General features: G+C 71.3%; 54 protein-coding genes and 1 pseudogene (1 of these 55 only partly in view). 30 read left to right on the forward strand and 25 right to left on the reverse strand.

Annotated features, from left to right (window positions below; translation table 11 throughout):
• Both F0L46_RS00005 and F0L46_RS00010 read left to right on the forward strand, forming a co-directional pair.
• Positions 1–268, forward strand: a pseudogene (locus tag F0L46_RS00005) (response regulator); the annotation flags it as partial.
• A gap of 132 nt (positions 269–400) precedes the next feature.
• Positions 401–856 carry a MarR family winged helix-turn-helix transcriptional regulator gene (locus F0L46_RS00010; RefSeq protein WP_149814974.1) on the forward strand — a complete coding sequence of 152 codons (456 nt, stop codon included), beginning with the start codon at positions 401–403 and terminating at the stop codon, positions 854–856.
• An 84-nt stretch (positions 857–940) separates the two neighbouring features.
• On the opposite strand, the gene F0L46_RS00015 is transcribed toward F0L46_RS00010, so the two are convergent.
• Positions 941–1,237, reverse strand: coding sequence for a hypothetical protein (locus F0L46_RS00015; RefSeq protein WP_149814975.1), 297 nt, complete (start codon positions 1,235–1,237; stop codon positions 941–943).
• 616 nt (positions 1,238–1,853) lie between these two features.
• Here F0L46_RS00015 and F0L46_RS00020 point away from each other — a divergent pair.
• Entirely contained in the window at positions 1,854–2,546 is a 693-nt protein-coding gene (locus F0L46_RS00020) for a lytic transglycosylase domain-containing protein (RefSeq protein WP_149814976.1), read from the forward strand.
• Positions 2,547–3,122: 576 nt separating this feature from the next.
• Here F0L46_RS00020 and F0L46_RS00025 read toward each other — a convergent pair.
• A complete protein-coding gene (locus F0L46_RS00025) occupies positions 3,123–4,019 on the reverse strand; it encodes a dihydrodipicolinate synthase family protein (protein WP_149814977.1) in 897 nt (298 codons plus the stop codon).
• A gap of 129 nt (positions 4,020–4,148) precedes the next feature.
• Here F0L46_RS00025 and F0L46_RS00030 point away from each other — a divergent pair, with 129 nt between their 5' ends.
• Positions 4,149–5,003 (forward strand): amidohydrolase family protein, encoded by an 855-nt coding sequence (locus tag F0L46_RS00030; protein WP_149814978.1) that lies wholly within the window; start codon positions 4,149–4,151, stop codon positions 5,001–5,003.
• 52 nt (positions 5,004–5,055) lie between these two features.
• On the opposite strand, the gene F0L46_RS00035 is transcribed toward F0L46_RS00030, so the two are convergent.
• From F0L46_RS00035 to F0L46_RS00050, 4 genes are read right to left on the reverse strand one after another with little or no spacing between them, the layout of a single operon-like run.
• The gene (locus tag F0L46_RS00035; protein ID WP_240539792.1) at positions 5,056–6,366 is read right to left on the reverse strand and encodes a lipopolysaccharide biosynthesis protein; all 1,311 of its coding nucleotides are present in this window, start codon (positions 6,364–6,366) and stop codon (positions 5,056–5,058) included.
• Positions 6,363–7,562: a GNAT family N-acetyltransferase gene (locus tag F0L46_RS00040; protein ID WP_149814979.1), complete on the reverse strand. Its 1,200-nt coding sequence runs from the start codon at positions 7,560–7,562 to the stop codon at positions 6,363–6,365. The genes F0L46_RS00035 and F0L46_RS00040 overlap by 4 nt, the downstream gene beginning before the upstream one ends.
• Positions 7,562–8,491, reverse strand: coding sequence for a cupin-like domain-containing protein (locus tag F0L46_RS00045; RefSeq protein ID WP_149814980.1), 930 nt, complete (start codon positions 8,489–8,491; stop codon positions 7,562–7,564). The genes F0L46_RS00040 and F0L46_RS00045 overlap by 1 nt, the downstream gene beginning before the upstream one ends.
• A complete protein-coding gene (locus F0L46_RS00050; RefSeq protein WP_188311795.1) occupies positions 8,488–9,690 on the reverse strand; it encodes a GNAT family N-acetyltransferase in 1,203 nt (400 codons plus the stop codon). Before F0L46_RS00050 ends, F0L46_RS00045 begins: the two co-directional genes overlap by 4 nt.
• Positions 9,691–10,031: 341 nt before the next feature.
• On the opposite strand from F0L46_RS00050, the gene F0L46_RS00055 reads away from it, so the two are divergent.
• The 11 genes from F0L46_RS00055 to F0L46_RS00105 all read left to right on the forward strand — a co-directional run bounded on the left by F0L46_RS00055 (position 10,032) and on the right by F0L46_RS00105 (position 22,204).
• A complete protein-coding gene (locus F0L46_RS00055; protein WP_149814982.1) occupies positions 10,032–11,075 on the forward strand; it encodes a zinc-dependent alcohol dehydrogenase in 1,044 nt (347 codons plus the stop codon).
• Positions 11,072–12,415: an ABC transporter substrate-binding protein gene (locus F0L46_RS00060; RefSeq protein WP_149814983.1), complete on the forward strand. Its 1,344-nt coding sequence runs from the start codon at positions 11,072–11,074 to the stop codon at positions 12,413–12,415. The genes F0L46_RS00055 and F0L46_RS00060 overlap by 4 nt, the downstream gene beginning before the upstream one ends.
• Positions 12,416–12,442: 27 nt before the next feature.
• Positions 12,443–12,994, forward strand: a complete 552-nt coding sequence (locus F0L46_RS00065; RefSeq protein WP_149814984.1) for an SIS domain-containing protein — start codon at positions 12,443–12,445, stop codon at positions 12,992–12,994.
• Positions 12,991–13,890 carry a carbohydrate ABC transporter permease gene (locus F0L46_RS00070; protein WP_149814985.1) on the forward strand — a complete coding sequence of 300 codons (900 nt, stop codon included), beginning with the start codon at positions 12,991–12,993 and terminating at the stop codon, positions 13,888–13,890. Before F0L46_RS00065 ends, F0L46_RS00070 begins: the two co-directional genes overlap by 4 nt.
• A complete protein-coding gene (locus F0L46_RS00075; RefSeq protein ID WP_149814986.1) occupies positions 13,887–14,705 on the forward strand; it encodes a carbohydrate ABC transporter permease in 819 nt (272 codons plus the stop codon). Before F0L46_RS00070 ends, F0L46_RS00075 begins: the two co-directional genes overlap by 4 nt.
• Positions 14,706–14,715: 10 nt before the next feature.
• Positions 14,716–15,621 carry a sugar phosphate isomerase/epimerase family protein gene (locus tag F0L46_RS00080; RefSeq protein ID WP_149814987.1) on the forward strand — a complete coding sequence of 302 codons (906 nt, stop codon included), beginning with the start codon at positions 14,716–14,718 and terminating at the stop codon, positions 15,619–15,621.
• Entirely contained in the window at positions 15,618–16,601 is a 984-nt protein-coding gene (locus tag F0L46_RS00085; protein WP_149814988.1) for a sugar-binding transcriptional regulator, read from the forward strand. The genes F0L46_RS00080 and F0L46_RS00085 overlap by 4 nt, the downstream gene beginning before the upstream one ends.
• The gene (locus F0L46_RS00090) at positions 16,598–18,202 is read left to right on the forward strand and encodes an FGGY-family carbohydrate kinase (RefSeq protein ID WP_149814989.1); all 1,605 of its coding nucleotides are present in this window, start codon (positions 16,598–16,600) and stop codon (positions 18,200–18,202) included. Before F0L46_RS00085 ends, F0L46_RS00090 begins: the two co-directional genes overlap by 4 nt.
• Positions 18,199–19,281, forward strand: coding sequence for an ABC transporter ATP-binding protein (locus F0L46_RS00095; protein WP_149814990.1), 1,083 nt, complete (start codon positions 18,199–18,201; stop codon positions 19,279–19,281). Before F0L46_RS00090 ends, F0L46_RS00095 begins: the two co-directional genes overlap by 4 nt.
• Positions 19,282–19,291: 10 nt before the next feature.
• The gene (gene xylB, locus F0L46_RS00100) at positions 19,292–20,821 is read left to right on the forward strand and encodes a xylulokinase (RefSeq protein ID WP_149814991.1); all 1,530 of its coding nucleotides are present in this window, start codon (positions 19,292–19,294) and stop codon (positions 20,819–20,821) included.
• 171 nt (positions 20,822–20,992) lie between these two features.
• Positions 20,993–22,204: an MFS transporter gene (locus F0L46_RS00105; RefSeq protein ID WP_149814992.1), complete on the forward strand. Its 1,212-nt coding sequence runs from the start codon at positions 20,993–20,995 to the stop codon at positions 22,202–22,204.
• A 66-nt stretch (positions 22,205–22,270) separates the two neighbouring features.
• On the opposite strand, the gene F0L46_RS00110 is transcribed toward F0L46_RS00105, so the two are convergent.
• Positions 22,271–22,909 (reverse strand): hypothetical protein, encoded by a 639-nt coding sequence (locus F0L46_RS00110; protein ID WP_149814993.1) that lies wholly within the window; start codon positions 22,907–22,909, stop codon positions 22,271–22,273.
• 271 nt (positions 22,910–23,180) lie between these two features.
• Here F0L46_RS00110 and F0L46_RS00115 point away from each other — a divergent pair, with 271 nt between their 5' ends.
• Positions 23,181–23,417 (forward strand): DUF6894 family protein, encoded by a 237-nt coding sequence (locus tag F0L46_RS00115; RefSeq protein ID WP_149814994.1) that lies wholly within the window; start codon positions 23,181–23,183, stop codon positions 23,415–23,417.
• A 596-nt stretch (positions 23,418–24,013) separates the two neighbouring features.
• Here F0L46_RS00115 and F0L46_RS00120 read toward each other — a convergent pair.
• On the reverse strand, positions 24,014–24,958 hold the full coding sequence (locus tag F0L46_RS00120) for an NAD(P)H-binding protein (RefSeq protein ID WP_276315498.1): 945 nt from the start codon (positions 24,956–24,958) through the stop codon (positions 24,014–24,016).
• Between the two features lie 192 nt (positions 24,959–25,150).
• The gene (gene argE, locus F0L46_RS00125) at positions 25,151–26,305 is read right to left on the reverse strand and encodes an acetylornithine deacetylase (RefSeq protein ID WP_149814996.1); all 1,155 of its coding nucleotides are present in this window, start codon (positions 26,303–26,305) and stop codon (positions 25,151–25,153) included.
• A 139-nt stretch (positions 26,306–26,444) separates the two neighbouring features.
• Here argE and F0L46_RS00130 point away from each other — a divergent pair, with 139 nt between their 5' ends.
• From F0L46_RS00130 to F0L46_RS00145, 4 genes are all read left to right on the forward strand, one after another.
• Positions 26,445–26,831 carry a RidA family protein gene (locus F0L46_RS00130; protein WP_149814997.1) on the forward strand — a complete coding sequence of 129 codons (387 nt, stop codon included), beginning with the start codon at positions 26,445–26,447 and terminating at the stop codon, positions 26,829–26,831.
• A 13-nt stretch (positions 26,832–26,844) separates the two neighbouring features.
• On the forward strand, positions 26,845–27,813 hold the full coding sequence (locus F0L46_RS00135; RefSeq protein ID WP_149814998.1) for a threonine ammonia-lyase: 969 nt from the start codon (positions 26,845–26,847) through the stop codon (positions 27,811–27,813).
• Between the two features lie 153 nt (positions 27,814–27,966).
• The gene (locus tag F0L46_RS00140; protein WP_149814999.1) at positions 27,967–28,335 is read left to right on the forward strand and encodes a hypothetical protein; all 369 of its coding nucleotides are present in this window, start codon (positions 27,967–27,969) and stop codon (positions 28,333–28,335) included.
• Positions 28,336–28,452: 117 nt separating this feature from the next.
• The gene (locus F0L46_RS00145) at positions 28,453–29,625 is read left to right on the forward strand and encodes a DNA topoisomerase IB (protein WP_149815000.1); all 1,173 of its coding nucleotides are present in this window, start codon (positions 28,453–28,455) and stop codon (positions 29,623–29,625) included.
• A gap of 13 nt (positions 29,626–29,638) precedes the next feature.
• Here the strand turns inward: F0L46_RS00145 and rsmI are convergent, their stop codons facing one another.
• Positions 29,639–30,580, reverse strand: a complete 942-nt coding sequence (gene rsmI / locus F0L46_RS00150; RefSeq protein ID WP_149815001.1) for a 16S rRNA (cytidine(1402)-2'-O)-methyltransferase — start codon at positions 30,578–30,580, stop codon at positions 29,639–29,641.
• A gap of 170 nt (positions 30,581–30,750) precedes the next feature.
• Between rsmI and F0L46_RS00155 the strand changes: the two genes are divergently transcribed.
• Positions 30,751–31,968: a penicillin-binding protein activator gene (locus tag F0L46_RS00155; protein ID WP_149815002.1), complete on the forward strand. Its 1,218-nt coding sequence runs from the start codon at positions 30,751–30,753 to the stop codon at positions 31,966–31,968.
• Positions 31,969–31,996: 28 nt separating this feature from the next.
• On the opposite strand, the gene hemW is transcribed toward F0L46_RS00155, so the two are convergent.
• The gene (gene hemW, locus F0L46_RS00160) at positions 31,997–33,160 is read right to left on the reverse strand and encodes a radical SAM family heme chaperone HemW (protein WP_149815003.1); all 1,164 of its coding nucleotides are present in this window, start codon (positions 33,158–33,160) and stop codon (positions 31,997–31,999) included.
• Between the two features lie 162 nt (positions 33,161–33,322).
• Here hemW and F0L46_RS00165 point away from each other — a divergent pair, with 162 nt between their 5' ends.
• Positions 33,323–33,748, forward strand: a complete 426-nt coding sequence (locus F0L46_RS00165) for a DUF2852 domain-containing protein (protein ID WP_149815004.1) — start codon at positions 33,323–33,325, stop codon at positions 33,746–33,748.
• A 148-nt stretch (positions 33,749–33,896) separates the two neighbouring features.
• On the opposite strand, the gene F0L46_RS00170 is transcribed toward F0L46_RS00165, so the two are convergent.
• Together F0L46_RS00170 and rph are read right to left on the reverse strand one after the other, a co-directional pair.
• Complete coding sequence (locus tag F0L46_RS00170; protein WP_149815005.1) at positions 33,897–34,538, reverse strand: non-canonical purine NTP pyrophosphatase; 642 nt, start codon at positions 34,536–34,538, stop codon at positions 33,897–33,899.
• Positions 34,535–35,254 carry a ribonuclease PH gene (gene rph, locus F0L46_RS00175; RefSeq protein WP_149815006.1) on the reverse strand — a complete coding sequence of 240 codons (720 nt, stop codon included), beginning with the start codon at positions 35,252–35,254 and terminating at the stop codon, positions 34,535–34,537. The genes F0L46_RS00170 and rph overlap by 4 nt, the downstream gene beginning before the upstream one ends.
• Positions 35,255–35,402: 148 nt before the next feature.
• On the opposite strand from rph, the gene hrcA reads away from it, so the two are divergent.
• Entirely contained in the window at positions 35,403–36,497 is a 1,095-nt protein-coding gene (gene hrcA / locus F0L46_RS00180) for a heat-inducible transcriptional repressor HrcA (protein ID WP_149815007.1), read from the forward strand.
• Between the two features lie 109 nt (positions 36,498–36,606).
• Here the strand turns inward: hrcA and F0L46_RS00185 are convergent, their stop codons facing one another.
• Together F0L46_RS00185 and F0L46_RS00190 are read right to left on the reverse strand one after the other, a co-directional pair.
• Positions 36,607–36,861 (reverse strand): hypothetical protein, encoded by a 255-nt coding sequence (locus F0L46_RS00185; RefSeq protein ID WP_149815008.1) that lies wholly within the window; start codon positions 36,859–36,861, stop codon positions 36,607–36,609.
• 22 nt (positions 36,862–36,883) lie between these two features.
• The gene (locus F0L46_RS00190) at positions 36,884–38,818 is read right to left on the reverse strand and encodes a potassium transporter Kup (protein WP_149815009.1); all 1,935 of its coding nucleotides are present in this window, start codon (positions 38,816–38,818) and stop codon (positions 36,884–36,886) included.
• Between the two features lie 251 nt (positions 38,819–39,069).
• On the opposite strand from F0L46_RS00190, the gene F0L46_RS00195 reads away from it, so the two are divergent.
• The 3 genes from F0L46_RS00195 to F0L46_RS00205 all read left to right on the forward strand — a co-directional run bounded on the left by F0L46_RS00195 (position 39,070) and on the right by F0L46_RS00205 (position 41,240).
• Positions 39,070–39,579, forward strand: a complete 510-nt coding sequence (locus tag F0L46_RS00195) for a DUF805 domain-containing protein (protein WP_149815010.1) — start codon at positions 39,070–39,072, stop codon at positions 39,577–39,579.
• The gene (gene dapE / locus F0L46_RS00200) at positions 39,576–40,739 is read left to right on the forward strand and encodes a succinyl-diaminopimelate desuccinylase (protein WP_149815011.1); all 1,164 of its coding nucleotides are present in this window, start codon (positions 39,576–39,578) and stop codon (positions 40,737–40,739) included. The genes F0L46_RS00195 and dapE overlap by 4 nt, the downstream gene beginning before the upstream one ends.
• Before the next feature lie 69 nt (positions 40,740–40,808).
• A complete protein-coding gene (locus F0L46_RS00205) occupies positions 40,809–41,240 on the forward strand; it encodes a GFA family protein (RefSeq protein WP_149815012.1) in 432 nt (143 codons plus the stop codon).
• Here the strand turns inward: F0L46_RS00205 and F0L46_RS00210 are convergent.
• The 3 genes from F0L46_RS00210 to F0L46_RS00220 all read right to left on the reverse strand — a co-directional run bounded on the left by F0L46_RS00210 (position 41,237) and on the right by F0L46_RS00220 (position 44,404).
• Positions 41,237–42,103, reverse strand: a complete 867-nt coding sequence (locus F0L46_RS00210; RefSeq protein ID WP_149815013.1) for an alpha/beta fold hydrolase — start codon at positions 42,101–42,103, stop codon at positions 41,237–41,239. The two genes, F0L46_RS00205 and F0L46_RS00210, sit on opposite strands and share 4 nt — an antisense overlap.
• Positions 42,100–42,864 carry an alpha/beta fold hydrolase gene (locus tag F0L46_RS00215; RefSeq protein ID WP_149815014.1) on the reverse strand — a complete coding sequence of 255 codons (765 nt, stop codon included), beginning with the start codon at positions 42,862–42,864 and terminating at the stop codon, positions 42,100–42,102. Before F0L46_RS00215 ends, F0L46_RS00210 begins: the two co-directional genes overlap by 4 nt.
• A 115-nt stretch (positions 42,865–42,979) precedes the next feature.
• Positions 42,980–44,404, reverse strand: coding sequence for an OmpP1/FadL family transporter (locus F0L46_RS00220; RefSeq protein ID WP_188311796.1), 1,425 nt, complete (start codon positions 44,402–44,404; stop codon positions 42,980–42,982).
• Positions 44,405–44,798: 394 nt separating this feature from the next.
• On the opposite strand from F0L46_RS00220, the gene F0L46_RS00225 reads away from it, so the two are divergent.
• On the forward strand, positions 44,799–45,686 hold the full coding sequence (locus F0L46_RS00225) for a fumarylacetoacetate hydrolase family protein (RefSeq protein ID WP_149815016.1): 888 nt from the start codon (positions 44,799–44,801) through the stop codon (positions 45,684–45,686).
• A 46-nt stretch (positions 45,687–45,732) separates the two neighbouring features.
• Positions 45,733–46,203 (forward strand): Lrp/AsnC family transcriptional regulator, encoded by a 471-nt coding sequence (locus tag F0L46_RS00230; RefSeq protein WP_149815017.1) that lies wholly within the window; start codon positions 45,733–45,735, stop codon positions 46,201–46,203.
• A gap of 15 nt (positions 46,204–46,218) precedes the next feature.
• Here F0L46_RS00230 and argC read toward each other — a convergent pair whose 3' ends face one another.
• On the reverse strand, positions 46,219–47,166 hold the full coding sequence (gene argC, locus F0L46_RS00235) for an N-acetyl-gamma-glutamyl-phosphate reductase (RefSeq protein ID WP_149815018.1): 948 nt from the start codon (positions 47,164–47,166) through the stop codon (positions 46,219–46,221).
• A 265-nt stretch (positions 47,167–47,431) separates the two neighbouring features.
• Between argC and F0L46_RS00240 the strand changes: the two genes are divergently transcribed.
• A complete protein-coding gene (locus F0L46_RS00240) occupies positions 47,432–47,947 on the forward strand; it encodes a DUF5872 domain-containing protein (protein ID WP_149815019.1) in 516 nt (171 codons plus the stop codon).
• Positions 47,948–47,959: 12 nt separating this feature from the next.
• On the opposite strand, the gene truA is transcribed toward F0L46_RS00240, so the two are convergent.
• The 4 genes from truA to F0L46_RS00260 form a co-directional block, all read right to left on the reverse strand.
• Positions 47,960–48,703, reverse strand: coding sequence for a tRNA pseudouridine(38-40) synthase TruA (gene truA, locus F0L46_RS00245; protein ID WP_149815020.1), 744 nt, complete (start codon positions 48,701–48,703; stop codon positions 47,960–47,962).
• A 219-nt stretch (positions 48,704–48,922) separates the two neighbouring features.
• A complete protein-coding gene (gene fmt / locus F0L46_RS00250) occupies positions 48,923–49,855 on the reverse strand; it encodes a methionyl-tRNA formyltransferase (protein WP_149815021.1) in 933 nt (310 codons plus the stop codon).
• On the reverse strand, positions 49,852–50,421 hold the full coding sequence (gene def, locus F0L46_RS00255; protein WP_149815022.1) for a peptide deformylase: 570 nt from the start codon (positions 50,419–50,421) through the stop codon (positions 49,852–49,854). Before def ends, fmt begins: the two co-directional genes overlap by 4 nt.
• A gap of 32 nt (positions 50,422–50,453) precedes the next feature.
• Positions 50,454–50,945, reverse strand: coding sequence for a peptide deformylase (locus tag F0L46_RS00260; protein ID WP_149815023.1), 492 nt, complete (start codon positions 50,943–50,945; stop codon positions 50,454–50,456).
• Between the two features lie 171 nt (positions 50,946–51,116).
• Between F0L46_RS00260 and F0L46_RS00265 the strand changes: the two genes are divergently transcribed.
• Positions 51,117–52,226: a DNA recombination protein RmuC gene (locus tag F0L46_RS00265; protein ID WP_149815024.1), complete on the forward strand. Its 1,110-nt coding sequence runs from the start codon at positions 51,117–51,119 to the stop codon at positions 52,224–52,226.
• Positions 52,227–52,263: 37 nt separating this feature from the next.
• On the opposite strand, the gene F0L46_RS00270 is transcribed toward F0L46_RS00265, so the two are convergent.
• Both F0L46_RS00270 and radC read right to left on the reverse strand, forming a co-directional pair.
• Positions 52,264–53,475, reverse strand: a complete 1,212-nt coding sequence (locus F0L46_RS00270) for an MFS transporter (RefSeq protein ID WP_149815025.1) — start codon at positions 53,473–53,475, stop codon at positions 52,264–52,266.
• A 320-nt stretch (positions 53,476–53,795) separates the two neighbouring features.
• Positions 53,796–54,243, reverse strand: partial view of a RadC family protein gene (gene radC, locus F0L46_RS00275; RefSeq protein ID WP_149815026.1) — the 3' portion only. The gene runs 251 nt beyond the window's last position; only the last 448 of its 699 coding nucleotides appear in the window; its start codon lies beyond the right edge, outside the window — the gene reads right to left on this strand; it ends in the stop codon at positions 53,796–53,798.

Genomic DNA, 54,243 nt, shown 5'->3' on the forward strand with positions numbered 1-54,243 from the left:
GAGCGCGCGCCAGGACGTGCGTGTGGTATTCACCGACATCAACATGCCGGGAGCGATCAATGGGCTTGATCTGGCTCATGCTGTCAAAGCCAACTGGCCTGGGACCGGGGTCCTGCTGACCTCAGGCGCTCCTCCGCAGGGTGCTCTTCCAGCGGGCGCGCGGTTCCTGCAGAAGCCGTTCATGCCCATGGTGCTGGTGGCCGCTGTGCAAGACCTGCTGGCCGAAGCTCGTCCGTTCGCAAGGTCGGTCCTCGGGGCACCGCTTTGACCCAAGCCGATATTTTGGCGTGTGCAGGCTTCCATGGTGGCCAGCACTCGCTGGCACGGCAACGAATTGCGCACGTCGGATTGATCTTAGCCTAGCTGTCGCTACATTGCCCCGGTTCACGAAAGCCGGTTCATGTCCGATCCGTTTGCGAGCCTCAGGCTCGACCGCCAGCTCTGCTTTTCCGTCTACACCGCAGCCCAGGCCTTCAACGCCGCCTACAAGCCTCTGCTCGACGGGCTCGGCCTGACCTACCCGCAGTACCTCGTCATGATGGTGCTCTGGGAGGAGGACGACCTCACGGTCAGCGGCATCGGCGAGCGCCTGAGCCTCGATTCGGGCACGCTCACGCCGCTGCTCAAGCGCCTCGAGGCGGCAGGCTTCGTGAGCCGCCGGCGCGACACCCACGACGAGCGCCTCGTGCGTGTCACCCTGACCGAGAAGGGCCGGCAGACCCGCTCCGATGCCGTGACGGTTCCCGAGACGATGATCTGTGCCTTGGGGCAGTCCCTACCCGACCTGCAGGCCCTCAAGGCTGCCGTCGACCGCATCACGGCGACGCTGCGGGGAGCGGAGCCGCGGCAGAGCTGACGCGAGCGCCACGTCGGCGGCATCAGGTCCAATGACCCCGAGCCGTATATCTCAACGAGCAGCCCCGCAGCCACGGCCGCGCCGTCAGGTGTCCGCCGCGAGCTCGTCATCTCCGGCCATGGCGGTCGACCACGTCTCGTTGAACGCAAGCCACGCGGCTGCAAAGCGGTGCACGAGCGCCTCCGTGCCAGGCTCCCCATCCGGAACGTCGTGCAGCCCGAACGCCGCAAGCTGGAGCTCGACCAAGGCATCCCACCGCTCGGGGCTGCCGGCATGCGGCGTGAGATGCCGCAGGGCTTCGAGCACCATGCGGGCGCGGCTGGTGTTGGCCCACCGCACCCGGACGGCAAGACGGATCCGTTCGAGCCAGTGATCCTGCAACAAAGGCAGTCCTCGTCCGAGACTGACGGAGTGCTCGAACTTAGGAGGCGTGCTCGCCCCTACGCTCCAGGATGGGATGCAGGCACGCCAGGACGTCTTGCGTGGCGGCGTGCGCCCATGCTCCATGGGCGAAGGTGTCCGCCTGGGGGGCTGGTCCAAGGAAGAGTTGACCCGCGATGACCTCCTCGGCCTCGGCCCGCAAGCGGTGCGGGGCGGGCCAGACGGGCTCGAGTCGCACCATGATCTGAGTAGCAAGGTACGAGCACCAGAGGCGGCGTCGGCTGGGATCACGCCAGACCACGGGCGGGGAGCGCCGGAGAACCTCGTGCAGGATGTCCGCCGGGGTCTGGGCGGGGATGGAGGCTGGCGACGATGCCGGCCTGTACCGCTCGGCAGCTGTGACAGGGGCAGGGCCCGATGGGCTCGCCTGTGGGCTTATCCGCCGCCTGGACCAAGCTGTCAGGGCCTCGAAGAGGAGCATGGGAGAGCACCGGCTTATAGTTGCACGCTATTGTTTAGCTTTGTAATCAATTTTGCGCAATTCGTCTTTCGTGCTATCGCGCGTCGACTGACCACCGCGATGGCCGCCGTGCGCAGGCCACCTCTGGAGACGCCCATGTTCTCTCGCCTGACCCTCGTCGCCGCCCTGGTCTGCTCGGCCCTGCCCGCAGCAGCCAACGATCGGGCCACGATCGATGCTCTGGTGGCGCAGCATGCGACGACGCACGGCGTGCCCAAGAGCCTGGTGCATCGGGTGATCAGGCGGGAGAGCGGCTACAATCCGCGCGCTTCCAGCCGGGGGCATCTCGGGCTGATGCAGATCCGCCACGACACCGCGCGAGGCATGGGCTACCGCGGCTCGGCTGCGGGTCTCCTGGATGCCGGGACGAACCTCGCCTACGGGGTGCCCTACCTGGCGAACGCCTACAACGTGGCGGGCGGCAACCCCGATCGCGCCGTGTCGCTCTACAGCCGCGGCTACTACTACGAGGCCAAGCGCCGGGGCCTGCTGGGTCAGCTGCGAACGGGAGCCCAGGCGAGCACGGCACCGATGACCGCCGTAGCAGCGCCGTCGCCGCAGGAGCCGCCCTCGCTGCTGTCGGTTCTGTTCGGTGCGGCTCCGGCGCAAGCTGCTGAGCCGGCGCAGGAGAGCGTTGCGGGTTCGGAGACCCTGGCGGACGACAAGCCCAAGGGGCGGTACAGGCGCGTACGTCAGGCGCCCTCCCGGCAGCAGAGCGTCACAGTTGTGCAGCGTCGGCCTGGTCGTCCGCCGGCGCGAGCTGTTGCGGCCGAGGTGCCCGCCCGCTAACTACGTCAGCCCGGCTGGTTTCGACGCTTTTCCGACAGTCCCGCTCTACGCCTGATACAGGGTAGGGCTATCCGCCCGTCACTCAACCGCTTGCACCTTATGACATCTGTTCCTCTCCGGGTTCAGAGTGCCCGAAAGGATTGCGATCAGCTCGGACCGGTTCGTGGTGGTCAGAACCAAATTGCGGTATGCGGACGCCCTGCCGATGAGACCTCTGCGCAGGCCCTCCTTCACCCCTCCTCGCAGCCAACGTACGAAGGTCGTAACAGACTACCTTGCTGGAGAAGGTTAGACCTCGGTTCCTCTCCCTCCGCCACACCTTTTTGTAAGCAGCTGACCTACGGTCACATGTCTCGTCGCGCCCACGCACGTCTCCAGATGGGAGATCGGTGCCAGGGCTCGTGTTGCATGCCTGACCCCGCTCGAGAAAGAGCCGGATCTGGACGGCGTTGCGCACGAGGTCGCGCTGCTAACCGGACTGGCCCGGCCGGATCTCCCGCCCCGGAAGCCGCTCCGTGAAGCCCGCATGAGACCTCTCCCGCAACCTTATGGGCTCGGACGGGTGCGCCCGATCGTTCACGCGGTGGCGCCCCCCAGGATCGCGTCGTGCTCGGCCAGGAAGGCCCCGGCCTCGGCTGCGGAGAGCGCCGTCAGCGGCGGGCGGACGGCGGCCCAGTCCGCATCCCGGGTCGCCCGGGCGACGGCGGACTTGAGCGCCGGGACGATGGGGCGGGCGACGACCGCCTCGACGAGCGCGCTCACCGCCGCGTCGTCGCGGCCCTCGTGCACGATGGGCCGGAGCCGGCCCGCCACGATGTTGGCCAGCCCGCAGATCGAGCCCCCCGCCCCGGCGCGGACGGCCCGCGGCAGGATGCGCTCGTCGCCCACCAGGATCGCGAGGTCGCCGTGGGCGGCGAGGAAGCCTTGCGTCGTCGCCCAGTCGCCGGACGAGTCCTTCACCCCCGTGATCGCCTCCGGGAAGGCCCGCCGCAGCCGCCCGACGAGATCGACCGAGAGCGGGACCGCTGTCACCGAGGGGATGTGGTAGAGCACGATGCCGCGAGCGCCCTCCAGCGCGCCGATTACCGCGCAGAACCAGGCGAGGAGCCCCTCGTCGCCGACCCCCTTGAAGTAGAAGGGCGGGGCGAGGAGCAGGCCCGCCGCGCCGGCGTCCAGCGCCTGGCGCCCCTGCGCGACCGCGTCGTCGACCACGCTCGCCGCGACGCCGACATGAATCCGCTCCCCCGCGATCCCCGCTCGGGCCAGGGCGCCCAGCATGACGGCGCGCTCCTGAAGCGCGACGGAGGCGCCCTCGCCCGTCGTGCCGCACAGGGTGACGCCGTCGCAGCCCTCGTCCAGCACCCGGGCCGCGTGGCGCGCGAGGCGCCCGGGATCGACCCGCCCGTCCGCGCCGAACGGGGTGAGCAAGGCGCAAGACAGGCCGAAGCGCGTTCCCTGGGTGGTGTCCGCCATGGTCGTGCGTGCCTCCGGCGCTCCAGGATCGGCCCGCCATGGTAGGCCGTACCGTCCCTGTTGCAAGCCGCCCGGCGGGACGCCATTGTTCCGGCGGCGGCCTCGCGGCCGGCAGGAACGGGGAACCGGATGAGCCCCTCGCCGCGGATCGACGCGCACCATCATGTCTGGCGCCTCGACCGGGGCGACTATGGCTGGCTCACCCCGGCGCTGGGACCGATCCACCGCGACGCCCTGCCCGAGGACCTCGCGCCCATCCTCGCCGCGCATGGGATCGAGCGCACCATCCTGGTCCAGGCCGCCCCGACGGAGGCCGAGACGGGCTTCCTCCTCGATGTCGCCCGGTGCACGCCCTTCGTGGCGGGCGTCGTGGGCTGGACGGATCTCGAGGCGCCGGACGCGCCCGCTCGCGTCGCGGCGCTCGCGGCCGACCCGCTCCTCGTCGGCCTGCGGCCCATGGTGCAGGACCTCCCCAACGACGCGTGGCTCTCGCGCCCGGGCCTCGCGCCCGCGTTCGAGGCGATGGCGGCGGCGGGCCTCGTCCTCGACGCCCTCGTCCTGCCCCGGCACCTGCCGCACCTTCTCGATCTCGTGGAGCGCCATCCGGCCCTGAGCGTCGTGATCGACCATGCCGCCAAGCCCACGCTGCGTATGGGCGTGGCGCCTGCCTGGTTCTCCGACATGGCGGCGCTTGCGGCGGTCGGGCCCAGGGTTGCCTGCAAGCTGTCCGGCCTCGCCACCGAGGCGCCCGCGGGGTGGAGCCCGCAGACCCTGCGGCCCGTGGTGGAGCACCTGCTCCGCGTCTTCGGGCCCAGCCGCCTGATCTGGGGCTCGGACTGGCCGGTGCTCGAGCTGAACGCCGATTACGCGACCTGGTGCGCCGCTACCGACGCGCTCCTCGCCGATCTCCCCGAGGCGGCGCGCGAAGCCGTCCTCGGGGGCAACGCGGCCCGGGTCTACCTCGCCCGTGGAGGACGACCGTGATCACCGCCGGGCGAACGCGTTGCTGGAACGGCTGCTCGCCGCGTCAGGGGGATCAAGAGCGCGCGGTCCTCACGAGGGCATGGGTCGGGAAGCCGCATCTTTGCTGGGCCGCGATGGCGAGCGCGGCGCCCCGGCCGGCCATGCTCAACGCCGAGGCCACGGCGACGCCGACCATGCCGAAGGCTGGGGCGAGCATCAGGTTCAGGATCACGGCGGCCAGCAGGGCCGCCGCCACCAGGCCGGCACAGGCGCGCTCGTGGCCCAGCATCGTCAGCAGGGACTCGGCCGGGCCGAAGGCCGTCTGGACGACGACGCCCGCGAGCAGGATCGCGAGGACGGGCACGCTCGCCTCGAAGCCTGGGCCGAACAGGCTCAGGAGCCAGGGCGACGCCACCAGGATCGATCCCGCGACGCCCATCGTCGCGAGGGTCGAGAGCCGAGCGGTGCTGATGGCAAGCGCACGGAGCGCCGCCTGCTCGCCGCGCGCGCCGGCGCAGGCGAAGCGCTGGGCGGTGGCCGCGGAGGCGGCGTATTGGACGAAGACCGCGAATTGCAGGAGACGCGTCGCCGCGAAATAGACGGCCACGGCTTCGGGCGGCGCAAACAGGCCGAGGATCAGCACGTCGGCGAAGTTGAGGCCCAGAAGGGTGAGGTCGACCAGCGCCATCGGCAGGGAGCGTCGGGCCCAAAGCCGTCCGTCGAACCGCCTTGGTCCACGCGGGATGACGGCCCGCACGGCTCGCAGCAGCAGGGCTCCCTGGACGCCCAGGGACATGACGATCGCGGCGAGGGTGCACAGAAGCGCCGTCGCGGCATCGGCTTGCACTCCACCGATCACCGCGCCGACCATCGTGGCGGCGATCAGGCCCTGGCGCAGGAGATAGAGAGGCGCGATGGCAAGCGTCGTCCACCCGAAGCTCCGCGCCACCCCCTCGACGAAGTCCTGCAGGGCGAAGAAGGGGATGATGACCAGCGCCACCGCCAGGGGGCCGGCATGCGCGGCCCCGATCGCCTCGCCCCACAGCAGCAGGACGGCGCCGAGCGCGGCGGCGGTCGCGAGGCCTCCCGCGAGGGCGAAGGCGAGGCCGCCGGCGAGGAAGCCGCGCACCAAGGGGATCTCGCCCCTGGCCTGGTGCTCGGGCACGAAGCGGCAGACGGCCTGCGACATGCCCCACAGGCTCGAGTGCCCGAGGATCGCGGTCCAGACCCACACCGTGGCGAAGACGCCGTAATCGGCCTTGCCCATGAGCCGGGCGAACAGAACCTGCGTCGCGTAGGCGAGCCCCGCCCCCGCGACGCGGATCGCGAGGACGTTCGCGGCCGAGCGGCGAGCCGTCGAGACATGGTCGACGAGAGCTGTCACCGCCCCAGCCGATCACGGCGCCAGCGGGCCGCGAAGGTGCGAGCGGTGCCGACCAGGCGCCACGCCCCGTCGCTCCGCTTGGCGACGCGCGCGAGGCCGACAAGGGCACCGGCCGCACCGGCATAGGCGCGCCCCCGCGCGGTGACGGGCACGAGCACGCTGGACAGGGGCTCGACCACGTCGCACAGAGCCGACTTGTAGCGGGCCTCGCCCACGCCGAGGTCGAACATCCTGCGCCCGCGCTCGCATTGCAGCCGCAGCAATCGCGCGAGCAGAACCTCGCCGGGGCTGCACCGCTCGAGGTCGGGCGAGACATCGAAGGAATTGAACATCCCGCACAGCCGCGTCGCGTCGCCCGCGCCGCCGAAGGTGGCGATCACCCGGCCGTCGAGGCGCAGCGCGTAGAGCTCGATGGCCGGCGCGCCGCGATCGAGGCCCGCGAGGCAGGCTCGGCGGATGAAACCGCGTGTCTCGCGGCTGGCGAACGGGTTCGGGATCCCGAGCATGCGCATCCGTTCGGCCTTCTGGGCGAGGAACGTGGCCAGGACCGTCTCGACCCCAGCCGCGTCGACGACCTGGCCGAAGGTGACGGAGCCGCGCTCGCCCAGGAGCCGCTCCTTCTTGCGCAGCTTCTTGCGCGTCTCCCGGCCGAAGGCCAGCCCAAGGGTGGTCTCCGGGTCGGCATGCAGCGTCCGCAGATAGGCGTCGCTCGGGTTGCGCCGCGCGCGATCCGGCAGCGCCAGGGGGTTGGCGAGGCCGCCCCACGACCGGGGCACGTTGGCGAAGGCGAGGACATCGGCCCCAAGCAGGCGGCCCGCCGTGACGAGCGCGCGCTCGATCTCGCCGGGGGCGAGAGCGACGCCTGACGCAAGCGCCGGGAGCTGGAAGTTCGCGTGCCGGCCGCCCGGGTAGATCGCGACGCTGACGCCGGCGCGCCGCTCGATGGCGAGGGGAAGCAGCATGAGCGGGCGGCCATCCCCGTCGCGCATCACGAGAACGCTCCCCTCGCCGTGAGCGGCGACCCAGTCGTAGCGCTGGTAGGGGCTCGACAGGCCGGCCCGGTCGAGGTCGCGCCAGACCGGCTCGGCCGCGGCGAACGAGGCTAGAATCTCGACGCTGCCGCTCCGCCCGGCATCGGCGGCGAGGGGCCTCGCGGCCGGCAGCACGAGCGGGGGTGCGAGGGCGCCCGCCGACATCAGGCCTTTCCCTGCCTGTAGTAGTAGTTCGCCTTGGCGCCGAAGAACGCGCCGCGCAGGGCACGCCGCAGCCGCTCGGAGCGGCGAAGGGGCTCGACGAGGCTGCGCGCCGCCGTGTAGGCCGCGACCTTCACCGCATCCGCGACGGGCCGCGTGCCGGGCGCGGCCTGAGGGAACCCGCGGTCGCGCAGGATGGCGTTGGCGGCGCGTAGCTTGTTGAGGCGAAGCACCCGCGGCGATTTCCAGGTGATCGCCATGGAGATCGAGAACGCGCCGCCCGTCTGAACCCAATGAGGCCAGGCGTAAGGCACGAAGCAGCCGTCCCCGCCGCTCATGACGAAGGTCCGGGCCCGCACCTCGTAATCGGGCGTGTAGCGCAGGTTGCGGTGCTTGGCCGGCGAGATCTCCAGCTCTTCCTCGCAGACCAGGGCGCGATCCTCGTTGTCGTACACGTGGAAGCGCTTGTCGCCGTGGATCTGGACGAAGACGTTCTCCTCGTGATCGACGTGGAACGGGGTGACGGCGTTGGCCGACGACACGAATACGAAGGCCTGGACGTCCAGGAACCCCGCCTGGGCGAGCGTGGCGAAGCCGCGCTGGCGAGCGAGGTCGAGGAGCGCCGCCTCGGCGAGCGCGCGGTAGCGAGGGTCCATCTCGACGCGCTTGAGAACGAGCCAGGCGTTCGCCGTCTCGATGCGCTCGACGATCTGGGCCGGCGCCATGTCGACGGAGCGCACGTCCTCGGGACGCTGGTCGGGACGGCAATCGCCCCCGTTGAACTCGACGCGATCGCCTGGCAGCGACCGGGCGAGCTCCGCGAGGGCGGGCAGGGTGAGGAGGGGATGCCCGCTCAGGGCGTGGCGCACGGGAAAGGGCCGGGCCGGATAGGCGGACTTGAGATCCTCGCTGGCAACTTCGAGGGTGATCATCGGCGTTCTCCCTTGACGAGGTGGTAGGCTTTCTTGGCGGCGGCCCGGCCGCTCCGGGCGAGGGTCTGGGCCACGTGCGATGCGAGGGCGGCCACGGGCGCATCGGGCCGCGTGCCGACGACGAGGTCGGCCACCGGCATGCGGTCGTGCCAGAGGTGGTCGATCATCGGGTGGTCCCGCACGGCGCAGGAATCGACGATGGTGAGATCGCCCGCCGCCAGGATGTCTCGCGTGACCTCCAGGGCGAGCTGGACGCCCGGCGAGTACCGGGCGAAGGCCTCGTCGTAGGCGACCTTCCAGAACCAGCCGTGGCCGGCATTCCACACCACGAGCGCGCCGGCGATGCAGCGCGGGCCGACCCGCAGAAGGTCGATGCGGCAGGAGCCGTGCGCCGCCAGTCCCCGGACGGTCTCGCGCATGACGGAGAGGGCGTCCGCGTTCATGGCAAGGGCCGTTCCCCTGGCGCCCTTCCATCCGGACGCCTCCAGGGCCACGAAGGTCTCGAACGCTCCATCGATGTCGGACGCGCGCTCGACGGCGACGGGGCCAGCCTCCTCGAGACGCCGCCGCTGGCGTCCGAGCTCCTTGAGGGTGCGCTTGCGGATCGAGAGACCTGCGGGCCCGGACCGAAGGACCGCGCGCTCGTGCCGATCATAGGCCGCGATCCGCCGGCCGGTCCGGTCCGCCACGGCCGCGAGGGCACGGGCGAACGGGCCATCCATGGGGACCTGGGGCAGGACGAGGCTGGATGCGCGATGAGGCGGCGCGCGAAGGGCGTCGAGGAGCGCCTCGATCGTGCTCTCCGGGTCGTCGGCATCGATCAGCGGATGGCCCAGGGACGAGAGCGATGGCCGCCACGAGCGCGCGCCGAAGGCGCTTATGAGACGGCCGCCCTGAGCGAGCGGCAACGCCCCGACGAGGCGCGGACCCCCGGGGTCCCCACGCCAGAGGCAGAGGAGGGACACCTTGCTGCGCCCTGCGATGCGCTCCATGGCCGGGATCATGAAATCCGAGCCGGCGAAGATGTTGGGCTCGACGGCACGCCGGGCGAGGTCGGCCCAAGGCCCGGCGACGTCACGTGCCGCCGCGCCGCTCCGCAGCTCGATCCGCAGGCCCGCATCAGGCCGGCTCGGCAGGCCCATGGCGTGAGCCGAACCGTCCTGGAAGCAGGCAGCGTCTCGTCTGGTCAGCGCCCGCATGTTCCACATTTGATGCAAGTTGTTGCGTTTCGGAGCAGCCTCCGGAGAGAGCCGCCGTATGCAAGGCACGTCGCAAGGATCGGTCCAGGCGACCTGCCTCGCAGGAGGTGACGGGAGGTGCGTTCGAAGCACGCGGGGTGGTGGCGAGCGGTTCATCGACCGGACGTTGCCCCCACTCCTGGGACCGGAGGCTGCACGCGCCGTCGTGCGCAACGTTCACGCGGGAGAGCGCCGTGCCCCGTGGCTGGCGCTCGGCGAAAACGTTGCGGCCACGGCCTCGACGGCCTTGACGGGAGCGAATGCATCTCTAGAAATACAAATGTATCGCAGGGCCGCCGCTCATGTCCTCTGCCGTCTTCCTCCATGGCGCGTTCGACGCCCGCGTCGCGGATCTCAACCTCCGCGAGGGACGTCCGGGCGAGGTCCTTCTGACCGTCGCGGCCGTCGGGCTCTGCGGCAGCGACCTGCACTATTACAAGGACGGCGGGATCGGCTCGGCCGTGATCGCCGACCCCTTCGTGCCGGGTCACGAGTTTGCCGGCTACCTGGAGCAGGACGTGCCGCAGAAGGGCGCCCGGGCGGGCGACCTCGTCGCCGTCGACCCGAATCACGCCTGCGGCCACTGCGCCTGGTGCCGCGAGGGCCACGCGAATCTCTGCCCCAACGTCGAGTTCATCGGCGCGCCGCCGCATAACGGCGCGATGACGGGGCGGATCTGGGTTCCGGCCGAGCAGATCGTGCCCCTGCCCCCGGGCATGAGCCCCGTCGAGGCGGTGATGCTGGAGCCGCTCGGCGTCGCCATCCATGCCGTCGACCTCGCCAAGCCCCGGCTCCTCGAGCGCGTCGCCCTTCTCGGCTGCGGCCCGATCGGCCTTCTCATCCTGCAGGTTCTCAAGGCAGCCGGAGCGGGCGAGGTCATCGCCGTCGATCCCCAGCCGCATCGGCGCGCTCTCGCCGAGCGCCTCGGCGCCGACGTGACGGCGTCCGACGTCTCGGGCATTGACGCGGCCACGAAGGGGGAAGGCGCGCCCCTGGTGCTGGAGGCGACGAACGCGCCGGAGGGCTTCCGCGACGCGGTGCGCGCGGCCCGCATCGGCGGCAGGGTCGTTCTCGTCGGCATCCCAGACGGCGACAGCTACGCGCTGCCGGCGTCCGAAGCGCGCCGGCGCGCCCTCAAGATCAAGTTCGCGCGGCGGATGGGAGAGGTCTATCCGCGCGCCATCGCCCTCGTGGCCGGCGGCAAGGTGGACGTGACGAGCATCGTCAGCCACCGCTTCGGCCTCGACGAAGCCCCGGACGCCTTCCGGCTCCACGCCGAGAATGCGCCCGGCATGATCAAGAGTCTCGTCTATCCGAACGGGAATAAGGGAGGAGAAAAGCCATGAAGACCGTGCTCGCCGCCGTCAGCGCACTTGCCCTGCTCGCCGCCGCCCCCGGGCCTGCGTCCGCCCAGGACTGGTCGCTGGAGAAGGCCGCGGCGCCCTACAAGGGCACGCAGCTCAACGTCGTCTTCCTGGATCGCCCGGGCTACCGCGCGATCATCAAGCTCCTGCCCGAGTTCGAGAAGAAGACCGGGATCAAGGTCAATTACGAGATCGTCCCCTACGAGAACAGCCGCGAGAAGCAGGTTCTCAACTTCACCGCCAAGGGCGACCTGACCATGGCCCTGGTCGACCTCGTCTGGATCGGCGAGTTCGCCGAGAACGGCTGGATCGTCCCCGTCGAGACCTTCACGAAGGACGCGGCGATCACCGATCCGAAGCTCAACCTCCCGGGTTTCTTCCCGCTCCTTCTCGACGCCTTCGGCTCCTGGGGCGGCAAGGTCTACGGGCTGCCCTTCGACAACTATTCGGGCCTCCTGTTCTACAACAGCTGCAAGCTGAAGCAGGCGGGCTTCGACAAGCCCCCGGCGACCTGGGACGAGCTTCTGAAGACCTACGCCCCGAAGCTCACGAACGCCGACAAGAAGGAATACGCCTACGCCCTGCAGTCGCTGCGCGGCGAGACCCAGTCGGCCGACAGCTTCATGCGCGTGCTCTGGCCCTTCGGCGGGTCGCTCCTCGACAAGTCCTTCCGCTCGAACCTGAAGTCCTCGGCGAGCCAGGCCGGCCTGAAGTTCCGCCAGGACCTCATGCAGTACATGCCGCCCGGCATCGTGAGCTACGACCACGCCGAGGCGGTGAACGCGCTCGCGCAAGGCCAGGTCGCGATGATCACCGAGTGGTCGGCCTTCTACTCGACGCTCACCGACCCGAAGACCTCGAAGATCACCGACTGCCTCGCCGTCGCGCCCGAGCCCGCGGGGCCCGCCGGACGCCTGCCGGCGCTCGGCGGCTTCTCCCTCGCGGTCGCCGCGCAGGCGTCCGAGAAGGAGCAGAAGGCCTCGTGGCTCTTCATCCAGTGGGCGACCTCCGAGGAGATCGCCAAGCCGTACGTCGAGGCGGGCGGCGTGTCCGGGCGCATGAAGATCTACGAGGACCCGCAGATCCGGGCCACCTACAAGTTCGTGGAGCCCATGGTGGCCTCCTGGCAGAAGGGCGTGCCGGAGTTCCGCCCGCGCTTCCCCGCATGGCCGGCGATCTCCGAGGTCGTCGCCGAGTGGGGCACCAAGATGATGCTCAAGGAGGTCTCCACGGAGCAGGGCGCGGATGAGATCGGGCGTCGCATGGAGGACGTCCTCAAGAAGGAGGGCTACTACGACGGCAAGAAGCCCCTCCTGCAGTGATCTAGGCGGCTCCCAGGAGAGACCTCCATGGCATCCCTCTACGAGGCCGCCCTCGACGATCTGAGGGCCGTGTTCTCGCGCATCGACGACGGCGCGGTCGACCGCGCCGTCGCCGAGATCGCGGCCGCCCGCCGCATCGCGCTCTACGGCGTCGGGCGCGAGGGCCTGCAGATGAAGGGCTTCTGCATGCGCCTGTTCCATCTCGGCCGCAGCGCCGCGATGGTGGGCGACATGACGACCCCTGCGGTCGGGCCCGGCGACCTCCTTGTCGTCTCGGCGGGGCCCGGCGCCTTCTCGACGGTGCTCGCCCTCATGGGCGTGGCCCGCGAGGCCGGCGCTCGCACCCTCGTGGTGACGGCGCAACCCGGCGGGGAGGCCGCGCGCCTCGCCGACGCGGTCCTCCCCGTCCCGGCCCAGACCATGGCCGACGACCGTGGCGGCGCCGTCTCGGTCCTGCCGATGGGATCGCTCTACGAAGGCGCCCAATACGTGCTGTTCGAGATCATGATCCTGAAGCTGCGCGACCGCCTCGGGGTGAGCCCCGAGGCCATGCGGGCCAACCACACGAACCTCGAATGAGGCCGGGAGCCCGCAGCCTCGCCCACGGACGCTGGACGCCGCTCTGGTTTCTCGCGCCCGCCGTGCTCACCCTCCTGATCGTCGGGATCTACCCGACGATCTTCGCCCTCGTGACCTCGTTCCGGCGCTACAACATCACGCGTCCGCGCGACGGCTTCCCGTTCGTCGGGTTCGAGAACTACCGCGCCGTCCTCTCGGACCAGACCTTCTGGGACACCCTCTCGCGCACCGCCGGGTTCTTCCTCACCGTGATCCCGATCCAGCTGGCGCTCGGGCTCGTCATCGCCCTCCTGCTGCACCGCCCGGGCTGGGGCTTCCTGCGGGCGCTCGCCCGCGTCTCTCTCGTCGTGCCCCTCGCCACCACCTACGCCGTGGTCGGCCTCCTGGGCCGGCTGGTGTTCAACCGGGATTTCGGCGTCGCGAACTGGTTCATCGGCTGGTTCGGCTTCCAGCCCGTTGACTGGCTCGGCAGCCCGAGCCTCGCCTTCGCGGCGATCGCCACCATGGACGTGTGGCAGTGGACGCCGTTTTGCGCGCTGATCTTCCTGTCGGGGCTCTCCATGGTGCCCATGGAGATCGAGGAGGCGGCGCGGCTGGAGACGCGAAGCCCCCTGGCGCTCCTGCGCCACATCCAGCTGCCCTATCTCCTCCCCGGGCTGACCGCGATCCTCATCCTGCGCTCGGCGGACGTGCTCAAGCTCTTCGACATGGTCTTCACCATGACGCGCGGGGGACCGGGCGCCGCGACCGAGCTCATTTCCGTGTACATCCAGCGGGTGGGTTTCCGGATCTTCGATCTCGGCACCGCCTCGGCGCAGGCGATCCTGCTCCTGGTCCTCACGATCATCCTGAGCCGGCTCTACATCCGCTTCCTCTACCGGGAGATCTCCGCATGAGACGCCCCCTCGGACGCGGGCTGCACGGGCTCGGGCTCCTCCTCACGCTCGTCTTCGCGCTGTTCCCGTTCTATTGGATGGTCTCGTCGAGCTTCAAGGCGCAGGCCGACCTCCTGGCCTCGCCGCCGGTATGGCTGTTTCGCCCGACCCTCGACCATTATGCCGCGATCTGGGCCGACCAGAAGGTGACCACCGCGGTGGTGAACTCGCTCGTCGTCGCGAGCCTCACCACGCTGCTCGCCGTGGTGCTCGGCACGCCCGCCGCCTACGCCCTCGCCCGCTTCGAATTCCGCGGGAAGGCGGACCTCTGGTTCTGGTTCATCTCGAACCGGATGATCAGCCCCATCGTCCTGGCCCTGCCCGTCTACCTCCTGGCACGCCAGGCCGGGCTCCTCGACACCTACCTCGTCCTGGTCCTCATCTATCTCACCTTCACCCTGCCCATCGTGGTGTGGATCTGCACCGACCAGTTCCGCGCCATCCCGCCCGACCTGGAGCAGGCCGCGCGCCTCGACGGGGCGCGCCAGTTCGACGTGTTCTGGCGTATCTACCTTCCGCTCGGGGCGCCCGGCATCGCCGTGTCGGCGATCTTCAGCTTCATCTTCAGCTGGAACGAGCTGCTCTACGCCCTGGTGCTCACCCGCCGCGACGTGCAGACGGCGCCCGTGGTCGCGACGAGCTTCATGTCCGGGTACGAGCTGCCCTGGGGCAAGATCATGGCGACCGGCACCCTCATCGTCCTGCCCGTGACCATCTTCGCGCTTCTCGTCTCCCGGCACATGATCCGTGGCTTGACGATGGGCGCCACAAAGTAGGGACCGCGCCATGAGCCTTGGCCTCAACCTCTCGTTCTGCGTCAAGCGCTGGGTCACGCCCGCCCTGTGGGCGCCCCTCGTCGCGAGCCTCGGCGTGCGCCGCGTCCAGCTGACCTACGACCTCGTCGACCCGCTCTGGCCGGACGACCTCCTCGACGACCTGGCCCGGGCCGTGCGCGACGAGGCCGGGGCGAGGGGGATCGAGGTTCACAGCGCCTTCATCGGCCTGGCCCACTACACCTACAACCAGCTCCTCCATCCCGAGCCCCGCGTGCGCGACGCCGCCGAGCGATGGATGGCCCGCGCCTATCGCTTCGCCGCACGGGCCGGCATCGCGGGGGTCGGCGGCCCCGTGGGAGCCATGGCCGCGGCGCCGGACGGGCGCGAGCCCGAGGCGGTCGGCGAGAGGGACTATGCCGACCTCGTGCGCCGGCTGCGTCGGCTCGCCGAGATCGCGTCGGCGGAGGGGCTCACGGAGCTCTACGCCGAGCCGACCCCGCTGCGCCGGGAATGGCCCTTCTCGATCGCGCAGGCCGAGCGCCTGTCGGCGGATCTCGCCGGCTCGGCCGTTCCCTGGCGCTATTGCCTCGACTGGGGCCACGCCACCATGGCGCCGGCCTACGGCGAGCGCGACGCCTCCCTGGAGCCCTGGCTCACGCGCCTCAAGGAGCATGTGGGCGTCATCCATCTCCAGCAGACGGACGGGATCCTCGACCGCCACTGGGACTTCACCGAAGCCGGCATCGTCGATCCCATGGAGGCCGCGCGGCTCCACGAGCGCGCGGGCCTCGCCGACGTGCCGGTCTTCCTTGAGGTGTTCTACCCCTTCGAGATGACCGACGCCGAGGTGCTGGACCGCATCCGCCGCACCTGCGCGATCCTCGAGCCGGCGTTCCCGTCCGCGGCGCCACGATGAACGTTCCCGAGCTGCGCTCGCCGGTCTCCCCGCCCGAGGACGACATGGAGGTCGCCCGCGTCAAGGCGCGGGTGGTCTGGTACTATTTCATGGGAGGCCTGACCCAGCAGGAGATCGCCGACCGCCTCGGCATCACGCGCCTGAGGGTCAACAGGATCATCGGGAGCGCCCGCACCGACGGCTCCGTGCGGGTGGAGGTCAGCCTGCCGCTCGCCGAGTGCGTGTCGCTGGAGGAGGAGCTCAAGAGCCGCTTCGGCCTTCTCGACGCCGCCGTCGTTCCCGCCCTCCCGGCCCACGACGCCCAGCAGCGGGCCATCGGCGAGGCGGCCGGCACGATGCTGGGCGGGCTTCTGGAGGACGGACGCTCGGTCGGGGTCGGCTGGGGCAAGACGCTGCGCGCCTGCATCCCCCGCCTGCCGGCGCGCCGCTTCTCGCGAAGCTGGGTGACGGCGCTCATGGGGGGCCTCACGCGGGGCTCGGGCGCCAACACCTTCGAGGTCTCGACCCAGCTCGCCGACGCCCTGGGCGCCGATTGCTACTACCTGGCGGCGCCGATCTATTGTCCGACCGAGGAAAGCCGCGAGGCGCTTCTCGCCCATCCCGGCATCGCCGACGTGCTGCGCCGGGCGCGGGCGGTCGACGCGGCGCTCCTGTCCTGCGGCGACCTCTCGGAGCGTTCCCTGCTCGCATCGACCTCGACGGTGTGGGATATGCGCGAGGAGCTTCTGGGGGCGGGCGCCGTCGGCGATCTCCTCGGCACGTTCATCGACGCGGAAGGCGCCATCGTGGATCACCCTCTGAACCAACGGGTCGTCGCCCTGGCGCCGGACGAGCTGAGGTCGATCCCGGCGACGATCCTCGCCTCCGGCAGCCTCTACAAGGCGCCCGTCATCGGCGCCATCCTGCGGGGCGGCTACGTGAACCGCGTGGTCACCGACGAGGCCTGCGCCCGCGCCCTGCTGGCGGGTCCGGCCCGATGACCGAGCCGCTTCTCGTCGGCGTCGACGTCGGCACGCTCTCGGCCCGCGCCGGCCTCTTCGACGGGCGCGGGCGCATGCTGCACGCGGCGAGCGCCGGGTTCGAGCTGCTCCGCCCGGCCGAGAACCAGGCCGCCTACCGCATGGACGACATCTGGGCTGCGGTCGGCGAGGCGGTGAGGCTCTGCCTGGGCGAGACGCCCGGCGCCGCCGGGCGCGTCGCGGCGCTCGCCTTCGACGCCACGTCCTCCCTGGCCCTGCGCACCGACGGGGCCCGTCCCCTCGCGGGCGGGGCCGACGTCCTTTGCTGGATGGACCATCGCGGCGAGCCGGAGGCGGAGGAGATCTCGCGCAGCGGGGACCGCCTGCTCGCCTATACGGGCGGGACGATGTCCCCCGAGATCCATCTGCCGAAGCTGCTCTGGCTGAAGCGGCACGACCCCGCGGCGTGGGCGCGGGTTCTCGCCGCGCGGGACTTGTGCGACGAGCTGGCCTTCCGCGCCACCGGCACCGACCGCCATTCGCTTTGCGGGCTCGCCTGCAAATGGCCCTACCTGCCGGCGGATGCGCAGCCCTGGCGGGGCGAGCTCCTCGACCGGCTCGGGCTGCACGACCTCCTCGACCGCGCGCTCCCCGACGGCGGGCACCCGGTGGGCGCGGTGCACGGCCGCCTCTCGCCCGAGGGCGCCCGGGCGCTCGGCCTGGCGCCGGGCCTTCCCGTCGCGGTCGGGCTCATCGACGCCGAGGCGGGCACCCTCGGCGTGCTGGGCCGCGACTTCCGCGGGCGCACGAACGAGATCTGCGCTCTGATCGGCGGCACCTCGTCGAGCTACATGGCCTTCGCCCGCGACGAGCGCGCGATCCCCGGCGTCTGGGGGCCGTTCAAGGACGCGGTGTTCCCCGGCTACTGGCTGCACGAGGCGGGCCAGTCCCTGACGGGCGCGGCTCTCGACGCGGTCCTGGCCCACCATCCGGCGGGTCCGCGCACCCCGTCCCGCGACGGGCACGCGGCCGCCGCCGCGGCGGTGCTGGCGCGCCTCGACGCCGAGGGGCCCGCCTTCGCGGCCCGGCGCCATATCGTGCCCGACTGGCTCGGCAACCGCTCGCCGCTCGGGGACGGCGCCGTGCGGGCGCTCGTCACGGGCGTCGGGGAGGACGCAAGCGAGCGATCGTTCCACGAGGCGTATTACGCCACGGCTCGCGCCATCGTCCTCCAGGCCCGCCACATCGTCGAGCACCTCAACGCTCATGGCTACGCGATCCGGCGCGTGGCTCTCTCGGGCGGGCATCTGCGCAACCCGCTCCTCGTCCGCCTCTACCAGGACGCCCTCGGCTTCGAGGCGGTCGTGAGCCGCACGCCCGAGCCGGTGCTGCTGGGCACCGCCATGACGGCGGCCGTCGCCGCAGGCCACTATCCGGACCTGTTCGCCGCGGTGGACGCCATGGCGCCGGAGCAGGAGGTGCTGGAGCCCGATCCCGCATGGGCCGAGCCCCACGCCCTCGCCTATTCCATCTATCGGGGCCTGTTCGCGGCCCGCAACGAGGCCCACGACGCGGGGCGGCGGCTCCAGGCCCTGGCCCATCAAAGAGAGAAGGTCCGATGAGCTATCTCGCGCTGGATCAAGTGGTGAAGCGGTTTGGCGCCCACACCGTCATCGACGGGGTGAGCCTCGCGGCCGAGCAGGGCGAGTTCGTGGTGTTCGTCGGCCCCTCGGGCTGCGGGAAGTCGACGCTGCTGCGCCTCGTCGCCGGGCTCGAGGAGGTCTCCGCGGGCGACGTCCACATCGCGGGGCGGTGCGTCACCGACGTGGACCCGGCCGCGCGCGGGGTCGCCATGGTGTTCCAGTCCTACGCGCTCTACCCGCATATGAGCGTGCGCCAGAACATGGCGTTCGGCATGCGCATGGCGCGGGCGCCGAAGCCCGAGATCGAGCGGCGGATCACCGAGGCCGCGCGCATCCTCCAGATCGAGAATCTCCTCGACCGGCGGCCTCGCGAGCTCTCGGGAGGCCAGCGCCAGCGCGTCGCGATCGGCCGCGCCATCGTGCGCGACCCCAAGATCTTCCTCTTCGACGAGCCCCTCTCGAATCTCGACGCGGAGCTGCGGGGCCAGATGCGCATCGAGATCGCCCGGCTGCACCGGACCTTCGGGGCGACCATGGTCTACGTCACCCACGATCAGGTCGAGGCCATGACGCTCGCCGATCGCATCGTGGTGCTGCGCGCCGGGCGCGTCGAGCAGATCGGATCCCCGGCCCAGCTCTACGATTCTCCGGCCAACACCTTCGTCGCGGGCTTCATCGGCTCGCCCCGGATGAACTTCCTCACCGGCCGCGTGGCCGGGCTCGAGGACGATGCGGTCCGGATCGAGCATCCCGCCGTCGGCGGCGTGCTGCGGGTGCCGCGCCGCGCCGCGCGGGCGATCGAGGTGAACGCGCCCGTGACGATCGGCCTGCGCCCGGAGCACCTGACCCTCGCGGAGGCTCCCGCCCGCCTCGCCCTGGCGGGCGATTTCGCCGAGAACCTGGGAGCGACGTCGCAACTCTACGCCCAGGCGCCCACGGGAGAGACCCTCACGATCCAGGTTCCCGGGCGAGAGAGCGTCGCGAGGGGCGAGGCGCTCCAGGTCGGGTTCGATCCCGCCCGCGTCCACCTGTTCGACGCGGGCGGGCAGGCGATCTAGGGAGACCCTTATGGCAGCGTTTCTCGGCCTCGATATCGGCACGTCCTCGGTCAAGGCCGTCCTCGTCGACGAGGCCGGGGCGGCCCTTGCGGAAGCGGGCCGGCCGCTCGCGGTGAGCCGGCCGCGCCCGCTCTGGTCGGAGCAGGATCCGGAGGATTGGTGGACGGCCGCGCGGGAGGCCGTCGAGGCCGTTCGCGCCGCGGCGCCGCAGGCCTGGCGCGAGCTCGCCGCGATCGGGCTGTCGGGCCAGATGCACGGGGCGACGCTGCTCGACGGCGCCGGGCGCCCGCTGCGGCCCGCGATCCTGTGGAACGACGGGCGCTGCGCCGCGGAATGCGCGGAGCTGGAGCGGCGCGTACCACGCTTTCGCGCCCGCGCCTCGAACGTCGCCATGCCGGGCTTCACGGCGCCCAAGCTCCTGTGGGTCGCCGCCCACGAGCCGGACATCTTCGCGGCGACCCGGATGGTCCTGCTGCCGAAGGATTACGTCCGCTTCCGGCTCACGGGCGAGTTCGTGGGCGAGATGTCGGATGCCGCCGGCACGCTCTGGCTCGATATCGCCCGCCGGCGCTGGGACGACGAGCTCCTCGCCGCCTGCGGCCTGACGAGCGCCCAGGTGCCGCGCCTCGTCGAAGGCTCGCAGGTCTCCGGGCATCTCAGCCCCGACCTCGCCCGCGCCTGGGGCCTTGACGGGCGCGCCATCCCCGTCGCGGGGGGCGCCGGCGACAATGCCGCCTCGGCGATCGGGATCGGCGCCGTGGCACCCGGGGACGGCTTCCTGTCGCTTGGGACGTCGGGCGTGCTTTTTGCCGCCACCGACGGCCTGCGGGCGGATCCCGACCGCACGCTCCACGCCTTCTGCCACGCGCTGCCCGAGCTGTGGCACGTGATGGCCGTGACGCTTGCGGCGGCCTCCGCCCTGTCCTGGGTCGCGGGCCTCACGGGGCAGGGCGACGACATTCCCGGTCTCATCGCCCGTGCCGAGGCCTTCGCGTCGGATGAAAGCCGGCGGGCCGCGGCGCCGCTCTTCCTGCCCTACCTCACCGGCGAGCGCACGCCCCATAACGACGCCGGCGCCACGGGTCTGTTCGCGGGCCTGCGCGCCGAGCATGGCGCCGACGCGCTCTGCCATGCGGTCCTGGAAGGGGTCGCGCTCGCCTTCGTCGACGACCTGGAGGTGCTTCGAGGAGCCGACGTCGCGCTCACCTCCTGCATGCTCGTCGGCGGCGGATCGCGCTCCGCTTTCTGGGCGCAGCTTCTCGCCGACGCGCTCGGGATCCCGCTCGACCGGCCGGCAGGAGCCGCGACGGGGGCCGCGACGGGCGCGGCACGGCTCGCCATGCTTTGCGTCGCGCCGCCCGAGCGCATGGCGTCGATCTGCGCAAAGCCGCCCGTCGAGCGACGTTTCGAGCCTCGTCAGGAGCGCCACGCCGAGATGAAGCCGCGCCACGACCGCTTTCGTGAGCTGTATCGCGCGGAGGTGGCGACACGACCCGAGCTGCCGTTGAGCTCGCCCCCCTCCGCGGGCGCGAAGGCTTGACCCCAGGAGAGGGCCATGGCCGGGCCCGTCCGGCCGCCCTCTGAAGCGCCGTGCAAGCCCCCGCCGACAGGTGGGATGGATGGCCCTGTTGGGTGATCGAGGCGCGCCCCGGGGTTACGCACGATGAATTCGGTGTTGACCTGGGCTGCCCCGCGGGAGCATCCCGGTCGGATGACCGCCTCCACCATCGCCGCGCCGGGCAACCGCCCCTTGATGTCCGTCCTGGTCGCGCTGAGCGTCGCGCACCTGCTCAACGACCTGATCCAGTCCATGATCCCGGCTCTCTACCCGGTGATCAAGGAGGCCTACAGCCTCGACTTCTCGCATGTCGGGCTGATCACCCTCGCCTTCCAGGTCACGTCGTCGCTCCTTCAGCCCCTTCTCGGCTACGTCACCGATCGCAGGCCCTGGCCCTATGCGATGGTGGCCGGGATGGGGGCGACGCTCCTCGGCCTCCTGAGCCTCGCTTTCGCGTCGAGCTACGCCATGGTGCTCGTCGCGGCGGCCATGGTGGGTCTCGGCTCCGCGGTCTTCCACCCGGAGGCGACGCGGATGGCCCGGCACGCGGCCGCGGGCCGGCAGGGGCTGGCGCAGGGCGTGTTTCAGATCGGCGGCCACGCGGGCTACGCGATCGGGCCCTTGCTCGCCGCCGCCATCGTCGTGCCGCGCGGGCAGGCCAGCCTGTCGTGGTTCTCCGGGGTCGCTCTGGCCGCCATGGTGCTGATGACCTGGACGGCCGGGCGCTATCTCGCCATGCGCCGCGAGCAGGCAGCGGCCCGCGAGGCGGCACGGTCCGCCGGAGCCGGCTTGCCCGCGGGGCAGATCGCGGCCGCCATGGCGGTTCTGATCGTGCTACTGTTCTCGAAGAACGCCTACACGGCCGCGTTCACGTCGTACTACACGTTCTATCTGATCGAGCGCTTCGGCGTGTCGGTCCAGATCTCGCAGCTCATGCTGTTCGCCTATCTGGCCGTCGGCGCGCTCGGAGTCATTCTCGGCGGGATGCTGGGCGACCGGATCGGACGGGACCGGGTGATCTGGCTCTCGATCCTCGGCGCGCTGCCCTTCGCATTGGTTCTGCCCTATGTCGGCCTGCTGTGGACGGGGGTGCTGAGCATCGTGATCAGCCTCATCATGGCCAGCGCCTTCTCCTCCATCCTGATCTACGCCATCGACCTCGTGCCCCATCGGGTTGGGCTGGTCGGCGGGCTCTTTTATGGGCTGGCGTTCGGGCTCGGCGGGATCGCGGCGGCAGGGCTCGGCGAGGTGGCGGACCGGCTCGGCATCGTCGAGGTGTTCCGCCTCTGCTCCTGCCTCCCGGCCATCGGGCTTCTCACCTTCCTGCTCCCGAAACGCGCCGCCACGCGCGCGCAGCGGCGCTGAGAGCCCCCGTTCCCGCTCGGGCCGCGGGCGTGGTCACATCCGGCCGATGGCGGTGGATCGCGGCCTTCAGCGGACGGGGGTCGCATCCTGGTAGACGACCCGGGGTTGGTCCGTGCGGGTCTTGGGGCTGGGCCCAGCGCCGGAAGCGACCTTCGGTTGACGCAGGCGCACGGCCGCGGTCGAACGCGACGGCGGGCTCAAGCCAAGCGCCGACATGGCGGCGCGCGATCCCTTGGACACGGAGCGGGAGCCTCCGACATCCTCGAAGCTCGCCAGACGATGCGGGGCGCGGGTCTCCCCGGTGAAGACCTTCGGGCCGTCGGGGAACACGACGATGTCTCCGGCTCGCAGCGTCGGGTCGGCCAGGACGGCTTTGATCGCCCCCGCGGTGTCGAGAATGGCGCCGCGTGCCGGCGCCGGGGCCGGGGCCGGGGTGGGGGCGACGGCGCGGCTCTCGGCCGAGGGAGGCAGGCGGGCATAATGCGCCTTCTGCTGCCGGGCACGACGCATTGCCCGGGCGGCGCGGGCTCGTTCGGGCGAGAAGACGGGGTCGGGCACGACCGACGGGAGGGCTGCCTCGCGCACCGGCCCCCCTGAGAACAGAGCCTCGAACACCCCCAGCGTCTGGGCATGGGCAGGCGGAAGGGAGATGGGGGCGATGACCCCGGCAAGGACGAGGAGCATGCGTCGTGCGGCGGTGGCCATGGGGTGCACCTGGACCTGCGGGGATGGCATAGGTTAACGATACCTTACTGCCGTGGTTCCGACGACATCCGGTTGATTGCGAAAGCCCCGTCCGCCGGCAGCCCGGCCGACACATCTCCCGAGCGCCGTCGTTTCGCCGACCCCACCCATGGGCATGACGCCTGTGGTCCGCGTGGCCCCGGAAAATGAACCTTCGCTTGCATCCGACGCGACGGCCCGCGTGTAGCCGACGAAGTCCCGACGAAAGGGGTGGCAATGCTGGAGGTGTGCGATGGCGCGGTTCTTCTTCGACGTGGTCGATGGCGACGATGCGTTCGAGGACGCAGAAGGCGTGGAACTCCCGGACGTGCAAGCTGCCCGGAACACGGCCGTCAACGCGCTGCATGAGCTCACCCGCAGCCTGTTGCGGGGCTATGACAACCGAACCGTGGTGATTCGGGTGCGTACGGCCGATGGCATGCCGGTCCTTGCCGTGGGATTGATGGCGACCGTGCGCTACGGCGAGTGAGCCGGTCGCCGCCCTTGTGCCAGGTCCCTTATGCACCGTGTTCTCCGGACGAAGAGGTCGGATCGCGTTCGGCTGAGGCGGGCAGAGTTGCTGGAGCACGATCCGCGCACCTGACGTCACGCCTGGAAGCGCTGAGGAAACTCGCGACGACCGTTCTCCAGGCTGGCTCGCCCGGGCTCTTGCCGACTGCCGCCTTGGAGACGCCGGCCTTGCCGGCCGCCTTCGCGCTCCTGCCCGCTCAAGGCGTTCGGGCTTCGCGTCGTCGGCCCTATGCAACCCGCCATCTGCCCTGGCTCGCCGCCGACTCACGCGGAGCACCCCGTGTTGATAGTCCCTGTTTGGAGACGCAGGCCGTTAACCCTTCGTTAACGAACGAATGGCGCGCGCTCGCAGGATCGGGCACATTCTCGCTCGAAAGCCTCCTCGCCCCGCCGGTTCGCCGCGCGGGGCTTTTTCGTTCACGCACGTTCACATCTGGCAAGACCAGGAAGGACTACGGGCAGGAGGGGATCGCCGGGGGACGTTCCGAAACAGGCTCTGAGGCGCGCCGCATGGAACGGGGTCGTCGTGGGTTTGAACTCCAACGTAGACCACTCTCAAAACACGGCGTGCTCGCCCCGCTCCACCGACGCCTCCCCCCGGATGACCCGCTCGTAATAGTCGAACAGGGTCTGCGTGCCCGTGGAGGGGGTCGCGGCGGGGTCGTAGCGGCCGGTGGCGGGGTCGAGGACGAGCATCGACTCCGTGGCGTAGTAGCGGCCGATCCGGGCGAGCTCGGCGCGGTCGGCGAAGCGGGGCAGGACGCGGCCCAGGCCGTCGAAGAGGGACACGGCGGCGTCGAGGAGGCCGACGGGGACGTGCCTGAAGCGCGGGGGGCGGCCCAGGAGCGCGAACAGGCGCTCGCCCTGCTGGCGCGGCGTGATCGCGGGGCCGGGGCCGCCGATGGGCAAAACGCGGTCGAGCCGGGCGGGATCGTCGAGGCACTCCGCGAGGTAGAGCCCGAGATCGTCGTCGGCGATCGGCTTGCAGGCGGTGCCCGTGCCGTCGCCGAACACCAGGAACGGCTTGCCCTTTTGCAGGCGCGCGATCTGCCCCGAGAGCGACTTGAAATAGGCCGTCGGCCGCACGATCGAATAGCCCATGCCCGACGCGATCAGCGCGGCCTCGAAGGCGAGCTTGGCGTGCTGGAAGGCGAGAGCCGGCTTCTGGACGCAAATCGCGGACAGCAGCACGAAATGGCTGGCGCCCGCGGCCCCCGCGGCCGCGAGCAGCCCCAGATGCGCCCGGTGGTCCACGAGCCAGGCATCCGCGGGGGATCCCGTCCGCGAGGCGAGGCACGAGACCACGGCGTCGAACCGCTCGCCGCGCAGCCCATCGCGGGCGAGCGAACCGGGATCGGTGGCCTCGCCGAACCTCACCGTCGCGCCCGCAAGCTCGGCCGGGGCCCGCGCGCGCGGCCTCACGAGGCAGACGACCTCGTGTCCCCGGCCGACGAGCGCCCGCACCGTCGCGCGGCCGATCGTGCCCGTGGCGCCGAGCACGAGGACGCGGCGCGGGCGCGGCGATCGCCCAGCTGGGGCGGCTTCATCGCTCATGGGGTGGCCGTCGGGCGTGGTCTCATCGCCTGCCATCATCGGGCAGCAGGCCGCGGCGGCAAAGGCCCAAATGCGCGCCGGCATGGACGCGCAGGCGCGTTCCCCGGCCCTGCGCGGGTCGGTGTCCGGCGGCGGGGCTCAGGCGCACAGCTCGGCGATCACGCGGCGCAGGAAGGCTTCGCCCGCCGCAAGCTGCGAGATCTCGATGAACTCGTCGGGCTGGTGGGCCTGCGCGATGTCCCCGGGCCCGCAGACCACGGTCGACCAGCCGGCGTTCTGGAACAGGCCGGCCTCGGTGCCGTAGGAGACCACATGCGTGCCGTTGTCCCCCGTGAGGCGCCGGCACAGGCCCTCGGCCGCGCCCTCCGCCTCCGGCCGCAGGCCCGGAACGTCGCTCACGATCTCGATCTCGACCCCAGCCCCCGGGTGGACGGCGCGCATCGCGGGCTCGACGGCGTCGCGGATATGGGCGCGGTAGCGCTCGACCCACACCCAGATGTCCTCGGTGGGGAGCGAGCGGATGTCGGTGGAGAACCAGGCTTGGCCCGCGACCGTGTTGACCGCGTTGCCGCCGCCCATGATCCCGCAATGGAGCGTGGTGTAGGGCGGCTCGAAGGCGCTCGACGGGTCGGCCGCGGCCCTGTTCTCGGCGGTGCGGTCGTCGAGCCAGGTGATGAGGCGCGCCGCCGTCATGACGGCGCTCACCCCGAGGTCCATCCGGCTGGAATGGACCGCGTAGCCCGTCAGCCGCGTCATCATCTGGACGGAGGCCTTGTGGCCCGTCACCACCGCGAGCCGGGTGGGCTCGCCCACGATCACGCTTGAGGGCGGCGCCACCCGGGAGCCCATGGCCCGCACCAGGTGCGGCGCGCCGCGGCAGGCGATCTCCTCGTCGTAGGACAGGGCGATGTGGATCGGACGCCGCAGGGGCGCGGCAAGCATCTCGGGCACCAGCGCCAGCACGATGGCGTCGAAGCCCTTCATGTCGCAGGTGCCCCGGCCATAGAGGCGGCCGTCGCGCTCCGTGAGGCGGAAGGGATCGCTCGTCCAGGCCTGCCCCTCGACGGGCACCACGTCCGTGTGGCCGGAGAGCACGATCCCGCCCGGCACGTCGGGGCCGATCGTGGCGAAGAGGTTCGCCTTGTCGCCCTCGGGCGAGGGCACGATCCGCGCCTCGACCCCGTGGCCCGCGAGCCAGTCGCGGCAGAAGGCGATGATGTCGAGGTTCGAGACGGACGAGACGCTGGGGAAGGCGACGAGACGCTCCAGCATCTCACGGGACGTCGGCTGCATGACGGGCTCCTGACCCCTATCTTGGGACGAGCGCCGCTTCCGGATCAACGGTGGATTCTACCGATGAGCCCTTGGCGGGGTGCGGATTGACGCCGGCCGCGGCCGCGTGTCCTGATCCCTCCGACCGCCCGGAGCCCGCATGCCGATCCAGCCGATCCAGACGACGAACGCTCCCCACCCGCGCGGCCCCTATTCGCAGGGGATCCGCGCCGGCGGCCTCGTCTTCGTCGCCGGGCAGCTGCCCCTCGATCCGGCTGGCAGCCTCGTCGGGGCGGGCGACATCCGCGCCCAGACCCGCGCGGCCCTCGCCAACGTGGCGGCGATCCTGGAGGCCGCCGGATCGTCCATGGACCGGGTCGTGAAGACCACCGTCTTCCTCACGCGCCTCGACGATGCCCCCGGCATGAACGAGGCCTATGCGGCGGCGTTCCCGGCCCCCTACCCTGCCCGCTCGACCGTCGAGATCGGGCGCCTGCCCGCGGGCATGCTGATCGAGATCGACGCGGTCGCCGCCGTCTCGGAGTGACAGGACCCCTCCCATGCCCCCCTTCGACGTGACCCTCGCGGACATCGAGGCCGCCCGCCCCCGCATCGCGCCCCACGTGCGCCGGACCCCGGCCTATGCGAGCGCCGCCCTGTCGGCCCTCCTCGGCCGGCCCACGATCGTGAAGCTCGAGACCCTGCAGCTGGCGGGGTGCTTCAAGGTGCGGGGCGTGGTCAACAAGATCCTGTCGCTCTCCGAGGAGGAGCACCGGCGCGGCCTCGTCACGGTCTCGGGCGGCAACCACGCCATCGCCGTGGCGCGCATGGCCCGGGCCTTCGGCCTCGACGCCCTCGTGCTGATGCCCCAGGCGACGCCGGCCTTCAACCTCGACCTCACCCGGGCCGAGGGCGCCTCGGTCGAGCTGTGCGCCGACGCCGCCGAGGCCTTCGCCAAGGCCGAGGAGCACCAGGCGAGGGGCCGCCTCTACATCCACCCCTACGACGATCCGCTGATCATCGCCGGGCATGGCACGCTTGGGCTCGAGGTGCTGGAGGACGCCCCCGATATCACCCATGCCGTCGTCTCGATCGGCGGCGGGGGCTTCGCGGCGGGGGTCGCCGCGGCGCTCAAGGGCCGCCGGCCCGACATCACGGTGATCGGCGTCGAGACCACGGGGGCGCCGACGATGACGGAGGCCCTCCGGGCGGGGCATCCCGTGCCGATCCGCCCCACCTCGATCGCCCGGACCCTGGGGGCGCCCTTCGTGACGGAGCGGACGCTCGCGGCGGCCCGCACGCTCATCAGCGAGATCCGGCTCGTCGAGGACGCGGACGTGGTGCGCGATCTCGTCTGGCTCCTCCAGCACGAGCGGGTCCTGACGGAGCCGGCGGCGGCCTGCGTGCTCACCGCGGCGCGTGCCATGGCGGCCGATCTCCCGGCCGATGCGCGCCTCGCGCTGATCCTGTGCGGCTCGAACGTGGCGCTGGGCGACATCGACGCCTGGCGGACGGGCTTCGGCGTCTGAACGGGGCCCTCCGGGCTTGCGCCGTGCGCCTTCTTGCGCCTTGCGCCCGCGTGAGCCCTCATCCGGCTTAGGGCAGGCCACAGGAATCCTCATTTGCCCCCGCTCCCGCAGGCGTGCATTGCTCCCGCCCATATCGTCCAAGGAGCCCCTGCCATGCCATCCAAGCCGACGCCGAAGGCGGCACGCCGCGTCGCCGCCGCGGCCCTGACGGCGTGCCTTGCGCTTCCCGCCCTGCCCGTGGCCGCCCAGGCGCAACCGGCGGCCCGCGAGCGGACCTGGTCCGAGGAGAAATGCGCGCGCTACACGAAGGGCTGGTCCGATCTCGTCGCCAGGCGCGGCAAGGCGGGCCTCGGCCCCGCCTTCATCGAGCGCCATGAGGCCTTCCTGGCGTCGGGCTGCCTCGCGCAGGCCGACGTCTGCCCGCGCTCGCCCGAGGAGCTGGATGTGGCCAACATCCTCACGATCCTCGCCATGAACGCGGGCACCGCGAGCACCTTCCTGCCCTTCGCCTGCCGCCGCTGACGGCGGCCTCCGCCGCCCGCGCCGCGTCTCGCGGCCGATGCGGCCCGCGACAATGCATGCGAGCGGGGGCGCCCGGCCGAACCGGAACAATCCACCCGCGCCTCCGGTTGATCCGGCATGCCCGATGCACCCCACGATGCGGAGGCCGCGTCGCCTCCGTCCGACATCGTCGATCCCCGCGACGCGGCGGAATCGGCAGGCCTGCGCTACGTCTCCGACGAGGAGCCCGGCATCCGGCGGCGCAAGGCGGGGACGGGCTTCGCCTTCCTCAACCCGAACGGCTCGCGGGTGACGGACGCCGCCACCCTGGAGCGCATCCGCTCCCTCGCGATCCCGCCCGCCTATACGGACGTATGGATCTGCTCCAAGGCGAACGGTCATCTCCAGGCGACGGGACGCGACGCCAAGGGCCGCAAGCAGTACCGCTACCACCCGGATTTCCGCGAGGTGCGCGAGAGCGCCAAGTTCGAGCACATCGTGGAGTTCGCCAAGGCGCTCCCGGGGCTGCGGGCCCGCATCGCCCAGGACATGGCCGGGCGCGGCCTGTCGCGGGAGAAGGTGCTCGCCACCGTGGTCCACCTGCTCGAGACCACGCTCATCCGCATCGGCAACGACGACTACGCCAAGCAGAACAAGTCCTATGGGCTGACCACCCTGCGCAACCGGCACGTCAAGGTCGACGGCGCGGCTTTGCGCTTCTCCTTCAAGGGCAAGAGCGGCAAGACCTGGCGCCTCGACGTGAAGGACCGCCGCATCGCCAAGGTGGTGCGCGCCTGCCAGGACCTGCCGGGGCAGGACCTCTTCGGCTATCTCGACGAGGACGGCCAGCCCCGCGACGTCACCTCGGCCGACGTGAACGCCTATCTCAAGGAGGTCACGGGCCGCGACGTGACGGCGAAGGACTTCCGCACCTGGGCCGGCACGGTGCTCGCCGCCCTCGCGCTCTCCGAGTTCGAGGCCGTGGACAGCGAGGCGAAGGCGAAGAAGAACGTGCGGGCGGCGATCGAGCGCGTCGCCTCGCGGCTCGGCAACACGCCCACGATCTGCCGCAAGTGCTACGTCCACCCCGAGGTGATCACCTCCTATCTCGACGGCGACCTGCTCCTGGAGATCCGCGAGGAGGTGGAGCAGGAACTCTCCGAGGGGCTCGGCGACCTCAAGCCCGAGGAGGCGGCCGTGCTGGGGCTCCTCCACGCCCGCCTGACCCGCGAGGCGAAGGCCGAGCGCCGCAAGCCGCCCGAGCGAAAGCCTCAGGCGCGCAAGGCCGGCGGGCGCTCCAAGGCGGCGTGAGCCGGAGGCTCCGTCACCCCTTCGACTTGGCGACCGCGAGCGCGCGCGCATAGACGTCGCGCTTGGGCAACCCCGTCTCGGCCGCGACGAGGGCGGCGGCGTCCTTGATGGAATGGGCGTCGAGCACCTCGCGCAGGCGCTCGTCGAGGCCGACCTCCGCCGTCTCGCGCTTGGCGTCCGCCGAGGCCTCGCCGATCAGCACCACGATCTCGCCCTTGGGCGGTCCTTCTTCCGCGAACGCCGCGGCCAGGTCCGTGAGGGCGCCCCGGCGCACGGTCTCGAACATCTTGGTGAGCTCGCGCGCCACCGCGGCCGGCCGGGGGCCGAGCACGGCGGCGGCGTCGGCGAGCATCTCGGGCAGGCGGTGGGGCGCCTCGAAGATCATCAGCGTGCCGGGGATCGCGGCGATCGCCTCCAGCCGCGCCCGCCGCGCCGCGCTCTTCGGGGGCAGGAAGCCCTCGAAGAAGAAGCGATCCGTGGGCAGGCCCGAGACCACGAGCGCCGTCATGGGGGCCGACGGGCCCGGGATCGGGGTCACGGGCAGCCCCGCCTCGATCGCCGCCTGGACGAGCTTGTAGCCGGGATCGGAGACGAGGGGCGTGCCCGCGTCCGACACCACGGCGAGCGCCTGGCCGGCGCGCACCCGCTCGATCATCCGCTCGCGCACGCCCTCGCCCGAATGCTCGTGATAGGCCACGAGCGGCGTCGTGATGCCGTAATGGGCGAGCAGCGTCTTCGTGACCCGGGTGTCCTCGGCGAGGATCGCGTCGGCGGCCGCCAGCGTGCTCAGGCCGCGGAAGGTCACGTCGCGCAGGTTGCCGATGGGCGTGGCGACGACGTAGAGCCCCGGTTTCAGGGGATCGGCCTCGGCGGCGAGCCCGAAGGCGGTGAACACGCCGCCGGCGCGTCCGGTGGAGCTGTCGCGGCGGGTGCGATTGTCGATTCGGCGTTGCATCGCGGTCACTGTGTCACGGCGATCGCCCTGTGGCGACGCGGCGGGGGTGGTTCACGAACCACGTTTACTATTCTTTGCCCGAATCGGTCCGTTCATCGTCGCATGGCGTCCGAGAGCCCGCGCCAGATGGGCCCGGCCGGACCGTGGACCATATCGAGGGCAGCTGATCCATGACGCCTCCCACCGCATTCGGCCGTCGCGGGCTCCTGAAGGGCTCGCTCGCGGCCGCGACGACCCTGTCGCTGGGCGGCTGCGTCAGCACGCTCGCGGGCGGCTCGCGCCCGAGCCCCGTGGCGGCGGCGCCGGCGCCCGAGCCGGAGCCCGCCGCCGGCCCGGCGCTCGGCAACGGCCCCGTGCGGGTGGCCCTGCTCCTGCCCCTCACCGGACCCGGCCAGGGCGCCGCGGTGGCGGCCTCCATGCGCAACGCCGCCGAGCTGGCGCTCGCCGAGTTCCAGGGGCCCGACCTCACGGTCCTGCTCAAGGACGACAAGGGAACGCCCGAGGGCGCCCGCGACGCCGCGACCGCCGCGCTGGCGGAGGGCGCCGAGCTGATCCTGGGGCCTCTCTTCGCCGGCTCCGTCGCGGCCGCGGGCGGGGTGGCGCGCGCGGGCGGACGGCCCGTGATCGCCTTCTCGACCGACGCGTCCGTCGCCACCCGGGGCGTCTATCTCATCGGCTTCCTGCCGGGGCCCGAGGTCGACCGGGTGGTCGACTACGCCGCCTCCCAGGGGCGCCGCTCGGTGGCGGGGCTCATCCCCGAGACCACCTACGGCAACGTGGTGGAGGCGGCCTTCCGCGAGGCGGCGGCGCGCAACAACATGCGGGTGGCCGGCGTCGAGCGCTATGCGGCGGGCGCGGGCGCCGCGGCGGCCGCGCGGCTTGCCCCCGTGATCGGCGGCGCGTCGCCTCAGGCCGACACCCTGTTCATCCCCGAGACCGCCGACAATCTCGCGGGGCTGGCCCAGGGGCTCCAGAGCGCCGGCTTCAACCCGCAGCGGGTGAAGCCCATCGGCACCGCCGTTTGGAACGATCCCCGGATCGCCCGCATCCCGGGGCTCCAGGGCGGCTGGTACGCGGCGCCCGACCAGGCGGGCTTCCAGGCCTTCGCGGGCCGCTACCGGGCGAAGTACAACACCGAGCCCACCCGCATCGCCTCGCTCGCCTACGACGCGGTCTCCTACGCGGCCGCGCTCTCGCGCACCCAAGGGTCGCAGCGCTTCTCGGAAGGCGTCCTCACCAACCCGTCGGGCGCCGCCGGCATCGACGGCCTGTTCCGCCTCAAGGCCGACGGCACGAACGAGCGCGGGCTGGCGATCTTCGAGCTGCGGGGCGGCGCCTCGGCGGTGGTGAACCCGGCCCCGAGAGCCTTCGGCTCGTCGGGAGCTTAATCTCCCCTCTCCCAGGGGGAGAGAGGGGTCATGCCGCCAGATCCGCCACCACCGCGTCGAGCACCGGGAAGCCCGCGGGTGTCACGGCGAGGCGCTCGCCGACGCGGTGGCTGATGAGGCCGTCGCCCACGAGGTCGGCGATGCGGCGGGCGTCGAGGGGCTTGCCGGCGAGCGCGCGGTAGGTCGCCGGATCGACGCCCTCGCGAAGCCGCAGGCCCATGAGCAGGAACTCGTCCCCCTGCGCCTCCGCCGACAGGCGCTCGGTCTCGACCATGCCATGGCCCTCGCGCTCGACCTGCGACAGCCAGGTCTCGGGATGCTTCTCGGTCGAGGTGGCGAGGCGCCCCTCGGGCGTGACGAGCCGGCCATGGGCGCCGGGCCCGATCCCGGCATACTCGCCGTAGCGCCAATAGACGAGGTTGTGCCGCGACTCGGCGCCGGGCCGGGCGTGGTTGGAGATCTCGTAGGCCGGCAGGCCGTGGCGCTCGCAGGTCTCCTGCGTCACGTCCCACAGCGCCCGCGCCGTGTCGGCGTCGGGGACGGGGAGCTTGCCGGCCCGGAACAGGCGCTCGAACCAGGTGTCGGGCTCGATGGTGAGCTGGTAGAGCGACAGGTGCTCGACCGCGTGCGCGATGGCGCTCTCCAGCTCGGCCCGCCAGGCCTCGGGCGTCTGATGCGGGCGGGCATAGATAAGGTCGAAGGAATAGCGCTCGAAGGTCGTGGCCGCGATGCGCACGGCGGCGAGGGCCTCGTCGGCCGAATGCATGCGCCCGAGGCGGCGCAGATCCGGCTCGTTGAGCGCCTGCACCCCCAGCGAGACCCGGTTGACGCCGGCCACGCGGTACCCGCGGAGACGCTCCGCCTCGACGCTCGTGGGGTTGGCCTCCAAGGTGATCTCGGCGTCCGGGCGCACGCTCCAATGCGCGTCGACCGCCTCGATGAGCCCCGCCACCGTGCCCGGCCGCATGAGCGAGGGCGTGCCGCCGCCGAAGAAGATGCTCCCCACCGTCCGCCCCGGCGCCAGCGCCGCCATGTGGGCGATCTCGCGCCGGAACGCCGCCAGGAAGCGCTCCTCGTCCACGGGACGGTGGCGCACATGGGAGTTGAAGTCGCAATAGGGGCACTTCGAGGCGCAGAACGGCCAATGGATGTAGACGCCGAAGCCTGCGGCCGATGTCGGGTGATCGATCATGGAGGGGATGTGACCCGCCGGCGCCGCTTTGGCAATGGCGGCTTTGGTCGCGCCGGGCCTAAGATTACCAAGGTTTAATCCTGATGCGCTTGAAAGCGGTGCCGCCCGGGGTCACCTGAACCATCGTCGTGCCGTCGTCCCGGCACCGCAGGAGACCCCTCGATGAACCCCTCTGCTTCGAGCTACGGCTGGAACGCCGACGCGCCTTCGCGCCATACCGCCGGCAAGCCCCGTCGCGGCCTGGAGATCGCCGGCATCATCCTCGGCTTCATCTTCGCCTGGCCGCTGGCCCTCACCTATCTGGTCTGGAAGCTCGCCGGCTACCCTTACGCCGCGCAGCTGAAGGCCGCCGTCGAGCGCGCGGTCGGCGGTTCGCTGCCCTTCGCCCGCCCGTTCACCGCCGCCTCCACCGGCAATCTCGCCTTCGAGGAGTACCGCCGGGCCGAGCTCGCGCGCCTCGAGGAGGAGCGTCGCCGTCTCGACGACGAGGCTCGCGCCTTCACCCAGTTCGTCGAGGACCTGAAGCGGGCCAAGGACCGCGAGGAGTTCGAGGCGTTCCGCGCCCGCCGCACGGGCCCCGCCGCCTGACGACCTCTTCACGTTTTAAGACCCACCTCCACCCGCGCGGGCGACCGCGCGGGTTTTTTGTTGGACGCGGTAGCGGACCGCCGGACGCATTGTCGGCAGGGCCGTGCGCACGTTCCCCTATGCACGATCCCCGCTCAGTCGAGCGCCGTCACGCCCGCGTCAGGCAGGCCTGCGCGAGGTCGACGAAGGCGCGGGCCCGGTGGGAGAGCGCGCCGTCGCGGCCCGCCGTCCAGTCGATGCCGTGCTTTTCCTGCGCGTCCGTCTCGCCGAAGGTGCGGTCGCGACCGTCGGGGAGGAACATCGGGTCATAGCCGAAGCCGCGATCGCCCCGGGGCGGCCAGACCACCTGCCCGTGGACTCGACCCTCGAACAATTCCTCGTGCCCGTCGGGCCAAGCGATGACGAGGGCCGAGATGAAATAGGCCCGGCGCCTCTCGGGCGTCGTGGCGCCGCGCTTCTGGAGCTCGCGCTCGACGCGCTCCATGGCGCCGCGGAAGTCGCCGCCCACCGCCCAATCGGCCGAGAACAGGCCCGGCGCCCCGTCGAGGGCCGCGACGCAGAGCCCCGAATCGTCGGAGAGCGCCGGCAGGCCCGTGGCCTTCGCGGCGGCATGCGCCTTGATGCCCGCATTCTCGGCGAACATGTGCCCCGTCTCGGCGGGCACCGGGAGCCCGAGCTCGCCCGCCGACACCGCCTCGACGCCGAAGGGGGCGAGGAGCTCGCGCATCTCGCGCAGCTTGCCCGCGTTGTGGGTCGCGATGACGACCCGTCCGGTGAGCTGCCGGCTCATCGGGGCGCGACCGCGGCTTTCTGCAGGTCGACGAGGGTGGCGATGCCGCCCTTGGCCAGCGCCAGCAGCGCCATCAGCTCGGCCTCGGAGAACGGCTTGCCCTCGGCCGTGCCCTGCACCTCGACGAGGCCGCCCTTGCCGGTGATGACGAAGTTCGCGTCGGTCTCGGCGCCCGAGTCCTCGGCATAGTCGAGGTCGAGGACCGGCGTGCCCGCATGGATGCCGCAGGACACCGCCGCCACGTGGTCGCGCAGCGGGTTCACGGAGATGATGGAGCGGGACTGCATCCAGGTGAAGCACTCGTGCAGCGCCACCCAGGCGCCCGTCACGGAGGCCGTCCGGGTGCCCCCGTCCGCCTGGATCACGTCGCAATCGAGCACAATCTGGCGCTCGCCGATGGCCTGGAGGTCGACCACGGCGCGCAGCGAGCGGCCGATGAGGCGCTGGATCTCCTGCGTCCGGCCCGAGGGCTTGCCCGAGGTGACCTCGCGGCGGGTGCGCTCGTGGGTGGCGCGGGGGAGCATGGAATATTCGGCCGTCACCCAGCCCTTGCCGGAGCCGCGCAGCCAGCCGGGGCCGCGCTCCTCCAGCGAGGCGGTGCAGAGCACGCGGGTGTTGCCGAAGCTCACGAGGCAGGAGCCTTCCGCATAGCGGGAGACGCCGCGCTCCAGCGTCACGGGACGCAGCTCGTCGGGGGCTCGCTTGGAAGGGCGCATCGGGTCTCTCCTTCGGTTGCCCCGGCTTTAGACCGGTGGCGCCCGAGCGGCAAGGCGCATGGGCCGCGTGAGCCCCGGCACGAGAGCGCTTGCGCAAGGACCACAAGCGCGACACATAATCGGGAAAGGGGCTCAACCACCGTCCGTGATGAACTCGACGCCGAAAGGCCAGCATCCCACCTCCTCCCAGGCGCGCGCGCTCGCGGAGCTGAACGACCGGTCGCGGGAGATCTTCCGCCAGATCGTCGACAGCTATCTCACCACCGGCGAGCCGGTGGGGTCGCGCAACCTGTCCCGCCTCATCCCCATGACCCTGTCGCCGGCCTCCGTGCGCAACGTCATGGCCGACCTGGAGCAAGCGGGCCTCATCTACGCCCCCCATACCAGCGCCGGCCGCCTGCCGACCGAGCTGGGCCTGCGCTTCTTCGTCGACGCCATGATGGAGATCGGCGACCTCTCCCAGGAGGACCGCTCGCGCATCGAGGCGCAGGTGCGGGCCGGCGGGGGGCAGAGCCTCGAATCGGTGCTCGCCGACGCCTCGCAGCTGCTCTCGGGGCTGTCGCGGGGCGCGGGCGTGGTGCTCACGACGAAGCAGAACACGCAGCTCAAGCACATCGAGTTCGTCCGCCTCGATCCCGCGCGCGCCCTCGTGGTGCTCGTCTCCGAGGACGGTTCGGTGGAGAACCGTCTCCTCGATCTCCCCGCGGGCCTGCCGCCCTCCGCCCTCGTCGAGGCCGCGAACTTCCTCAACCACCGCATCCGGGGCCGGACGCTCGGCGACGTGAAGGGCGAGATCGCGGCCAGGCGCGCCGAGATGGAGCGCGAGCTCGACGTGCTCACCGCCCGCCTCGTGGAGGCCGGCATCGCGACGAATGCCGGGTCCGGCGAGAGCCGCCAGCTCATCGTGCGCGGCCAGGCGAACCTGCTCGAGGATTTCCGGGCCGCCGAGGACCTGGAGCGCATCCGTCAGCTCTTCGAGGCGCTGGAGACCCAGACCGACGTCATCGAGCTCCTGACCCGCGCCGAGGGCGCCGAGGGGGTTCGCATCTTCATCGGCTCGGAGAACAAGCTCTTCTCGCTCTCCGGCTCCTCGATGATCGCCGCCCCCTTCCGCGACGGGACGCAGAAGATCGTGGGCGTGCTCGGCGTCATCGGCCCGACGCGGCTCAACTATGCCCGCATCGTGCCGATGGTCGACTACACGGCGAAGGTGGTGAGCCGCCTCCTGGAGAGCGGGCGCTAGAGGATGCCCAGGAGAGGCGGACCCAGGCTCCCGGCCTAGATATACAATGGGCTGATGACCTGGAACCTGCTGGACGGCTCACGGATCATCTTGCGGGCGATAGCCCGGCTCAGCGCGTCAGCAGGTCGACGAGGAAGCGCAGGCTCACGAACAGGGCCGCGAGGCCGGAGGCCGCGGCGGCGCGGCCGTTGAGGATCTGGGTGCGGTTCAGGGCCGTCACGATCCGGTTGAAATCGGCGGCGTCCAGGGTCTCGCGGTAGCTGATCCGGCGCACCGTCCGGCCGCTGGCACGAAGCCACAGGGCCGCCGCCGCGAGCGAGGCGAGAAGCGCCGCGATGTCCATCGCGATGATGAGCCCACGCATGGAGCGCCCCGCCCGAGACCCGTCAGACCGTCACCTGCGTCCCGACCTCCACGACCCGGCCCGTCGGGATCTGGAAGAAGTCGGTGGCGTCGCTGGCGTTCTTGGCGAGCATGATGAAGATCCGGTCCTGCCAGATGGGCATGCCCGACTGGGCGGCGGGCCGGATCGAGCGCCGGGACAGGAAGAACGACGTCGCCATGATGTCGAACTTGAAGCCGAGCTTGCGCAGGATGGCGAGCCCCCGGGGGACGTTGGGGGTCTCCATGTAGCCGTAGGTCATCACCACGCGCCAGAAGCTGTCGCCGAGATGGTCCACCTTCACCCGCTCCTCGTCGGCGATGCGGGGCTCGTCGGCGCTGCGCACGGTGAGGATGACGTTCTTCTCGTGCAGGACCTTGTTGTGCTTCAGGTTGTGCAGGAGCGCGGAGGGCGCCGTCTCGGGGTCGCTCGTGAGGAAGACGGCGGTGCCCTTCACCCGGTGCGGCTGGCTCTTGCCGAGCATCGCGATGAGCTCCGTCACGGGGACGTCGGTCTTGCGGGTCTTCTCGAACAGGATGCGCGTGCCGCGCACCCAGGTGAGCATCAGCGTGATGAGCGCGGTGGCGAGAAGCACCGGCACGTAACCGCCGGTGAAGAGCTTCGTGAGGTTGGCGCCGAAGAAGGCGAGGTCGATCACGAGGAAGGGCAGGATGAGGAGGAGCGTCGTGGCGAACGACCAGCGCCACCCCTTCCAGATCACGATGATGGCGAGGATCGCGTCCACCGACATCGCCCCGAACACCGCCACTCCGTAGGTATGGGCGAGCGCGCTCGACGACCCGAAGGCGAGAACCAGGATCAGCACGCCGATGAGCAGGAGCGCGTTCACCCGGGGCAGGTAGATCTGGCCCTGGTGCGAAGCGGACGTGAAGCGGATCTCGAGGCGCGGCAGGAGCCCGAGCTGCACGGCCTGGCGGGTGAGGGAGAACGCCCCAGTGATCACGGCCTGCGCCGCGATGATGGTGGCGAGCGTCGCGAGGCCCACGAGGGGGAGCGTCGCCCATTCGGGCACCAGCCGGTAGAACGGGTTCTCCACCGTCTCGGGATGGGAGAGGACGAGGGCGCCCTGGCCGAAATAGTTCAGGATCAGGGCCGGGAAGACGAGGGCGAGCCAGGCCGAGCGGATCGGCCCACGGCCGAAATGGCCCAGATCCGCGTAGAGCGCCTCGGCCCCCGTGGCGACGAGGCAGACGCCGCCGAGCACCGCGAGCGCGATGCCCGGGTTGTTCCACAGGAAGCCCAGGCCGTAGAGCGGGTTGATCGCGAGGAACACGCCCGGGTCGTCGGCGATGTGAAGAAGCCCCGTGAGGGCGAGTGTCGCGAACCAGACGAGCATGACGGGCCCGAAGAAGGCGGCGACCTTCCCCGTGCCGCGGCTTTGCACGGCAAAGAGGCAGACCAGGATCGCGACCGTGATCGGGACCACGTAGTTTTCCATCGCCGGCACGGCGATCTTGAGGCCCTCCACCGCCGAGAGCACGGAGATCGCCGGGGTGATCATGGCGTCGCCGTAGAACAGGCCGGCGCCGGCGGCGCCCAGCACCAGGACGGTGCCCCGCCCCCGTCCCAGCACCCGCTGCGCGAGGGCGACGAGGGTGAGCGTGCCGCCCTCGCCGTTGTTGTCGGCCTTGAGCAGCACGACGACGTATTTGAGGGTGACCACGAGGATCAGCGACCAGAGCATCAGCGAGAGCACGCCGATGACCATCTCGCGGGTCACGGGGCCGCCGGCGCTCGCCGCCTGGATCGACTCGCGCAGGGCGTAGAGCGGGCTCGTGCCGATGTCGCCGTAGACGACGCCGAGCGCGCCGAGGGCCAACGTCCAGAAGCTGGACTTGTGATGCGCGTCCGGCAGGGCAGCCGCTTCGGGAGCCGCTGAGTCGGGGTGCGCTAGGCCCTGCGTGGGAGTTTGGGGCATGGGGGTTCGATTGAGAGGCCGTCTGGTGATCCGAAGCGAAACGCGATCCGACAGGTTTCGCCGGTCAACGCGGCGGAGGACTGGTCCAGTCCGGGCGCGCGGTCACTAACATACCCTGCATCAGCTTAAAACCGAATCTAAGCCAAGGTTCCGGGACGCGTCATCCTGCCCGGACCGGAGGCCCCTGGGCCGCCTCTTCCCAGGGCGCGCCGCAGGTGCCAGAACGGGCGTGGAAACCGCCGCGACGGGGGATGCAGGCCGCGCCCATGGAGGAGCCCGAGAGGTACCGCCGCCCGTCGGCGGCCGACATCTTCCTGAGCTTCGAGGGCCGTCTCGACCGGGAGCGCTGGCTCGGCGGCGTGGCGCTGCTCGTCCTCGTGGTCACGGGCACCTTCCTGGCGACCTGGCGCCTCGCCGAGGCGGGCCTCATCGGCGGAACGGCGCGGGAGGCGCTGCGCGTCTTCGTCCAGGTCTTCGTCCTCGTGCCCTGGACCGCGATGGATTGGAAGCGCTTCCATGATCTCGGCCATCCGGGCCCTCTTGCCCTCATCTGCCCGGGCCTCTACGCGGGCTCGCGCGCCTGGGACACGGCGGTGCCGGCAGGCCTGCCCGGCCACGAGGCGGTGAGCGCGGCGTTGAGCTGGCTTCAGGTCGCGGTGGCCTTGTGGCTTGCCTATGCCCTGGCCTATCTCGCCGGATCGCCCGAGCCCAACCCCTACGGCGCGCCGCCCGGCCCGCCCTCCGCCCCGGAGACCCCATGACCCGCAAGCCCCTCGATCTGGCGCAGGCCCTGATCCGCTGCCCCTCCGTGACGCCTGCCGAGGGCGGGGCGCTGTCGCTGCTCGCGGACGTGCTGGGCGAGGCCGGCTTCGAGGTGCACCGCCCCGTCTTTCGGGAGGAAGGCACGCCGGACGTGGAGAACCTCTATGCCCGGTGGGGCACGGGCAGCCCGTGCCTCGTCTTCGCCGGCCACACCGACGTGGTGCCGCCGGGCGACGCGTCGACCTGGCGGCACGATCCCTTCTCGGGCGCGATCGAGGGCGGCGAGCTGTTCGGCCGGGGCGCCGTCGACATGAAGGGGGGCGTGGCCTGCATGGTCGCCGCGGCGCTCGCCTTCACGGCCGCCAACCCCGAGGCGCCGGGCTCCATCGCCTTCCTCATCACGGGTGACGAGGAGGGGCCGGCCGTGAACGGCACGGTCAAGCTGCTCGAATGGGCCCGCGCGCGGGGCGAGCGCTTCGATCATTGCGTGCTGGGCGAGCCCACGAATCCCGAGGCGCTTGGCGACATGATCAAGATCGGCCGGCGCGGCTCCCTCACGGGGCGTCTCGTGGTCCATGGCCGCCAGGGTCACGTGGCCTATCCGCACCTCGCCGAGAACCCCATCCCCGGCATGGTGCGGCTGCTCGCGGCGCTCGGCGCCGAGCCGCTGGATGCGGGGACCGAGCACTTCGACGCCTCGAACCTCGAGGTCACCACCGTGGACGCCGGGAACCCGGCCACCAACGTGGTGCCGGCGGAGGTGCGCGCCACGTTCAACATCCGCTTCAACGACACCTGGACCCCCGAGACCCTGGAGGCGGAGATCCGCAGGCGTCTCGACGCGGCTGCCGGGAACACCGTGCGCTACACCCTGCGCGTCGAGCCCACCAATGCCGTGGCCTTCCTCACCGCGCCGGGCCCCTTCGTGGAGCGCTTCGCCATGGCTGTGGAGGCCGAGACCGGCCGGCGGCCGGCGCTCTCCACCACGGGCGGCACCTCGGATGCGCGCTTCATCAAGGACCATTGCCCGGTGCTGGAATTCGGCCTCGTCGGCCAGACCATGCATGCCGTCGACGAGCGGGTGGCGGTGGCGGATCTCGACCGCCTCGCCGCGATCTACCGCCGCTTCCTCGACGGCTATTTCGGTGCCGCCGCGTAATCGGCGTCTCTTGCCAGCGGCATGGGAGCGGCGGACGATGCCGGCCGCCCACACCGGAGGAGGCGCGGCATGGATCGTTTCACGGGCGGCTGCCTGTGCGGGAGCGTCAGGCTCGTGGCGACGGGGCGTCCCTACCGGGTCGGCCTGTGCCACTGCCTCGACTGCCGCAAGCACCACGGCGCCCTGTTCCAGGCGACCGCGATCTTCCCCGAGGCGGCCGTGACGGTCGAGGGCGAGACGCGGGACTATGCCGGGCGCCACTTCTGCCCGCGCTGCGGCTCGCCGCTCTTCGCCCGCAGTGCCGACGAGGTCGAAGTGAACCTCGGTTCCCTCGACGCACCGAACCAGCTGACGCCCACCTACGAGAACTGGACCGTCCGCCGCGAGTCCTGGCTGCCTCCGTTCCCGTCCGAGAGGCGCTACGCGCGCGACCGCGAGGCGGCCGGCCGCTCCGAGGGCGAGGTCCGGCGGCCTGGCGACGGCGGGCCTCCGGACGTTTAAGCCTCGGGGAAGCGGCGCGCCAGGAAGTCCTCGACCGCGGCGCCGAAGGCGTCGTTGCGGTCGCCCGCCACCATGTGGCGGGCCTCGGCGACGTTGGCGTATTCGGCATGGGGCGCGAGCGCCCGGAACTCCGCCACCGCCTCCGGGGTGACGAGCTCGCTCGACCCGCCGCGCACCAGCAGGGTCGGCACGCTAAGGCCTGCCGCGGCCCGCACCAGGGCGGCCTCGACGGTCTCGCGGTCGCGGCCCACGGGGCTCGGCCCGTCGAGGAAGGAGGGGTCCCAGTGCCAGCGCCAGCGGCCGTCGGGATGCTGGCGCAGGTTCTTGCGCAGGCCGTCGAGGGAGGTGGGGCGCGGCCGGTGCGGCAGATAGGCCGCGACCGCGTCGGCGGCCTCCTCGATCGTCGCGAAGCCCTCGCGGGCCCGCGCCCGCATGAAGCCCTGGATATGGTCCACGCCGCCCGGATCCATCCGCGGCACGATGTCGACGAGGACGAGCCCCGCGAAGACGGGCTCGCCGGACTCGCCCAGGGCATGCAGCGCCGCGATGCCGCCGAGCGACGCCCCGATCGCCACGGGCTTGCGGCCCGTCTCGTCCGCGATCTGGCGCGCCACCGCGGCGGCGTCCGCCGCGAAGACAGGGAAGGAATAGAGCCCGTCCGCCACCCAGGCGCTGTCGCCGTGGCCGCGCTGGTCGAGGGCGATCGCCCGCCAGCCCCGGGCGGCGAGGCGCCGGGTCGTCTGCCCCCAGGCGTGGCGCGTCTGGCCGCCGCCATGCAGGAGGAGGGCGGTCCGGGGGCCCGGGCCGGCGACCGTCGCGGCGAGCGCGTTGCCGTGCGCGCCCTGGAAGGTGCGGTTCGTCATGGGCGCTCGCTCAAGAAAGCGAGCACGCCCGCCTTGTGGGTTCGGTCGCCGACGGCGAGGTTGTGGTCGCGGTCGGGGATGTCGAGGGCGCGGGCGCCGGGGATGAGGGCCGCGAGCGCCGGGCCGGAGCCCGCGACCGCGTCCCGCGTTCCCACCGAGACGAGCACCGGCACCGCGATGCGCCCGGCCTCCTCCCGCGAGAGCACCTGCCGCGAGCCGCGGATGCAGGCCGCGAGCGCGGCGAGATCGCTCTTCGTCTGCTCGGCGAAGGCGCGGAACATGCGCTGCATCGGGTCGGTGAGGGCATCGAGCGAGGGCGCCTCCATGGCGTCGGCGATGCCGAGCGGCAGGCCTACCCCCTCCACGAGATGGATGCCCAAACCCCCGAGCAGGGCGGAGCGGACGCGGTCGGGGTGGCTCAAGGCGAGGTGGGCCGTGATGCGGGCGCCCATGGAATAGCCGATCACGTCGGCGCGGGGGATGTCGAGATGGTCGAGGAGGCGCCGGGCGTCCCCCGCCATGACGTTGGAATCGTAGGCCGCCGGCTCGTGCGGCTTGTCGCTCTGCCCGTGCCCCCTGTTGTCGAGGGCGATCACCCGGAAGCCCGCGCCGGTGAGGGTCTTGGTCCACAGGGTGTTGACCCAGTTCACCGCGTGGTTCGAGGCGAAGCCGTGGATCAGGAGGATCGGATCGCCGGAACCCGCGGCAGGCTCGATGTCGACATAGGCGATGCGGACGCCGTCGGAGAGGAAGCTTTGCATGGGGGCCGATCAGGATGGGAGGCCCCGTCTAAAGCGATTTCGGCCGGATGTGAACGCCCATGAAAAAAGGCCGGCGGAAACCGCCGGCCTTCAGACCACGTCCGATCCGGCGGGATCAGAACTTGCGGATAAGCGGGCGCTCCTCGACCGCCACCACCGCGGGCTCGTCCCAGCGATAGGTGAGGCCGACCGCGAGAACGTCGACGGACGGCTTGGCGACGCCCTGATAGCTCACGCCCGAGAAGGAGGGATGGCCCGGGACGATGTTCACCGGAGCGTCCTTGATGAAGTAGTGGGCGTAGGAGACGTCCACCGCGAAGCGGTTGCTCAGCTTGTAGCCGACGCCCGCCGAGACGCCCCAGCGATCGTTGTCCGAGATGCGGGTGGTGCGCACCCGGTCGGTCACCGCCGACTGCTCGTAGGACACGCCGCCGCGCAGGGTCAGGAACGGGTTGAAGGCATATTCCAGGCCGGCCGAGAAATAGTGCGCGTCCGAGTACTCGAAGTTGAGCGAGGTCAGGACCTGGTCGTTCGCCGTGGAGCGGACCGGGATGCGGCTGAAGCGGCTCCAGTTCGTCCACTCGTAGCCCAGGTGCACCTGCAGGTCGGGGGTGATCTGCTGCGAGAAGCCGAGGAGGACCGACTCGGGCAGGGTCAGGTTGGCGCGGATCGGGATGTCGACGCCCGTGCCGAGGGTCGTCGGCTGGGTGAGGTCGCCCGAGAGCTCGTGGCGCACCATCGAGCGGTAGCCGATGCCGAAGGTGCCGCCGGTCCAGGGCGTGATCGTCGCGCCGAGGCGGTAGCCATAAGAGACGTCGAAACCTTCGAGGATCGAGCTCGGCGCGTTCGGCGAGACGGCCGTCAGGGCCGCCAAGGGCCCGGTCTGCCCAAGGAAAGGCGAGGCCTGCTTCAGTTCCACCTTGAAGTACTGGATCTGGGCGGCGGCGCCGAGCGACAGCCAGGGGGTGACCTGGTAGGCGACCGAGGGCGAGGCGTTGTAGGAGCGAACCTTCGACGAGCGGCCATAGACCTGGCCGGCCGAGTTGAGGTTCTCCGCCTTGGAGCGCAGGCCCCAGGGCGCGCCGGTCGCGAGGCCGACCCAGAGCTGATCGGTGACCTGGTAGACGCTGTAGGAGCTCGGGACGACCACGCCCTCGCCGCCGATCTCGCCCACCGGGGTCTGCTGCGGGTTGGGAAGGGTGAAGCCGGCCGGGGCTCCGGCCGGGTACAAGCGGCTCGGGGCGTCGATGCTGTAGGACGCCTGCGGATAGATGAGGGCAGCGTTCCAGTTGCTCTGACGGCCCGGGAACATGGTCATCGTGGCCGGGTTCCAGCCGATCGAGGCCAGCCCGATGCCGCCCGACGCGCCGCCCGCGAACTGCAAGCCGACGCCCTCGGCGCCCTGGCCCGTGCGGATATAGAAGGAGCTCGCCTGCGCGGCGCCGGCGGCGATCAAGGTCACGCCCGACACGGTGGCGGCGGCGATCAAGGTCACGCCCGACACGGTGGCGGCGGCGATCAAGCGACGGATGGAAAACATCCCGGTCCTGCCCTTATGAGGTGTTCTTGTGCATCGACATGTTGCCGCGTTGGCAACCATCCATGCATCCTGCACGTGCCTCCATTGCGCCGCAATCCCGCCCCAGGGCCGCCGCCCGAGCGCCCGCGCCGCCAATCGATGCCAATAAAATTGGGATGAACGACTTTCGTCATTTACAAGCCCGCGAAGTCGACGAAAGCTCTCGCGCGTCGCCGGATCCCATTCACACAATAATCGCGCGCTTCGATCCGCGGGCCCGTCGCATGGGCAAAACGCGGGCGACTGCGCTTTCGCTAGGCAGCGTGGCAAAGCCGCAACATGGGACCGGGGCGACGCGACGCTTGCCAAGCGGCCTCCGGCTTGGTCAGAGTGCGGCCCTCAAGGAGGACGCCCCATGAAGCTCGTGCGTTTTGGACCCGCCGGCGAGGAGAAGCCGGGACTGGTCGACCAGGACGGCCGCATCCGCGACCTGTCCGGCATCGTTCCCGACATTTCCGGCCCCGTTCTCGGGCGCCGCATGCTCGACGAGCTGCGGGGCACGGCCCTCTCGTCCCTGCCGCTCGCGCCGGACGGCGCGCGGCTCGGCCCCTGCGTGGGGGATGTCGGCAACTTCATCGCGGTGGGCCTCAACTTCGCCGACCACGCGGCCGAGACCGGCGCGCCCATCCCGGCGGAGCCGATCCTGTTCAACAAGGCGCCCTCCTGCATCGTGGGCCCCAACGACACGGTCGTGATCCCCAAGGCCTCGCGCAAGACCGACTGGGAGGTCGAGCTCGCCATCGTGATCGGTGAGCGGGCGTCTTACGTCCACGCCAACGAGGCCCTGGATTACGTGGCGGGCTTCTGCATCTGCCACGACGTGTCGGAGCGCGAGTTCCAGCTGGAGCGCGGCGGCACGTGGTCGAAGGGCAAGGGCTGCCCCACCTTCGGACCCTTAGGGCCCTGGCTCGTGACGGCCGACGAGGTCGCGGACGTGCAGAAGCTCGGCATGTGGCTCACCGTGAACGGCGAGACCATGCAGAAGGGCTCGACGCAGACGATGATCTTCACCTGCGCCCAGCTCGTCTCCTACATCTCCCATTTCATGATTCTGGAGCCCGGCGACGTCATCACGACGGGCACGCCGCCCGGCGTCGGCATGGCCCTGAAGCCCCCGCGCTTCCTCCAGCACGGCGACGTCGTGGCGCTCGGCATCGAGGGCCTCGGCGAGCAGCGCCAGACGGTGATGGCCTTCGACGAGTGGACCGCGACGGTGTCGCGCGGCGCGCCGACGAACCCCTGAGGCCTCCCGCGCCGCGCGAGCCGCGGCGCCGGACCGCCCCGCCGGCATGGACCGCATCGACCGCAAGATCCTCGCCCTGCTGCAGGACGATTCCGACATCGGCCTCGCCGAGCTGTCGGATCGGGTCGGGCTGTCCCAGACCCCGTGCTGGAAACGGATCCAGAAGCTGCAGCAGGCGGGGGTGATCGTGAAGCGAGTCGCCCTCGTCGACCCCGGGGCGGTGGGGCTCGGCCTCACGGTCTTCGTCTCCGTCGAGACCGCCGACCACTCGGCGGCCTGGATCGACGGATTTGCGGCAGGCGTCTCGGCCATGCCCGAGGTCATGGAGCTCTACCGCATGGCGGGCGACGTGGACTACATGCTGCGGGTGGTCGTGGCCGACATGGCGGCCTACGACGCCTTCTACAAGCGGCTCATCGGCCGCTTCCCGCTCAAGAACGTGACCTCGCGCTTCGCCATGGAGCGCATCAAGTCCACCACGGCCCTGCCGATCCCGAGCGACGCCGAAGAGCGGTGAGCGGGATCGGCGCCGTCAGAGACCCAGCATGAGGCGGATGTTCTGCACCGCCGCGCCGGACGCGCCCTTGCCGAGATTGTCGAGGCGGGCGACGAGCAGGGCCTGCGTGCCCCCTTCCCCCGAGAACACCCGCAGCTCCAGGGCGTCCGTGTCGTTGAGCGCCTCGGGCTCGATGCGCTCGGTCCGCTTCGCGCCCTCGATCGTCGGCACCACGCGCACGTTGCCCCCGGCCCGGTAGCGCTCGGCGAGCGCCGCCTCGAGATCGGCGGGCGTCGGGGATTCCGGCAGGACGTCGAGGTGGAGCGGGATGCTCACGAGCATGCCCTGGCGGAAATTGCCCACGGACGGGATGAAGATCGGGCGCCGGGTGAGGCGGCTATAGGCCTGAAGCTCGGGCAGGTGCTTGTGGCCGAAGGACAGGCCATAGAGCTCGAAGGCCGCCCCGCGCCCCGCCTCGTAGGCCTCGATCATGGAGCGCCCGCCGCCGCTATAGCCCGACACCGCGTTGACGGAGACCGGATGATCGGCCGGGATCAGGCCCGCATCCACGAGGGGGCGCAGGAGGGCGATGGCGCCGGTGGGGTAGCAGCCCGGATTGGCCACGCGCGCGGCGCCGCGCACCGCCTCCGTCTGCTCGGGCGACAGCTCCGGGAAGCCGTAGGTCCAGCCGGGCGCGATCCGGAAAGCGGTGCTGGCGTCGAGGATGCGCGGCGCGTCGGCCCCGAGCTCGTCGGCGAAGGCCACCGCCTCCCGGGCCGCGTCGTCGGGCAGGCAGAGCACCACGAGGTCCACCTCCGCCATCAGGGCCTTGCGGGCGGCGGGGTCCTTGCGGCGCTCAGGGGCGATGGAGCGGATCTCGACGCCCGCGAGCCCCGCCAGGCGCTCGCGGATGCCCAGGCCCGTGGTGCCGGCTTCGCCGTCGATGAAGAGGGTGGCGGGGCGGGTGGTGACGGTCTGGTCCATGGAGGGCTCCTGGGAGGCCTTGAGGGCAGGGATCCGGGCAACAAAAAAGCCGCGCTGTCGGGCGCGGCTCACGATCATGCGGCGCACGGCCGACGTCGGGCAGCACCCTTACGGGGCGGCCGGGCGGCGTCGGAGAGGGGCGCGGGTGCTGCACATGGGGCGAGATATGAGCCCGACGGCGCGGGAAGTCAACGCGGGGGCGCATCGCCGCAGGCCGGAACGGCCGCCCCGAGCCCTCGTTCCCCGCGAAAGGCGGAGATCCATCATGGCGGCCACGGCGAAGAAATCGGACCCGACGCTCTGGGAGCGGGTCAAGGCGGAGATCACGAAGGGCGACAAGGGCGGCGATCCCGGCGAGTGGTCCGCCCGCAAGGCCCAGATGGCGGTGCAGGAATACAAGCGCCGCGGCGGCGGCTACGAGGGCAGGAAGTCGGACGACAACCACCTCGTCCAGTGGGAGCACGAGGAGTGGGGCACGAAGTCCGGCAAGCCCTCGGGCGAGACGGGCGAGCGCTACCTGCCGAAGGACGCGCGCAAGAAGCTGTCCGACAGCGAATACAAGCGCACCACGGCCAAGAAGCGCGCCGACACCCGCGCCGGCAAGCAGTTCTCGCAGCAGCCCCGCGACATCGCCAAGAAGGCGGCCTCGGCGCGAAAGACCGGCAAGGCCGCGGCGGGCCGGGAGCGCACGAAGGCGGACCTCATGGCCGAGGCGAGGAAGCGCGACGTGCCGGGCCGCTCCAAGATGTCGAAGGCACAGCTGGAGCGGGCGCTGGGGTGACCGCCCCGCGCCTCAATAATCCACCCCGACGAGATAGAGCCCCGCGGACGGAGCCATCGGACCGCAGCGGCGCCGGTCGCGGGCGGCGAGCGCGGCGCGGACGTCGTCCGGGGTGAGCTTGCCGGTGCCCGCGAGCGCCAGGGTGCCGACCATCGAGCGGACCTGGTGGTGCAGGAAGGAGCGGGCGGAGGCGTGGATGCGGACCTCCTCGCCGATGCGCTCCACGTCGAGGCGGTCGAGGGTGCGCACGGGGCTGTCGGCCTGGCATTCGGCGGCACGGAAGGTGGTGAAGTCGTGCCGGCCCAGGAGGTGGCGCGCCGCCTCGTGCATCGCCCCGTGATCGAGATGCTGCGGCACCTGCCAGACCCGGGTGCGCTCCAGCGCGCTCGGGGCGCGGCGGTTGAGGATGCGGTAGAGATAATGGCGCTTCACCGCCGAGAGGCGGGCGTTGAACGTGTCGGGCACCAGCTCGGCGGACAGCACCGCCACCGCCTCGCCCGCGAGCTTCAGCTTGGCGTTCACCGCGTCGCGCACGGTGTCGGTGCGCCAGTCCTTCGCGAGATCGACGTTCACCACCTGATGCGTCGCGTGCACGCCTGCATCGGTGCGGCCGGCGCACTGCACCCGCAGCCGCTCGCCGCAAAACGCGAGGAGCGCCTCCTCCAGCGCGGCCTGCACCGAGCGCCCGTTTTCCTGCCACTGCCAGCCGACGTAAGGGGTCCCGTCGTACTCGACGACGAGCTTGTAGCGGGGCATGTCAGCGGGCTCCCCACCTCTCCCCGCCGCGCGGGGAGAGGGCGACGCCGGCGCAATGGCTGGCGACGCGCAGCGGAGCCAAGGTGAGGGGGCTTGGACGGTCGAGCGCCCTCGTCCACGCCCCCTCACCCCCGCGCTGCCGCGCTCGCGCCAGCCCCCGGCCGGGGGGGCTAGCGCCCTCTCCCCGCGCTGCGGGGAGAGGTGGACGACACGACTCCCTCACCCGAGCCGCGCCCCCGGCTGGAGTCGCGTCCCGCGCAGGAACTCGCCAGCCGCCATCGCGGCGCGGCCGGCACGCTGGACCTGGAGGAGCCGCAGGGCCCCGCTGCCGCAGGCGATCGTGCCCTCGCCGTCGAGCAGCGTTCCCGGCGCCCCGGAGCCCTCGGCCGGCGCCGCCCGCAGCACCTTCACGCGCTCGGGCCCCTTGCCGAGATCCGCCTCAAGATAAGCGCCCGGGAAGGGCGAGAGGCCGCGCACGCGGTCGTGCAGGGCTCCGGCTGCTTCGGCGAAGTCCAGGCGGGCCTCCTCGTTGGTGATCTTCTTGGCGTAGGTGACGCCCTCGTTTGGCTGGGGCGTGAAGGTGAGGCCGCCGCGCGAGAGCGCCGCGAGCGCCCGCACCATGAGGTCGGCGCCCAGGCCCATAAGGCGGTCGTGGAGCTCGCCGGCGGTCATGTCGGGGGTGATCGCGACGCGCTCGACCATGGCGACGGGCCCGGTGTCGAGCCCCTCCTCCATGCGCATCACCGCGACCCCGCTCTCCGTGTCCCCCGCCATCACGGCGCGCTGGATCGGCGCCGCGCCGCGCCAGCGCGGCAGGAGGGAGGCATGGAGGTTGAGGCAGCCGAGCCCGGGCGCGTCGAGGACGGGTTTGGGGAGGATCATCCCGTAGGCCACCACTACGGCGACGTCCGCCGCATGAGCCTGGAAGGCGTCTGCGGCCTCCCCGGTGCGCAGGGTCTTCGGGGTGAGCACGGGAATGCCGAAGCGCTCGGCGAGGCGGTGGACGGGGGACGGCTTCAGGTCCATGCCGCGGCCGGCGGCGGCGGGGGCGCGGGTGTAGCACGCCACCACCTCGTGGCCCTGGCCGACGATCTCGGCAAGGGTGGGCACCGCGAAGTCCGGGGTGCCCATGAAGACCACGCGCAGGCTCATGCCTCGTCCTGCTCGCGCCGGGCGGCCTTGGTGAATTTCTTCACCACGCGGTCGCGCTTCAGCTTCGACAGGTGGTCGATGAAGAGGCGGCCGTTGAGATGGTCGATCTCGTGCTGGAGGCAGACGGCCATGAGGCCCGACATCTCGGCCTCCTCGGTGGCGCCCTCCAGCGTCATCCAGCGCACGCGCACGCGCTCGGGCCGCTCGACCTCCTCGACATAGTCGGGGATCGACAGGCAGCCCTCCTCGTAGGGGCGCCGCTCCTCGCTCTGCCAGACGATCTCGGGATTGAGGAACACCTTCGGATCGGGCTCCCGGGGCCGGCCGTCCTCGCGCTCCTCCTCGCCCTCAACGGGCGCGCGGTCGGGCTCCTTGCCGAGATCGACGACGACGACGCGCCGGGGCACGCCGATCTGGATCGCGGCGAGGCCGATGCCGCGGGCGGCATACATTGAATCGAGCATGTCGCGCGCGAGCGTCCGCACGCCGTCGTCGACGACGCCGACGGGCTCGGACACGGCGCGCAGGCGCGGATCGGGGAGGATGACGATGGGGAGCTTCGACATGGGCGCGGATGTAGGCGCACGCGCGGTTGCGGTCAACGACGCGCGAGCTTCTCGAAGCGCTTGATCACCCGCTCCCGCTTGAGGCGCGACAGCCGGTCGATCCAGAACACCCCGTCGAGCTGGTCGATCTCGTGCTGGAGGCAGGTGGCGAGGAACCCCTCCGCCTCCTCCTCGCGCCAGGCGCCCTCCAGGTCGAGATAGCCCACCCGCACCCGCGCGGGGCGCTCGATCTCCTCCGTGACCCCGGGCATCGACACCGACCCTTCCGTGAACCGCGCCGTCTCGGGCGAGGACCAAAGGATCACGGGGTCGAGATAGGTGCGCACCTCCCCCGAGAGCTCGATCACCGTGATGCGGCGCATCACGCCCACATGCGGGCCCGTGATCCCGACCCCCGGCGCGGCGCGCATGGTGTCGAGGAGATCGCGAGCGAGCGCCCGCACGCCGTCGTCGACGAGGCCTATGGGCTCGGCCGCTTGGCGGAGGCGCGGATCGGGGAAGCGGAGGATAGGGAGGAGGGGCATGGGGGATGGTCCTCCCCTCTCCCGGAGGGGAGAGGGGCCGGGGGTGAGGGTGGACGGCCGGGAGGTTGGCTCAAACCGGGCCGCTTGTCATGACCCGCCTCCCCTCCCCCACGAGGCAAGGGGATCTCTCGCGTTCATTCTTCGTTCGCTCCTGCACGCCATCATGCCCGTATGCCTCCCTTCTTCGTCCTCCTCGGTCACCCCGTCTCCGCGCCCGACGCGGCGATCGTCGGCGGCGGCGCGGTGCTCGTTCTCCTCGCGGTCCTCGTGGTCCTGCTCCTGCGCTCGCGGCGCGAGCTTGCCTGGGAGGCGGCGGCGTCGGCCGAGCGGGCGCGGGAGGTGGACGACAAGCTGGCCGAGCTCACCGGGCGCATGCAGACCATGGTGGAGGTGTTCGGCTCGCGCCAGGGCGACTTCGCCCGCATGCTCGCCGAGCGCATCGACCAGGGCGGGCACCGCCAGGCCGAGCACCTGTCGCGGCTCAACGAGCGGCTTGCCGTGATCGACGCGGCGCAGCGCAAGCTCTCCGATCTCACGGGCGAGGTGGTGGGCCTCAAGGACATCCTCGCCAACAAGCAATCGCGCGGCGCCTATGGCCAGGGGCGGATGGAGGCGATCGTGCGCGACGGGCTGCCCGCAGGCGCCTTCGAGTTCCAGGCCACCCTCTCGAACCGCACGCGGCCCGACTGCCTCGTGCGCCTGCCCAACGACCCGCGCGGGCTTGCCATCGACGCCAAGTTCCCCCTGGAGAGCTTCACCGCCCTTCGCGCCGCCAAGGGGGAGGAGGCGCGGGGGAAGGCCATGGCGCGCGTGCGCGGCGACCTCGCGGTGCATATCCGCGACATCGCCGACAAGTACCTCATCCCCGGCGAGACCCAGGAGGTGGCGCTGCTCTTCGTGCCGGCGGAATCGATCTACGCCGACCTCCAAGAGCATTTCGAGGACGTGGTGCAGCGCGCCCACCGGGCGCGAGTGGTGATCGTCTCGCCCTCGCTGCTCGCCATGGCGATCCAGGTGCTCCAGGCGCTCGTGCGCGACGCCCGCATCCGCGACGAGGCGCGGGTGATCCAGACGGAGGTCGGGCGGATGCTGGAGGACGTGGAGCGCCTGCGCGAGCGGGTCACGAAGCTCGACACGCATTTCCGCCAAGCCGAGGCCGACATCGGCGGCATCCGCACCGCCGCCGACCGCATCGCCACCCGGGGCCGGCGCATCGAGGCCCTGGAGTTCGACGAGCCGCAGCCCGGCCTGTTCGACGGGCGGGTGCGGGCGGCGGAATGAGGGGACCGCTGCCCCCCTCTCCTATGGGAGAGGGGGGCTACTCCGCCGGCGCGGGCTGCGGCATGGGGCCGGAGAGCGTCGTCTCCCGCCCCGGCTCGGGGTGACGGGGCACGAGGAACGCCAGGAGGAGCGAGCCCGTCGCCACGGCGGCGCCGATCTGGAACACGAAGGACGGGTTCTTGATCCACACCAGCCCGAACGTCACGGGCAGCGCCACCGCCGCGATGTGGTTGATCGTGAACGCCACCGACGCGGTGGGCGAGATGTCGGCGGGATCCGCGATCTTCTGGAAATAGGTGCGCTGCGCCAGGGTGAGGGTGAAGAACACCCCGTCGAGCACGAAGAGCGCGCCCGCGAGCACCCCGCTCACCGTGAAGGCGTAGCCCAGGAAGACGGCGACGAGCACCGTGTTCTCCAGGATGATCGTGCTGCGCTCGCCGATGCGCCCCACGAGCCGCCCCAGGAGCGGGGCGGCGAGCAGGTTGATCGCGCAGGTGAGGAACAGGAGCTTCGCCAGCCCCGCCACGTCGTAGCCGAAGCGCTCGACGAGGAGGAAGCCTCCGAAGGCCATGAAGAGCTGGCGCCGGGCACCGCTCATGAAGGTCAGCGCATAATAGAGCCAGTAGCGCCGGCGCAGCACGATGGTCTTGCGCTGGGGCACGGTGCCCTGGAACCGCCCGAACGAGAGCGCCACGGCGAGCGCCAGCGCCACGGTGACCACGCCGGTCACGAGATAAAGGGTCTCGAAGCTCGGGCGGATCGTCATCCAGGCCAGAGCCAGAAGCCCGTAGGCCACGAGCTGCCCGCCCGCCGCCGCCCCGGCGATCTGCCCCAGCACCTTCGGCGCCTGCGCCTTCGGCAGGAGCTGGAGCGACAGGGACTGGTTCGCGGTCTCGAAATAGTGGAACCCCACCGACATGACGGTCGTGGTGAGGAGCAGGCCCACGACGGTCGGGAAATAGCCCGTGAGCGCGATGCCCACCCCCAGCACCGCGAGGCTCAGATAGGCCATCGTCTGTTCCCGCATGATCAGGAACCAGAAGATCGCCGTGAAGGCGAGGAAGCCCGGGATCTCGCGCACGGACTGGAGAAGCCCGATCTCCCAGCCCGTGAAGCCCGCCGTCTCCTTGGCGAAGTTGTTCAAGAGCGCCTGCCAGCTCGCGAAGCCGAGCCAGTTCACGAAGGTGATGGCGACGAGGAAGACCGTCGGCGAGGCCGCGAGACGGGTCTTGAACGAGAGAGCGGCCATGGGGGATCCAGTTTCACAGACCTCGCAAGGTGAACTGCCCCGCCCGCCGCGTCAAACGAGGTGGACGCATGCCGGCATGCGCCGAGCGCCCCTCTTTCTTGCGGAGAGGATTCGGGCGGAGATCGGCACGCACGTCGGAACCCTGGATGGGACGGGGAGCACGTACGCCCGTTCAGCCCCGTCCTTCGCCGAGACCTATCGCGTCCCGACCCCGTCGTCGACCTCGGCGAGCCCGGGACATCCGCCCCCGTTCTGACGCGCGCCGTGCCTCGGCCATCGTGCGCCACGCCCGCTCCAACGTGCTGGTGGTGAGCGAACGATCAGATGAGCCGCATGCCCTTGAGCGAGGCGTGCCCCTCCCGTCCGACGATGATGTGGTCGTGGACCGAGATCCCCAGCGGCTTGGCGACGTCGATGATCTCGCGGGTCATCTTCACGTCCGCCGAGGAGGGCGTGGGATCGCCGGACGGGTGGTTGTGGACGAGGATGAGCGCGGTCGCCGAAAGCTCCAGGGCGCGCTTCACCACCTCCCGGGGATAGACCGGCGTGTGGTCCACGGTGCCCTGCCCCTGCACCTCGTCGGCGATGAGCGCGTTGCGCTTGTCGAGGAAGAGCAGGCGGAACTGCTCGCGCTCGCAAAACGCCATGGCGGTGCGGCAATAATCGAGCACCGCGCTCCAGGAGGACAGGACGGGCCGGCTGCGCACGGCGCCCTTGGCGATGCGCCGCGCCGCCGCCTCGACCACCTTCAGGTCCTGCACCACGCTC

Source organism: Salinarimonas soli, assembly GCF_008386575.1.
Lineage (GTDB): Bacteria > Pseudomonadota > Alphaproteobacteria > Rhizobiales > Beijerinckiaceae > Salinarimonas_A > Salinarimonas_A soli.

Excerpts from the sequence above, each read along its gene's own strand:
- F0L46_RS00010 (WP_149814974.1), top strand. The coding sequence starts at position 401 with ATGTCCGATCCGTTTGCGAGCCTCAGGCTCGACCGCCAGCTCTGCTTT.
- F0L46_RS00020 (WP_149814976.1), top strand. The coding sequence starts at position 1,854 with ATGTTCTCTCGCCTGACCCTCGTCGCCGCCCTGGTCTGCTCGGCCCTG.
- F0L46_RS00025 (WP_149814977.1), bottom strand. The coding sequence starts at position 4,019 with ATGGCGGACACCACCCAGGGAACGCGCTTCGGCCTGTCTTGCGCCTTG.
- F0L46_RS00030 (WP_149814978.1), top strand. The coding sequence starts at position 4,149 with ATGAGCCCCTCGCCGCGGATCGACGCGCACCATCATGTCTGGCGCCTC.
- F0L46_RS00040 (WP_149814979.1), bottom strand. The coding sequence starts at position 7,562 with ATGTCGGCGGGCGCCCTCGCACCCCCGCTCGTGCTGCCGGCCGCGAGG.
- F0L46_RS00045 (WP_149814980.1), bottom strand. The coding sequence starts at position 8,491 with ATGATCACCCTCGAAGTTGCCAGCGAGGATCTCAAGTCCGCCTATCCG.
- F0L46_RS00050 (WP_188311795.1), bottom strand. The coding sequence starts at position 9,690 with ATGCGGGCGCTGACCAGACGAGACGCTGCCTGCTTCCAGGACGGTTCG.
- F0L46_RS00055 (WP_149814982.1), top strand. The coding sequence starts at position 10,032 with ATGTCCTCTGCCGTCTTCCTCCATGGCGCGTTCGACGCCCGCGTCGCG.
- F0L46_RS00060 (WP_149814983.1), top strand. The coding sequence starts at position 11,072 with ATGAAGACCGTGCTCGCCGCCGTCAGCGCACTTGCCCTGCTCGCCGCC.
- F0L46_RS00065 (WP_149814984.1), top strand. The coding sequence starts at position 12,443 with ATGGCATCCCTCTACGAGGCCGCCCTCGACGATCTGAGGGCCGTGTTC.
- F0L46_RS00070 (WP_149814985.1), top strand. The coding sequence starts at position 12,991 with ATGAGGCCGGGAGCCCGCAGCCTCGCCCACGGACGCTGGACGCCGCTC.
- F0L46_RS00075 (WP_149814986.1), top strand. The coding sequence starts at position 13,887 with ATGAGACGCCCCCTCGGACGCGGGCTGCACGGGCTCGGGCTCCTCCTC.
- F0L46_RS00080 (WP_149814987.1), top strand. The coding sequence starts at position 14,716 with ATGAGCCTTGGCCTCAACCTCTCGTTCTGCGTCAAGCGCTGGGTCACG.
- F0L46_RS00085 (WP_149814988.1), top strand. The coding sequence starts at position 15,618 with ATGAACGTTCCCGAGCTGCGCTCGCCGGTCTCCCCGCCCGAGGACGAC.
- F0L46_RS00090 (WP_149814989.1), top strand. The coding sequence starts at position 16,598 with ATGACCGAGCCGCTTCTCGTCGGCGTCGACGTCGGCACGCTCTCGGCC.
- F0L46_RS00095 (WP_149814990.1), top strand. The coding sequence starts at position 18,199 with ATGAGCTATCTCGCGCTGGATCAAGTGGTGAAGCGGTTTGGCGCCCAC.
- xylB (WP_149814991.1), top strand. The coding sequence starts at position 19,292 with ATGGCAGCGTTTCTCGGCCTCGATATCGGCACGTCCTCGGTCAAGGCC.
- F0L46_RS00105 (WP_149814992.1), top strand. The coding sequence starts at position 20,993 with ATGACCGCCTCCACCATCGCCGCGCCGGGCAACCGCCCCTTGATGTCC.
- F0L46_RS00110 (WP_149814993.1), bottom strand. The coding sequence starts at position 22,909 with ATGGCCACCGCCGCACGACGCATGCTCCTCGTCCTTGCCGGGGTCATC.
- F0L46_RS00115 (WP_149814994.1), top strand. The coding sequence starts at position 23,181 with ATGGCGCGGTTCTTCTTCGACGTGGTCGATGGCGACGATGCGTTCGAG.
- argE (WP_149814996.1), bottom strand. The coding sequence starts at position 26,305 with ATGCAGCCGACGTCCCGTGAGATGCTGGAGCGTCTCGTCGCCTTCCCC.
- F0L46_RS00130 (WP_149814997.1), top strand. The coding sequence starts at position 26,445 with ATGCCGATCCAGCCGATCCAGACGACGAACGCTCCCCACCCGCGCGGC.
- F0L46_RS00135 (WP_149814998.1), top strand. The coding sequence starts at position 26,845 with ATGCCCCCCTTCGACGTGACCCTCGCGGACATCGAGGCCGCCCGCCCC.
- F0L46_RS00140 (WP_149814999.1), top strand. The coding sequence starts at position 27,967 with ATGCCATCCAAGCCGACGCCGAAGGCGGCACGCCGCGTCGCCGCCGCG.
- F0L46_RS00145 (WP_149815000.1), top strand. The coding sequence starts at position 28,453 with ATGCCCGATGCACCCCACGATGCGGAGGCCGCGTCGCCTCCGTCCGAC.
- rsmI (WP_149815001.1), bottom strand. The coding sequence starts at position 30,580 with ATGCAACGCCGAATCGACAATCGCACCCGCCGCGACAGCTCCACCGGA.
- F0L46_RS00155 (WP_149815002.1), top strand. The coding sequence starts at position 30,751 with ATGACGCCTCCCACCGCATTCGGCCGTCGCGGGCTCCTGAAGGGCTCG.
- hemW (WP_149815003.1), bottom strand. The coding sequence starts at position 33,160 with ATGATCGATCACCCGACATCGGCCGCAGGCTTCGGCGTCTACATCCAT.
- F0L46_RS00165 (WP_149815004.1), top strand. The coding sequence starts at position 33,323 with ATGAACCCCTCTGCTTCGAGCTACGGCTGGAACGCCGACGCGCCTTCG.
- F0L46_RS00170 (WP_149815005.1), bottom strand. The coding sequence starts at position 34,538 with ATGAGCCGGCAGCTCACCGGACGGGTCGTCATCGCGACCCACAACGCG.
- rph (WP_149815006.1), bottom strand. The coding sequence starts at position 35,254 with ATGCGCCCTTCCAAGCGAGCCCCCGACGAGCTGCGTCCCGTGACGCTG.
- hrcA (WP_149815007.1), top strand. The coding sequence starts at position 35,403 with ATGAACTCGACGCCGAAAGGCCAGCATCCCACCTCCTCCCAGGCGCGC.
- F0L46_RS00185 (WP_149815008.1), bottom strand. The coding sequence starts at position 36,861 with ATGCGTGGGCTCATCATCGCGATGGACATCGCGGCGCTTCTCGCCTCG.
- F0L46_RS00190 (WP_149815009.1), bottom strand. The coding sequence starts at position 38,818 with ATGCCCCAAACTCCCACGCAGGGCCTAGCGCACCCCGACTCAGCGGCT.
- F0L46_RS00195 (WP_149815010.1), top strand. The coding sequence starts at position 39,070 with ATGCAGGCCGCGCCCATGGAGGAGCCCGAGAGGTACCGCCGCCCGTCG.
- dapE (WP_149815011.1), top strand. The coding sequence starts at position 39,576 with ATGACCCGCAAGCCCCTCGATCTGGCGCAGGCCCTGATCCGCTGCCCC.
- F0L46_RS00205 (WP_149815012.1), top strand. The coding sequence starts at position 40,809 with ATGGATCGTTTCACGGGCGGCTGCCTGTGCGGGAGCGTCAGGCTCGTG.
- F0L46_RS00210 (WP_149815013.1), bottom strand. The coding sequence starts at position 42,103 with ATGACGAACCGCACCTTCCAGGGCGCGCACGGCAACGCGCTCGCCGCG.
- F0L46_RS00215 (WP_149815014.1), bottom strand. The coding sequence starts at position 42,864 with ATGCAAAGCTTCCTCTCCGACGGCGTCCGCATCGCCTATGTCGACATC.
- F0L46_RS00220 (WP_188311796.1), bottom strand. The coding sequence starts at position 44,404 with ATGTTTTCCATCCGTCGCTTGATCGCCGCCGCCACCGTGTCGGGCGTG.
- F0L46_RS00225 (WP_149815016.1), top strand. The coding sequence starts at position 44,799 with ATGAAGCTCGTGCGTTTTGGACCCGCCGGCGAGGAGAAGCCGGGACTG.
- F0L46_RS00230 (WP_149815017.1), top strand. The coding sequence starts at position 45,733 with ATGGACCGCATCGACCGCAAGATCCTCGCCCTGCTGCAGGACGATTCC.
- argC (WP_149815018.1), bottom strand. The coding sequence starts at position 47,166 with ATGGACCAGACCGTCACCACCCGCCCCGCCACCCTCTTCATCGACGGC.
- F0L46_RS00240 (WP_149815019.1), top strand. The coding sequence starts at position 47,432 with ATGGCGGCCACGGCGAAGAAATCGGACCCGACGCTCTGGGAGCGGGTC.
- truA (WP_149815020.1), bottom strand. The coding sequence starts at position 48,703 with ATGCCCCGCTACAAGCTCGTCGTCGAGTACGACGGGACCCCTTACGTC.
- fmt (WP_149815021.1), bottom strand. The coding sequence starts at position 49,855 with ATGAGCCTGCGCGTGGTCTTCATGGGCACCCCGGACTTCGCGGTGCCC.
- def (WP_149815022.1), bottom strand. The coding sequence starts at position 50,421 with ATGTCGAAGCTCCCCATCGTCATCCTCCCCGATCCGCGCCTGCGCGCC.
- F0L46_RS00260 (WP_149815023.1), bottom strand. The coding sequence starts at position 50,945 with ATGCCCCTCCTCCCTATCCTCCGCTTCCCCGATCCGCGCCTCCGCCAA.
- F0L46_RS00265 (WP_149815024.1), top strand. The coding sequence starts at position 51,117 with ATGCCTCCCTTCTTCGTCCTCCTCGGTCACCCCGTCTCCGCGCCCGAC.
- F0L46_RS00270 (WP_149815025.1), bottom strand. The coding sequence starts at position 53,475 with ATGGCCGCTCTCTCGTTCAAGACCCGTCTCGCGGCCTCGCCGACGGTC.